The 50433-nt window shown below is 43.5% G+C and carries 43 protein-coding genes and 1 tRNA gene (1 of these 44 only partly in view); 23 read left to right on the forward strand and 21 right to left on the reverse strand.

The window, feature by feature from the left end; translation table 11 throughout:
* The 13 genes from lipB to ACXAGV_RS08645 all read right to left on the reverse strand — a co-directional run.
* Positions 1 to 282, reverse strand: partial view of a lipoyl(octanoyl) transferase LipB gene (gene lipB / locus ACXAGV_RS08585; protein ID WP_474872928.1) — the start only. 372 nt of this gene lie to the left of the window's left edge; 282 of the gene's 654 nt are visible here — the first part of the coding sequence; it begins with the start codon at positions 280 to 282; the stop codon falls past the left edge of the window.
* A gap of 18 nt (positions 283 to 300) precedes the next feature.
* Positions 301 to 564: a DUF493 family protein YbeD gene (gene ybeD / locus ACXAGV_RS08590; protein ID WP_118495092.1), complete on the reverse strand. Its 264-nt coding sequence runs from the start codon at positions 562 to 564 to the stop codon at positions 301 to 303.
* A 101-nt stretch (positions 565 to 665) separates the two neighbouring features.
* Positions 666 to 1850: a serine hydrolase gene (locus ACXAGV_RS08595; RefSeq protein ID WP_474872879.1), complete on the reverse strand. Its 1185-nt coding sequence runs from the start codon at positions 1848 to 1850 to the stop codon at positions 666 to 668.
* 317 nt (positions 1851 to 2167) lie between these two features.
* Complete coding sequence (locus tag ACXAGV_RS08600) at positions 2168 to 3190, reverse strand: septal ring lytic transglycosylase RlpA family protein (protein ID WP_474872880.1); 1023 nt, start codon at positions 3188 to 3190, stop codon at positions 2168 to 2170.
* 5 nt (positions 3191 to 3195) lie between these two features.
* Positions 3196 to 4311 carry a rod shape-determining protein RodA gene (gene rodA, locus ACXAGV_RS08605; protein WP_474872881.1) on the reverse strand — a complete coding sequence of 372 codons (1116 nt, stop codon included), beginning with the start codon at positions 4309 to 4311 and terminating at the stop codon, positions 3196 to 3198.
* Entirely contained in the window at positions 4311 to 6224 is a 1914-nt protein-coding gene (mrdA, locus tag ACXAGV_RS08610) for a penicillin-binding protein 2 (RefSeq protein WP_474872882.1), read from the reverse strand. Before mrdA ends, rodA begins: the two co-directional genes overlap by 1 nt.
* A gap of 30 nt (positions 6225 to 6254) precedes the next feature.
* Positions 6255 to 6725, reverse strand: a complete 471-nt coding sequence (rlmH, locus tag ACXAGV_RS08615) for a 23S rRNA (pseudouridine(1915)-N(3))-methyltransferase RlmH (RefSeq protein ID WP_014949352.1) — start codon at positions 6723 to 6725, stop codon at positions 6255 to 6257.
* 116 nt (positions 6726 to 6841) lie between these two features.
* Positions 6842 to 7159, reverse strand: coding sequence for a ribosome silencing factor (gene rsfS / locus ACXAGV_RS08620; RefSeq protein ID WP_105931167.1), 318 nt, complete (start codon positions 7157 to 7159; stop codon positions 6842 to 6844).
* A gap of 17 nt (positions 7160 to 7176) precedes the next feature.
* A complete protein-coding gene (gene nadD, locus ACXAGV_RS08625; RefSeq protein ID WP_474872883.1) occupies positions 7177 to 7869 on the reverse strand; it encodes a nicotinate (nicotinamide) nucleotide adenylyltransferase in 693 nt (230 codons plus the stop codon).
* Positions 7869 to 8897, reverse strand: a complete 1029-nt coding sequence (gene holA / locus ACXAGV_RS08630) for a DNA polymerase III subunit delta (protein ID WP_474872884.1) — start codon at positions 8895 to 8897, stop codon at positions 7869 to 7871. Before holA ends, nadD begins: the two co-directional genes overlap by 1 nt.
* 15 nt (positions 8898 to 8912) lie before the next feature.
* On the reverse strand, positions 8913 to 9449 hold the full coding sequence (locus tag ACXAGV_RS08635) for an LPS-assembly lipoprotein LptE (protein ID WP_014979213.1): 537 nt from the start codon (positions 9447 to 9449) through the stop codon (positions 8913 to 8915).
* Between the two features lie 11 nt (positions 9450 to 9460).
* Positions 9461 to 12064 carry a leucine--tRNA ligase gene (gene leuS / locus ACXAGV_RS08640; RefSeq protein WP_474872885.1) on the reverse strand — a complete coding sequence of 868 codons (2604 nt, stop codon included), beginning with the start codon at positions 12062 to 12064 and terminating at the stop codon, positions 9461 to 9463.
* A 310-nt stretch (positions 12065 to 12374) separates the two neighbouring features.
* Entirely contained in the window at positions 12375 to 12992 is a 618-nt protein-coding gene (locus tag ACXAGV_RS08645) for a hypothetical protein (protein WP_474872886.1), read from the reverse strand.
* Between the two features lie 297 nt (positions 12993 to 13289).
* On the opposite strand from ACXAGV_RS08645, the gene ACXAGV_RS08650 reads away from it, so the two are divergent.
* Positions 13290 to 15686, forward strand: a complete 2397-nt coding sequence (locus ACXAGV_RS08650; RefSeq protein ID WP_474872887.1) for a Lon protease family protein — start codon at positions 13290 to 13292, stop codon at positions 15684 to 15686.
* Between the two features lie 119 nt (positions 15687 to 15805).
* Positions 15806 to 17743, forward strand: coding sequence for a hypothetical protein (locus ACXAGV_RS08655; RefSeq protein WP_474872888.1), 1938 nt, complete (start codon positions 15806 to 15808; stop codon positions 17741 to 17743).
* A 160-nt stretch (positions 17744 to 17903) separates the two neighbouring features.
* Here the strand turns inward: ACXAGV_RS08655 and ACXAGV_RS08660 are convergent, their stop codons facing one another.
* Positions 17904 to 18680 (reverse strand): 3-hydroxyacyl-CoA dehydrogenase, encoded by a 777-nt coding sequence (locus ACXAGV_RS08660; protein WP_474872889.1) that lies wholly within the window; start codon positions 18678 to 18680, stop codon positions 17904 to 17906.
* A 103-nt stretch (positions 18681 to 18783) separates the two neighbouring features.
* The gene (gene yhbY / locus ACXAGV_RS08665) at positions 18784 to 19077 is read right to left on the reverse strand and encodes a ribosome assembly RNA-binding protein YhbY (RefSeq protein WP_014949363.1); all 294 of its coding nucleotides are present in this window, start codon (positions 19075 to 19077) and stop codon (positions 18784 to 18786) included.
* A gap of 95 nt (positions 19078 to 19172) precedes the next feature.
* On the opposite strand from yhbY, the gene rlmE reads away from it, so the two are divergent.
* From rlmE to ACXAGV_RS08710, 9 genes are all read left to right on the forward strand, one after another.
* Positions 19173 to 19802, forward strand: coding sequence for a 23S rRNA (uridine(2552)-2'-O)-methyltransferase RlmE (gene rlmE / locus ACXAGV_RS08670; RefSeq protein WP_474872890.1), 630 nt, complete (start codon positions 19173 to 19175; stop codon positions 19800 to 19802).
* A 101-nt stretch (positions 19803 to 19903) separates the two neighbouring features.
* Entirely contained in the window at positions 19904 to 21850 is a 1947-nt protein-coding gene (gene ftsH / locus ACXAGV_RS08675; protein WP_179983328.1) for an ATP-dependent zinc metalloprotease FtsH, read from the forward strand.
* Positions 21851 to 22062: 212 nt separating this feature from the next.
* The gene (gene folP, locus ACXAGV_RS08680; RefSeq protein ID WP_474872891.1) at positions 22063 to 22887 is read left to right on the forward strand and encodes a dihydropteroate synthase; all 825 of its coding nucleotides are present in this window, start codon (positions 22063 to 22065) and stop codon (positions 22885 to 22887) included.
* Positions 22888 to 22896: 9 nt separating this feature from the next.
* Positions 22897 to 24240, forward strand: a complete 1344-nt coding sequence (glmM, locus tag ACXAGV_RS08685; protein WP_474872892.1) for a phosphoglucosamine mutase — start codon at positions 22897 to 22899, stop codon at positions 24238 to 24240.
* A 96-nt stretch (positions 24241 to 24336) separates the two neighbouring features.
* On the forward strand, positions 24337 to 25080 hold the full coding sequence (gene tpiA, locus ACXAGV_RS08690; RefSeq protein ID WP_474872893.1) for a triose-phosphate isomerase: 744 nt from the start codon (positions 24337 to 24339) through the stop codon (positions 25078 to 25080).
* A gap of 10 nt (positions 25081 to 25090) precedes the next feature.
* Positions 25091 to 25504: a preprotein translocase subunit SecG gene (gene secG, locus ACXAGV_RS08695; protein WP_474872894.1), complete on the forward strand. Its 414-nt coding sequence runs from the start codon at positions 25091 to 25093 to the stop codon at positions 25502 to 25504.
* Positions 25505 to 25519: 15 nt separating this feature from the next.
* Positions 25520 to 25605 (forward strand) — tRNA-Leu (locus ACXAGV_RS08700).
* A gap of 235 nt (positions 25606 to 25840) precedes the next feature.
* On the forward strand, positions 25841 to 28135 hold the full coding sequence (locus tag ACXAGV_RS08705) for an EAL domain-containing protein (RefSeq protein WP_474872895.1): 2295 nt from the start codon (positions 25841 to 25843) through the stop codon (positions 28133 to 28135).
* 194 nt (positions 28136 to 28329) lie between these two features.
* Entirely contained in the window at positions 28330 to 28488 is a 159-nt protein-coding gene (locus ACXAGV_RS08710) for a YqaE/Pmp3 family membrane protein (protein ID WP_014949371.1), read from the forward strand.
* A 140-nt stretch (positions 28489 to 28628) separates the two neighbouring features.
* Here the strand turns inward: ACXAGV_RS08710 and ACXAGV_RS08715 are convergent, their stop codons facing one another.
* The 3 genes from ACXAGV_RS08715 to ACXAGV_RS08725 all read right to left on the reverse strand — a co-directional run bounded on the left by ACXAGV_RS08715 (position 28629) and on the right by ACXAGV_RS08725 (position 32301).
* Positions 28629 to 29084, reverse strand: coding sequence for a hemerythrin domain-containing protein (locus tag ACXAGV_RS08715; protein WP_474872896.1), 456 nt, complete (start codon positions 29082 to 29084; stop codon positions 28629 to 28631).
* Between the two features lie 229 nt (positions 29085 to 29313).
* Positions 29314 to 30666 carry an NADP-specific glutamate dehydrogenase gene (gene gdhA / locus ACXAGV_RS08720; RefSeq protein ID WP_474872897.1) on the reverse strand — a complete coding sequence of 451 codons (1353 nt, stop codon included), beginning with the start codon at positions 30664 to 30666 and terminating at the stop codon, positions 29314 to 29316.
* Positions 30667 to 30672: 6 nt separating this feature from the next.
* Positions 30673 to 32301, reverse strand: a complete 1629-nt coding sequence (locus ACXAGV_RS08725; protein WP_474872898.1) for a diacylglycerol kinase family protein — start codon at positions 32299 to 32301, stop codon at positions 30673 to 30675.
* Between the two features lie 150 nt (positions 32302 to 32451).
* Here ACXAGV_RS08725 and ACXAGV_RS08730 point away from each other — a divergent pair, with 150 nt between their 5' ends.
* Together ACXAGV_RS08730 and ACXAGV_RS08735 are read left to right on the forward strand one after the other, a co-directional pair.
* Positions 32452 to 32982 carry a DUF2878 domain-containing protein gene (locus ACXAGV_RS08730; protein ID WP_474872899.1) on the forward strand — a complete coding sequence of 177 codons (531 nt, stop codon included), beginning with the start codon at positions 32452 to 32454 and terminating at the stop codon, positions 32980 to 32982.
* Positions 32983 to 33001: 19 nt separating this feature from the next.
* A complete protein-coding gene (locus ACXAGV_RS08735; protein WP_474872900.1) occupies positions 33002 to 33706 on the forward strand; it encodes an SDR family NAD(P)-dependent oxidoreductase in 705 nt (234 codons plus the stop codon).
* A gap of 63 nt (positions 33707 to 33769) precedes the next feature.
* Here ACXAGV_RS08735 and ACXAGV_RS08740 read toward each other — a convergent pair whose 3' ends face one another.
* Both ACXAGV_RS08740 and ACXAGV_RS08745 read right to left on the reverse strand, forming a co-directional pair.
* Positions 33770 to 34600 (reverse strand): HAD family hydrolase, encoded by an 831-nt coding sequence (locus ACXAGV_RS08740; protein WP_474872901.1) that lies wholly within the window; start codon positions 34598 to 34600, stop codon positions 33770 to 33772.
* 174 nt (positions 34601 to 34774) lie between these two features.
* Positions 34775 to 35365, reverse strand: coding sequence for a hypothetical protein (locus ACXAGV_RS08745; protein WP_474872902.1), 591 nt, complete (start codon positions 35363 to 35365; stop codon positions 34775 to 34777).
* 566 nt (positions 35366 to 35931) lie between these two features.
* Here ACXAGV_RS08745 and ACXAGV_RS08750 point away from each other — a divergent pair.
* The 5 genes from ACXAGV_RS08750 to ACXAGV_RS08770 all read left to right on the forward strand — a co-directional run bounded on the left by ACXAGV_RS08750 (position 35932) and on the right by ACXAGV_RS08770 (position 42310).
* Positions 35932 to 36978 carry a DNA topoisomerase IB gene (locus ACXAGV_RS08750; RefSeq protein WP_474872903.1) on the forward strand — a complete coding sequence of 349 codons (1047 nt, stop codon included), beginning with the start codon at positions 35932 to 35934 and terminating at the stop codon, positions 36976 to 36978.
* A 367-nt stretch (positions 36979 to 37345) separates the two neighbouring features.
* Positions 37346 to 38860 carry a sodium/proline symporter PutP gene (putP, locus tag ACXAGV_RS08755; protein ID WP_474872904.1) on the forward strand — a complete coding sequence of 505 codons (1515 nt, stop codon included), beginning with the start codon at positions 37346 to 37348 and terminating at the stop codon, positions 38858 to 38860.
* Between the two features lie 16 nt (positions 38861 to 38876).
* Positions 38877 to 39986: a glutamate 5-kinase gene (gene proB / locus ACXAGV_RS08760; protein WP_474872905.1), complete on the forward strand. Its 1110-nt coding sequence runs from the start codon at positions 38877 to 38879 to the stop codon at positions 39984 to 39986.
* Positions 39983 to 41230: a glutamate-5-semialdehyde dehydrogenase gene (locus ACXAGV_RS08765; protein WP_474872906.1), complete on the forward strand. Its 1248-nt coding sequence runs from the start codon at positions 39983 to 39985 to the stop codon at positions 41228 to 41230. Before proB ends, ACXAGV_RS08765 begins: the two co-directional genes overlap by 4 nt.
* A 129-nt stretch (positions 41231 to 41359) precedes the next feature.
* The gene (locus ACXAGV_RS08770; RefSeq protein ID WP_474872907.1) at positions 41360 to 42310 is read left to right on the forward strand and encodes a mechanosensitive ion channel family protein; all 951 of its coding nucleotides are present in this window, start codon (positions 41360 to 41362) and stop codon (positions 42308 to 42310) included.
* 89 nt (positions 42311 to 42399) lie between these two features.
* Here ACXAGV_RS08770 and ACXAGV_RS08775 read toward each other — a convergent pair whose 3' ends face one another.
* Positions 42400 to 42954, reverse strand: coding sequence for an HNH endonuclease (locus ACXAGV_RS08775; protein WP_269916549.1), 555 nt, complete (start codon positions 42952 to 42954; stop codon positions 42400 to 42402).
* Positions 42955 to 43292: 338 nt separating this feature from the next.
* Here ACXAGV_RS08775 and pnp point away from each other — a divergent pair, with 338 nt between their 5' ends.
* The 5 genes from pnp to ACXAGV_RS08800 all read left to right on the forward strand — a co-directional run bounded on the left by pnp (position 43293) and on the right by ACXAGV_RS08800 (position 48549).
* On the forward strand, positions 43293 to 45404 hold the full coding sequence (pnp, locus tag ACXAGV_RS08780) for a polyribonucleotide nucleotidyltransferase (RefSeq protein ID WP_474872908.1): 2112 nt from the start codon (positions 43293 to 43295) through the stop codon (positions 45402 to 45404).
* A 174-nt stretch (positions 45405 to 45578) separates the two neighbouring features.
* Positions 45579 to 45872, forward strand: coding sequence for a DUF1244 domain-containing protein (locus tag ACXAGV_RS08785; protein WP_012518312.1), 294 nt, complete (start codon positions 45579 to 45581; stop codon positions 45870 to 45872).
* 277 nt (positions 45873 to 46149) lie between these two features.
* A complete protein-coding gene (locus ACXAGV_RS08790) occupies positions 46150 to 46485 on the forward strand; it encodes a hypothetical protein (RefSeq protein ID WP_474872909.1) in 336 nt (111 codons plus the stop codon).
* Positions 46486 to 47232: 747 nt separating this feature from the next.
* Positions 47233 to 47679 (forward strand): GNAT family N-acetyltransferase, encoded by a 447-nt coding sequence (locus ACXAGV_RS08795; RefSeq protein WP_474872910.1) that lies wholly within the window; start codon positions 47233 to 47235, stop codon positions 47677 to 47679.
* Between the two features lie 474 nt (positions 47680 to 48153).
* Positions 48154 to 48549: a hypothetical protein gene (locus ACXAGV_RS08800; RefSeq protein WP_474872911.1), complete on the forward strand. Its 396-nt coding sequence runs from the start codon at positions 48154 to 48156 to the stop codon at positions 48547 to 48549.
* Positions 48550 to 50433: the final 1884 nt, after the last annotated feature.

A 50433-nucleotide genomic window follows, 5' to 3' on the forward strand; every position in this document is an offset into this window, starting at 1 on the left:
GCGCTTTATGTTAAGCATTAGATAAATGACTTGCTGGCCTGGGCCGTGATAGGTGACTTGACCGCCACGGTCAACCTGAACAACAGGAATATCACCAGGCATCAAAATATGCTCAGCTTTACCCGCTTGCCCTTGTGTAAATACCGCATCATGCTCTACAAGCCATATTTCATCTGGCGTATTCTGATCGCGCTCATCAGTAAAGCGTTTCATCGCCTCAAAGATTGGGGCATAAGGCTGACGACCTAGTTGGCGTACAATAACGCCATCTACGGTAGTCACTGTCGACTGCTCATTCACTTAAAGTACAACCCTTACAAGCTCTAATTTAGCTAACTCAGTGTAAATGGTTTCCATATGCTCTTTACTGGTAACTCGTACGCTCACAGACACCGAGTGGTAAGTACCTTTACTGCTTGGTTTTACTGTGGGTGAATAGTCGCCAGGCGCATGCTGCTGAAGACAGCCCACTACCTGTTGTGGTAGGTCTTCGTGGGCAACGCCCATTACTTTAAAGGTTTGGTTCGTTGGAAAATCTAGTAGTTCGTCGAAACGGGTATCCATGCGATATCCTTGGTACTTAAAATATCATATAAAAAAACGGCCAGATTGTAACAAATCTGGCCGCTTCACAACTAGCTTTTTAACGTTTTCAGTATAGTAACTTACTCGTCGTCAAAACCTAGCTGAAGCATAATGTAGTCTTTAGCGCGGTTAAAGAAGCTGCCTTCTTTTACTTCTTGGAGTGTTACCAAAGGGTAACTCGCTACATCTTCACCATCTAACTGAAGGTAGAGTTTCCCAACAACTTGGCCTTTCGCAAGTGGTGCTTCTAGCTTGTCGTCAAGCTCAAAGTTAGCTTCTAAGTTTGCAGCCTGGCCGCGCGGGATAGTAATGGGGGTAGATTGATTAATTCCAAGGTCTACGGTTTCTCTGTCGCCCATGTAGATGCGGTGTGCAACAAAACTGTGGCCTGCTTGGTAAGGCGTCAGTGTTTCATAAAAGCGGAAGCCGTATTTTAGCAATTTTTTGTTTTCAACTTTACGCGCGCGTTCGCTGTCGGTACCCATAACCACTGAGATTAAACGCATTCCGCCTTGCTCTGCTGATGTGATAAGGCTGTAGCCAGCGTCTGATGTATGGCCAGTTTTTATGCCATCTACGTTTAAGCTTTTGTCCCATAGTAGGCTGTTGCGGTTGTATTGCTTGATGCCGTTGAAGGTGAATTCCTTCTCGCTGTAAATCTTGTACATTTCTGGCGTTTCGGCGATAAGTGCGCGAGATAAAATCGCCATATCACGCGGCGTTGTGTAGTGATCTGGGTCGTGTAAACCGTGAGCGTTTACCCAGTGTGAGCTTGTCATGCCAAGTGATGCTGAATGTGCATTCATCATGCTGGCAAACGCAGATTCTGAACCTGCAACGTGTTCAGCCATTGCCACACAGGCGTCGTTACCTGACTGCACAACGATACCGCGAAGCAAATCACTTACAGAAACTTGTGTTCCTACTTCGATGAACATTTTTGATGAATCTGGGAATTTCTTCGCCCATGCATTCTCAGAAATAGTGACTTCATCATCCAGACTAATGTTGCCCGCTTGAAGCTCTTTACCAATGACATAAATCGTCATGATTTTGGTTAGGCTTGCTGGCGCAAGCTGCATATCTGCGTTTTTAGACGCAATAACGTTACCGGTTTCATAGTCGGTAAGTAAAAAACCTTCTGCAGCTACAGTGGGGGCTGGCGGTGTCACTACTGCAGCGTTAGCTGTGTGTAGTAATGTCCCCATCACCAAAAAGGCAAATGAAAGTAATGACGGTTTAGCGCGTTGAATTATTCTGAGCATGGTTCTAATTTCTTTGACCGTTTGTCCGTGTGAGTTAAAGCTTACCTTGTTATTGCGATAACCGCGAAGCGAATACCTTAAAACATGGCTACCCAATTTTAGCTTTTATCCAGTTCGTAACCGAACTCTGATTATTCACCCACTTATTTGTGGGGGCGAGCAGAGATCTTAACGAAAGCCTGCTTATAAGACTAGGTTTTATCAAAAAAGTTTACGTGATTGTAGGTATTAGGCGAAGAAACCGTGATATTGCCTGCTGAATGACACAATGCTGCCACAATGTCGTTGTTTTTATGAGCGTGCGACAACCCAACCAACTACATGGTCTGCGTAATCGCGTAAGCGTTGGGATAGCCATTTTGCTTTAATTGTTCAAGCACCTCCGCGACGACTGCTTCATCGTGGATAGGGCCTAACTGTAGTTTATAAATGTTATCTGCTACTGGCAGGTGAGCGGGAATTTGATATAACGCCGATAGCACGTTAGAGATTGATTTTGCTTTCTCGGCATTTGATAGAGCAGCAACTTGAATATAAATCGCATCACTTACCGCGCTGCTACTTTTCTCACTGCTGCTTGTGTTGGTATCCGCGGTGTTCGAAGAGGGGGCTAATGGCGGGGTGGGTGAAGTTGCTGCCAGAGCCGGTGCGGGTACTACCGCAATACCCAAGTATTCATCGTAAGTAACAGTTGGACTGTTTCCCACCGTCACATTGTTTTGTTCGTCAAAGTGGATAACTTCAAGTTTGACTCGCGCTGTGCCTTTGCTGTGGTAGCCTAGTTTTACTGCGGCTGCATACGACAAATCGATAATTCTATCATCGTGAAAAGGGCCGCGGTCGTTAACGCGGACGATCGCTTGTTTGTTATTTTCCAAATTAGTAACACGCACGTAAGAGGGCAGTGGTAATGTTTTGTGAGCCGCGCTCATGGCAAACATATTGTAAGTTTCGCCATTTGAGGTTAAGTGACCGTGAAACTTCTGGCCATACCAACTGGCGTAGCCCACTTCTTCATAGCCTTTACCACTGTCCATTGGCGTGTAGTGCTTGCCCAGTACCTTGTAGGGCCTGCTGTTAAACATGCGGTAGGCTTCGTATTTTGGTACAGCATCAAGTGTTTCTGGTTTCTTGGCAACGTGCTTAGGCGCTGAGTCTTGCTTTTGGGTATAGCGACCAGGTTGTGTAGGTGCACTTTGGCATCCCACTAATGCCAAAACTACAAAAACAGCTGAGCCATAGCGAAAGGACTGTCCGTTTGCCAGATTCTGGTTAACAAGACGCGCATTAACTAAACCCGCTTTTACAAAATCAAGTACCGAAAAAAGGCGCTGCAACATACAAGTTATCTAGACATTAAACGTTTCTGAGTGGCAATGGCCATAAGAATGCCAAAACCTGCCATTAAAGTCACCATAGATGTTCCTCCAAAGCTCACTAGAGGAAGGGGAACACCCACCACGGGAAGTAATCCGGACACCATGCCCATGTTTACAAACACATAAACAAAAAAGGTAAGGGTAATACTGCCGCCAAGCAATTTTGCATAGGCGTCTTGTGCCCGGCTAGAAATTATAAGGCCGCGCATAATTATAAAAATGTATATTGCCATTAAACACATTACCCCGGTAAGACCAAACTCTTCACTGAATACTGAAAAGATAAAGTCGGTGTGACGTTCGGGTAAAAACTCAAGTTGTGACTGCGTGCCTTGTAGCCAGCCTTTGCCGTCTACACCACCGGAACCAATGGCAATTTTAGATTGGATTATGTGGTAGCCAGAACCTAGCGGGTCGCTTTCCGGGTTCAAAAAAGTAAGAACCCGCTGCTTTTGATAATCCTTCATTAAAAAGAACCACATCACAGGTGCAAATGCGCCAATGAGGCCGCCCACTACTGAAATAAGGCGCCAACTCATACCTGCCAAGAATATGGCAAAGATACCTGAACTGGCGATGAGTAACGAGGTCCCTAAATCGGGCTGCTTTGCAATGAGAATGGTGGGCACGACCACCAAACCAAACCCAACGATAATGTGGGTCGTGCGTGGCGGCATAGTGAATTTACTGATATACCATGCAACCATCATAGGCACGGCAAGCTTCATCAGTTCAGAGGGCTGAAAACGGATAAAGCCGAGATCTAGCCAGCGCTGTGCGCCTTTGCCCATATCACCAAATAATAATACGGCAATTAGCATGAGCAGGCCTGCACCATAGGCATAGGTTGAGAAAAACCTAAACACGCCCAAAGGGGCTTGGGCTAATCCGAACATAACGATAAAGCTAAATCCCAGCCTGATAAACTGGCGCTCCATTTGCTCCATATCCTGACCTGACGCCGAGTACAGAGTAAATAGCCCAACACAACTTAGCACGAGAAGCCCGACTAACAGCCAGCCATCGATATGAATGCGCTGAAGAAAACTTATTTTATTAGGGTTTAAGGTGGTTCTCTTCACTAGTTCGTCCCTAATTCATTATCACTGTTTGCTAAGTCAGCTTCGGCAGTTTCAAAAACACGGTCCCTGAAATAGAAATCCATGATTTGACGGGCGACGGGGGCTGCGTTCTTACTACCACCGCCTACGTTCTCAAGGACCACGGTTACCGATATCTCTGGATCATTAAAGGGTGCAAAGCCAACATACATGGCATTGTCTCGAAGACGCTCATCAATTTTAGTAGCGTCATATTTTTCATTCTGACCAACGGTAAATAACTGTGCTGTTCCTGTCTTACCCGCAGAGTCGTAAGGGGTATCTGCAAATGCATGACGCGCGCCGCCTTCTTCGCCACTCACAACATCGCGCATGGCGTTCAACACCACATCCAAATTGTTACGGTTCTTAATCTCTATAGGCCGCAGCGACTTAAGCGGGATAAGGTCGACAGAACTATCGGTGTTCATATAACCGCGAATGATTTGTGGAATATAGCGTTCCCCAGCATTGATAAGCGTGTTAACCGATGTATTTAACTGTACCGGCGTGGTGGTCCAATAGCTCTGTCCTATACCAACGGGGATGGTGTCACCAATATACCAAGGTTGATTAAAGCGAGCGCGTTTCCAGCCTCGGCTAGGCATGTTGGCATCTGACTCTTCGTAAAGATCGATACCCGTGAAATCTCCGAATCCGAATTCGTACATAGATTCACTGATTTTATCGATCCCTAATTTATAAGCCAATTCGTAATAGTAGGTGTCGCAAGATACTTCTATGGCTTTTGATACATCTACTTTGCCGTGACCCCATCGACGCCAATCACGCCACACGTGAGACACATTTGGCAATTGATAGCGACCTGTATCGTTAATGGTGTAGTCTTTGGTGATAATGCCTTCTTCTAGTCCAACAAAACCAAGGTGCGGTTTAATGGTAGAAGCGGGAGGGTATTGTCCTTGTGTCGCCCTGTTAATTAGCGGGCGGTCTGGTGAATTCAGTAGCGCAGAGTAATTCTTGCTGCTGATACCGTGCACAAATAAATTGGGATCGTAACTAGGGTTAGAGTAAAGTGCCAGTACGCCACCTGTTTTAACATCGGTAACCACTACTGCGCCGCGCATGCCTTCTATTATTCGCTGGGCTTCTAACTGAAGCTCTAAATCCAGGTTTAGTACGATGTCTTTGCCCGGTGTTGGTGGCTCAACACTGAGTACACGAATAATTCGGCCTTGGTTGTTTACTTCGACCTGCTGATAACCCACTTTTCCATGAAGCAGCTCTTCGTGGTATTTCTCTATGCCTAGCTTACCGATATCGTGGGTTGCGGCGTAATTATCTTCTTGACCTGCTTCAACGAGTTTTTGTAAGTCTCGCTTGTTAATGCGTGCAACATAACCCAGTGCATGGGTAAGCGTTTCTTTATAAGGGTAATAACGAGCTAAGCGGGCTTCAATTTGAACACCTGGAAACTTGTGTTTGCTGGCAGAGAATAGCGCTACTTCTTCTTCGCTTAGCTGAGTGCGAAGCGCAACGGGTTTAAATCTTCGCGTTCCTTTAAGCGTAGATTGAAAGCGTTCAATTTCATCGCTGGTGATGCTCATTAGTTCGGTCAGATCTGCAAGGGTTTGTTCAATATCATCCACTTGCTCTGGAATAACTTCCAAACTGAAAACCGGACGGTTCTCTGCTAAAAGCACGCCGTTACGGTCATAGATAAGTCCACGGTTGGGCGGTATCGGAAGAACCTTGATGCGATTACCGTTAGAACGGGTTTGATAATCTTCAAACTGGGTAACCTGCAAAGAATAGAGGTTGTTAAGTACAATGCCCAACATGGCCACAACAATAATAAAAGCAATGGTCGCTCGGCGCGCGAACAAGTTCGCTTCAGCGGAGTGGTCCCGTATTGCTTGACGTTTTCGTTGCATTGACTTCCTTTGCATTAATAAAGCGACCAATTACTCACGGTGATATGGGTGGTTTTGCGTCACCGACCACGCGCGGTATAAGCTTTCTGTAAGAATAATCCTAACGAGTGGATGGGGTAGAGTTAAGGCTGATAAGGACCACTTTTGTTCCGACGCAGCAATACATTCTGGTGCTAGCCCTTCTGGACCACCAATAAGCAGGCTTACGTCGCGCCCGTCCATTTTCCAATTGTCGAGTTGTTTTGCAAGCGTGGGAGTGTCCCAGGGTTTACCCGTTACTTCTAACGTAACAATGCGATTTCCTTTGGGAATAGCGGCTAGCATTTGCTCGCCTTCTTTTTCCAAAATGCGCTTAATATCCGCGTTTTTGCCTCGCTTTCCGGCGGGTATTTCAGTAAACGACACTGGCATGTCGCTAGGGAAACGACGAATAAACTCATCCACGCCTGTACTTACCCAACTTGGCATTTTTGTTCCGACCGCGACGATTTGTATACGCACTTCTTTTACCCTTACCGCAGGAATTAGTCTTTCACTTATACAGTAAAGGCCATACGCATTCGAGTATGGCCTTTATTGACCGTGTTACTGCATGTTCATAGCAAGCCTTTACGCCACTACGACCACAGCTTCTCTAATTGGTAGAAATCACGGGTTTCATCTTGCATAACGTGCAAAATAACATCACCAAAATCAACCAGAACCCATTCGCCGGTTTCCTTACCTTCCACGCTTCCAGGAGCATGACCGGCATTTTTTGCTTCAACCATTACGTTTTCAGCAATAGATGAAACGTGGCGCTTTGAGTTACCTGAACAAATGATCATGGTATCTGTAATACTTGATTTGCCGCGAACGTCTAGTTCAATAACATCACGGCCTTTCATATCGTCAATTTTGTCTTTAACAAACTGTTTGAGCTGTTGACTCTCCAAGAGTTTTCCTCACTTACTTAACTTTTATATAACTGATGTTCGTTTATGTAATCTAAAACGCTTTCTTCTAACCATAAATTAGATAGGTCAGCATTTGAACTGTTTGGCGTACCCGATTTCTCGGACGTGGCAGCACTTGTTAGTACGTCACGAATTTCAGTAGATGAAACACTAAAAAGCGGTGTGTTGGTTAACACTACATGGCCTGCAGGCTTTGCGTGAATAACATTTTTATCGTTATTCACATGACAATCTAACCAAGCTTGTATTGCGGGAGGAGGCGAAAACTTCTCATCGTCTCTGCGCATAACCACTAAGTGACAATAATCGAGCAGGTGTTCCCACTCGTACCATTTATCCAGATTATACAGTGAATCCGCGCCAATGAAAAAACAGATTGTGTCATCGCTTTTCTCTTTGAGTGCACGCAGTGTTTTAACTGTATAAGAGGGTGACGGAAGCGCCAGTTCAATTAACTCTGGAATAAGTCTGTCATTGTTTTGGGCGCAAAGTTCAATCATTTTTACCCGATGGCTTTCTGACACACCTACTGACTTATGCGGAGCTAATTTACAAGGCATGAGATGAACGTGGTTTACGCCAATTTCATCTGCCGCTTTAAGTGCCGCACCAATATGGCCTTTATGCGGCGGATTAAACGTACCGCCAAGAATGGCTTTCACCGTTGGATATGATCGAGAATCGCCCATTATGCTTGCAACAGGGGAATTTCGCGAAGGTCCATCCCCATGAACATCATGCACAAGTGACACATTTCGACGTAAGGGCGGGCAATGACATTTTGTTTGAATGCATGATCTGACTGAGTCAGCGCTTTTTGGATGTCTTCTAGCTGCGCAACGCTAAGACGATTTAAGGCATTTTGATAAAAACCTTGTCTATTACGCCAAATACCGAATTTTTGCCACTGAATAGGGTTACCGCTTTGCTGAGCTAGTTTTAGTTTCCATAACTGCTCCCACTCTCGAATCAGCGCCCAAATAATTATGTTAGGCTCCAGACCTTCACTCTCTAGTCGATATAGCATCTTTATGCAGCGGGTACTGTCGCCGCTAAGCATAACGTCAACCAGTTGAAACACGTTGAAGCGCGACTGATCGACCATCGCCCTTTCAATTTGTTCGTCTGAAATAGACTGGTGTGGATAGAGTAGGGCGAGCTTGTCAATTTCTTGCTTAGCAGCAAGCATGTTGCCTTCGCAGAAATCAGCAATCATCTTAGCACCCGACGCTGATACGGAGAGTTGGTGGGCATTTAACTGCTGGTTTAGCCATGCATTGAGCTGCTTGCCTTCCAACGGGTAACACAATACCGACACGCCCAAATCATCAAGCACTTTAAACCATTTTCCGCGCTGCACGTCTTTGCCAATTTTGGGGCCGTGAACCAGCAACAAAATATCGGGGTTTAATGATGCCGCGACTTCTTGCAGCATTTTACTGCCTTCAGTGCCAGGTTTTCCCGTAGGTAGCTCTAATTCAATAAACTGTTGGCTTGAGAAAAGCGACATGCTTTGCGTGGCTTCAATCAACTGATTCCAGTTAAAGCCCGTTTCAGCAACTAATACTGTACGCTCTTCAAAGCCATTGACTTTTGCTTTAGCGCGTATTTGCTCAATGACATCGAACTTCTGCTGGGGTTCATCTCCAAACACCAGATAGCACGGGCGAAGTGCCTTGGTGATATCTTGGCTAAATTGGTTTGGATAAATTTGCATGAAAAATTCTGATGTTTACTGACTAATTGAAGTCGATGCATTTGGTGCAGCGGCTGCCTGACTGGAAAGGCGTCTGATCATGATATCAGCGGCTTCATCGCGCATTTCACTTAACATCAATTCAAGTTCGCGAGACTTTGCCAACACCTGGTCAGGGTCGTCTTGATAGTCACGTACTACTTCAAATTGCACCATTACCGCTTCCTTACCAGGAAACTGCACGCGGTAACGCACAACATATATCAGTTCATATTCAGCAACTTGACCCGAAGGATAAACCGACAGCAGCTGACGTTCTAATTTTTCTGGAAGCAAATAAATGTTTACGTTTTGGTTAGAGCGTGATGTTTTATCTACGCTAACGCTGGATAAACCGTAAACGTTTAAGCGTTTATCAAGCGCACGCGCCAAGGGCGCGTGTGCTCGGGCACTTTCAATAGCAACGGTGTTAATGTCGTCAGGTAGGCTAGGGCTACTTCGCAAATGAAAGCCACAGCCAGTAACCAATACGGTTCCCAACACAGCGACTGCGAATTGTAAGTGCTTTTTCATCAGTATCTGACCTAGTTAGCTACAATGTTTACAAGCTTGCCAGGCACAACAATCACTTTACGAATGGTTTTACCTTCGATGAATTGCTGAACGTTAGGCTGTTCTTTCGCAGATGCTTCAATGCTCTCTTTGCTTGCATCAGCAGCAATTGTCATCTTAGCGCGCACCTTACCGTTAACCTGAACAATGATAAGCTTCTCGTCTTCAACCAATGCGGCTTTATCAGCCTGTGGCCATGGCGCTAAATCGATATCTTCACTGTGACCCAACACTTTCCATAGCTCGTGAGCAATGTGCGGCGTAATAGGGTTTAGAAGCAACAAGATAGATTCACAGGCTTCGCGCATAATTGCGATGTCTTGCGCGTTGTCTTGTGGCGCTTTTTGAAGGTGGTTTAATAATTCCATCACTGCTGCAACCGCAGTGTTAAAGGTTTGACGACGGCCTAAGTCATCAGATACCTTTTCAATGGTCTTGTGTACTTCACGGCGAAGAGCCTGTTGGTCTTTCGACAGCGCCTTAACATCAATCGCTTCTGGCGTGCCTTTTTCAACGTGTTCGGTCACTAATTTCCAGATACGACGTAAGAAACGGTTTGCACCTTCAACACCAGAGTCTACCCACTCAAGGGTTTGCTCCGGTGGCGCAGCAAACATGGTAAATAAACGCACCGTATCGGCACCGTACTGATCAATAACTTCCTGCGGGTCGATACCGTTATTCTTCGACTTAGACATTTTCGTCATACCGCCGTGAATAACTTCTTCACCGTCAGCGGTTAGCCATGCTTTAACAATACGGCCTTTATCGTCTTTTTCAGTGCTTACTTCGGTAGGCGAGAACCAGGTTTTCTTACCCGACGCGTCTTCACGATAGTAAGAGTCGGCTAATACCATACCTTGACACAGCAAACGCTTAAACGGCTCATCAGAGTTTACCAAGCCTTCATCGCGTAATAATTTGTGGAAGAAACGCGAGTAAAGTAAGTGCAAGATAGCGTGCTCAATACCACCAATGTACTGATCTACTGGTAACCAGTAGTTAGCTGATGTTGGGTCAAGCATAGCGTCGTTGTTAGTAGCACAGGCATAGCGCGCGTAGTACCACGATGACTCCATAAAGGTGTCGAAGGTATCCGTTTCACGTAACGCGGCTTCGCCATTGTATGTGGTTTTTGCCCACTCAGGGTCAGCTTTGATTGGCGAGGTAACGCCATTCATCTCAACGTCTTCAGGCAAAACAACCGGTAGTTGGTCAGCTGGAACCGGGACAGATTCACCGTTTTCCAAGTTAAGCATTGGAATAGGTGCGCCCCAGTAGCGTTGACGGCTTACGCCCCAGTCACGTAAACGGTAATTTATTTTGCGCTTACCACAGCCTTTGCTTTCAAGCTCATCAGCAATGCCGTTAAACGCGGCATCGAACTCAAGACCGTCGAACTTACCTGAATTGATCAAGCTGCCTTTTTCAGTAAATGCAGAGGCGGTAAGGTCGCACTTATCTTCATCACCTGCGTTTGGCGCAATGACTTGTTGAATAGGTAGGTTGTATTTAGTCGCAAATTCCCAATCGCGCTGGTCGTGGCCAGGAACAGCCATTACCGCGCCTGAACCGTAGTCCATCAACACGAAGTTAGCGACCCAAATTGGAAGCTTTTCACCGGTTAGTGGGTGAACAACCTCAAAACCCGTGGCAAAACCTTTCTTCTCCATGGTTGCTAATTCAGCTTCAGCAACTTTGGTGTTTTTACATTCGTCGATAAAGGCCGCTAAATCTGGGTTCGATTTTGCTGCGAATTCGGCAAGAGGGTGCTGCGCAGCTACTGCAACGTAAGTAACGCCGTAGAAGGTATCTGGACGCGTGGTATATACCGTTAAATCGGCAATGTCGTTAACCGCTGACGCTAAGTCGAAAGTAATTTCAACGCCTTCAGAGCGGCCAATCCAGTTTGCCTGCATTGCGCGTACTTGGTCTGGCCATTCTTCAAGCTGCTCTAAGTCTTGCAAAAGTTCTTCGGCGTAGTCAGTAATTTTAATAAACCACTGAGGGATCTCTTTTTGCTCAACCAGCGCACCAGAGCGCCATCCGCGACCGTCGATTACCTGCTCGTTGGCCAAAACAGTCTGGTCTACAGGGTCCCAGTTCACAGTAGAGTTTTTCTTGTAAACAAGACCTTTTTCGTAAAGGCGTGTGAAGAACCACTGTTCCCAGCGATAGTAATCTGATTTACATGTTGTTACTTCGCGATCCCAGTCGTAACCGAAACCCAACGAGCGAAGCTGGTTTTTCATATAATCAATATTTGAGTATGTCCATTTCGCCGGTGCAGTGTTGTTGTTAATTGCTGCATTTTCAGCCGGAAGTCCAAAAGCATCCCAACCCATAGGCTGCAATACATTTTTACCCTGCATGCGCTGGAAACGGCTGATCACGTCACCAATGGTGTAGTTGCGCACGTGGCCCATGTGAAGTCGGCCACTAGGGTATGGGAACATAGACAGGCAGTAGAACTTTTCTTTTTCTACGTCGTCATTTGCTTTAAACGATTGGTTTTCTTCCCAGTATTGCTGAACGCGTTGTTCAATGTCTTTCGGATTGTACTGATTATCGGCCATGAAACTTAGGCTTCCGCATTAAAAGTTAAACGTTTATGGGGCGGCATAAGGCGAGTTTGTAACAACGCCAACTAACCGCGCGTGGAATTCACCCACATAACATACATATAGCCCAATAGAATAACCCAGCGCTAAGCCATGCCTCAATAGCTTAACACCGAACTAGGCAATATTTATTGTTGCTTGCTTGAAAAGTGAGCATTAATGGCACAGTTTACGTCGATTGAACACAAGAACTGGCCCCATTTGCTCATCTTACTTTCTCTTGGCGCCATCTTATCTTGTTGATAAACAGGCCCCAGTGTCGCATCTAATTATTGTCACTGAACGCGGTTAGCGCATTTAGTTGTTGCGCCTGCACTTTGTCGACTACTCGAACTAAATTGGCGGCGTCTTCGTTAGATGCTTTTTGGCCATTAAAGTGAATATTGCCTGAGGCGTGGTAGGTAAGGGTGACTTTAGTTTTCGGTATACGACCTTCTTGTGTGTTTGCTTCCGATGATGTGCTCGATGCTATTGTGCTGAATTCCCATGTCAGTGCACCTGACATACCCATTTCCTGAAGCGGGCCTAAGCCGCCTGTCATCACCACTTTTTTATTCGGTTCAACATAGCTTACTTGCATATGTGCTGCACTCGCCGTGTCTGTCGTTTCACAGAAACAGCCCCCAGCTTGCTCATCAATGCGAAGCGAGCCTTTCCACCACGTGTGGTCTTTTGGCCACCACATGTCTACATGTTGAATAAAGTTAGAGTACACCACTTCGACAGCCGCATAGCTTTCACTCTCGTTAGTAATAGAAAACCCTGAGTTATCTGCATAGTTTACGTTAGCGATACTCATTGAAGAAAATGCCGTACCCAGAAAGGTAGCTAGGAAAGAGGAGGTGAGCAGAAGGGTTGAGCGAGTTTTCAATTTTTTTGTCATTGTTATTACCCTGTTTTTATTTATTGGTTATTGCGCGCGAAGCCTGGTCTCGTCGATAAAAAGCATGTCGGTCTTTTCCTCTCTTTAAGGTAATTGAAAGCAGCGTACGTTTCTACACACTTTAATGTTTGGGAAGGCCGCAATCCTCTTTTAGTACTAACTAATTTCTTCCTAACCTCATGAAGGTGGTTGTTTGTTGTGCAATTAACGATGCAAAGGTGCCTTATTCAGGATAAGCGTTTGACACTACTGTTAATTAGGGTTTCACTTAAGTAAAGAAACAAAGATAGAACAGGCATGTCTGTAGACAGTAAACAATATGCGTTGAATGTAGACGCGCTTTCACCCACCATAAATCGCCGTGCGATAAACAGTGCATTAAAAGATGATGAAGCGCTAAATGCGACCTTCATTGGGCAAGAGCGTGCGCGTGAAGCACTTACGTTTGGGTTAGGTATTAACACCAAAGGCTACAATCTTTACGTGATGGGGGAGCCTGCTACGGGCCGCTTTACTCTAGTAAAAGATTATATTGAACGTCAAGTTGCCCAGCTACCAGCGCCTGATGATTGGTGTTATATCAACAATTTCGATGAAGAGCGCGAACCCGTTGCTTTAAAGTTTCCCCCTGGTGGTGGGAAAGCATTTCACAAGGACATGGCTGCCCTCATCGATGATGTTCTAGACTCGCTGCCCATTGCCTTCGATAATCCTGGGTATCAGCGCCGGCGAGCTGCAATATCCAGAGAGTTCGAGCAGAAGTACGATGCGGCTATCGATGCAGTAGAGCGTTACGCGCAAGCCAACGATGTTGCATTATACGAAGAAGGCGGTTCAATTACGTTTTCGCCTATCGTTGACGGTAAACCACTAAGTGATACCGAATTTACGTCGTTATCTGACGAGCAACGGGAAGGTTTTTATACCCTTATTGACGAACTAGAAAACAGGCTGAGTGAAAGCTTATTAAGCTTGCCTACATGGAAACGAGAAAACTCTGAGCGTCTGCGTGAGCTAGACAAAAAGACCGCAGAGCAGGGGATTAAGCCGCTGCTAAAAGTGCTTGAGCACAAATATGCGTCTGAACTAGGGGTAATGAAGTACCTTAGACAGCTCAAAACCGCATTGGTCAACGCCATCTTAGTCATTCACAGTGACGAGCAGAAAGAAGAAAAGAGTGATGACTTCGACAAGAAGGTATTTTTAGAAGAACAATTTCTTCCCAACGTTTTGGTGTCGAATAAACTCGACGATGCGGCCCCTGTTATTTATGAGCCAAACCCAACGTACCAAAATCTGTTTGGAAAAATCGAATACACCAACATTCATGGCAGCGTATTTACTAACTATCGAATGATACAGCCTGGTGCACTGCACCGTGCTAACGGCGGTTACCTATTGTTGGACGTCGATCAACTCATTGAGCAACCTTTTGTATGGGATACCCTTAAACTTGCCATCAAGTCACAGCGCTTGCGTATGGATTTACCGCAGCAAGACGTGGGTATGGTTAACAACATTACGCTAAATCCACAGCCTATTGATTTAAATGTGAAAATCGTTTTGTTAGGCTCGCGCGATTTATACTACACGCTGCAAGATTATGATGATGAGTTTGATGAACTATTCAGAGTGTTGGTGGATTTTGACCTGGAAATTCCCGTCACCAGGCAGGCGCTTTTTGATTTCGTGGGCAAAGTACGTGCGCATCTTATTCAGTTAGGACTTAAAGGCATTACCGCTAACGCAATGTGCAGGCTAGTTGAGTACTCGTTAAGAATGGCTGAACACAAAGAAAAGCTATCTGCGCACTTTGCTGAAGTTATCGAGTTAGTTAATGAAGCCTATTATTTCTGTCAGAAATCCAATGCCGACACGCTAGAACTTGACCACTTAAAGACGGCACTGAGTGCCAAAAAGCGTCGCACCGGCCGCGTCAGTCAAACACTATTAAACGATATTAAAGAAGGGCATGTGCTTATTGCCACTGAAGGCAAGGCGATAGGCAAAGTAAACGGGTTAACGGTATTGGACATTGGTGATACCGCATTTGGTACGCCCGCACGCATAACGTCTACTGTATTTGCCGGCGCAAGTGGTGTAGTTGATATTGAGCGTGAGGTAGAGCTTGGACAGCCTATTCACTCAAAGGGGGTTATGCTGCTTAACGGCTATTTGGGCAACAAGTATGCTCAGCATTTTCCGTTAACCCTATCGGCAAATATAGCGCTTGAGCAGTCATATGGACACATCGACGGCGATAGTGCATCCCTTGGTGAACTGGTTGCGCTTATCTCTGCGCTTACTGAAATCCCTTGCTTACAAACCTTGGCCATCACGGGTTCCATAAACCAATATGGTGAAGTGCAAGCGGTTGGCGGTGTGAACGAAAAGATAGAAGGTTTTTTCGACTTGTGTCAACACCGTGGCCTCACCGGCACGCAAGGCGTGATTATTCCTAAATCAAATGCGATTAATTTGGTATTAGACGCCACTGTTATCGATGCTGTGAAAAAAGGGCTGTTCCATATTTACACTGTAGAGACTGTTGATGATGCGCTATCTATTTTGATGGAACAGGAAGCGGGTAAAATAAGTAGTAAAGGTCGTTACCCCAAAAATTCAATCAACTACCATGCCGTGAATCGTCTATACAACATAGCTCTAATTGTAAATGGTGGAGATGGCGAATAAGTCACGTCAATGGTCAATGGCTAGTGTTAACAGTGAATGGATAATAGGGACGTAGCACTTTTCCAAGTGAGAGCGGAAACGCCCAAATAATAGGTCTGAAGTAAAGGAATACAATTGTAATGAAAAAAAGGCGTGTTGTTTCGATTGCCATCGCTTTGCTTGGCGTTTGGGTTATTTATTGGAATAACCTTTTTCCAGACAGTGAAGAAAAAGCGCTTACTTCAACGAAGGAAGAGAGCTCTCTCTTCCCTAATTTGTCAGGCGGCAATGTGGACCCAAGTGCCGCCTTCGATACGAGCCACTACGCACGTTGCCAGCTATTACTCAATCAACAAAAGACGCACAATTTTAATTGGGCGCGGGATAACTACTCTCGCTGGAGCGACTTCATCGATGAAGGTATGTATTCGCTTGATGATGTCACCTTGGCCGTTGAGTATTTTCTGAACCAAAATTTTGCCGATGAGTTTCGCATCGAGTACCTAAGAAATACCGCACCTACGAGTAAAAAGAATAAAGAGCTAAATAATCGGTTTTGGGATATGGAGCCCTCGCTAAAAGACTGGGGGGTATCCGTACGTATATCTATCCCAAATCCTGCTCTCGAGGACTTTACGAATTTAACGTTGGTAGAGAAGAAACAAACACTCAGTGAACACGGTGTGAGCGTAGACGATGTTGCGTACATGCTATTGGACGAAGCAGTATCGGATGACAGTATCTTCATGCTGCTAAAAGCGCTCGACGATCCTTTTGCTTACGTGTCGTACGACCGCTATGCCACCACATCACTTCTCGACTACGCCATTATGTCGCACCGTGAAAACGTTGTTGAGGCTCTGCTTAAACAGGGTTACAAACCTACCAAAGACAATTATTTGGGTTCTAGCATGGAGTGGGCACTTAGTGCGTTGACTTACGGATATTACAATGGCAAACGTGAACCGGCGGCTAACATTGTATTACTTCTTATGGATTATGGTGCGCCAGCGCGGTTTCAGTCTCAAACTCATGAATTGATTGAAGGATCTTTTCCTCGTCATTTTTACAAGTTTGATAATAGCGAAATTCAATCACTAATTGTGGATTACAATTTAGACGTAACGTCTATAATTCAAAGAGAAACAAAAAGCATAAAAGCCACTCACCCTCTTATTCAGACGTTAGAAAAACAGCGTTTGGCTAGCACTCAGGAACGTTTAAACTTGTCTGCATTATCGAGTATTAGCGCCGAGTGCGAAGCGCGGGTGGCGGCACTAAATTCACGCTGGCAGCCTCGCGACATACAACAAGTGATTGACGAAATGACTTCTCGTTTCAAGGGTGATGAAAGTGCAATCATTCAAGCGTTTGCAGATAAAGACCCTAGCTTAGTGGACTATTATAAACAGCAACAAATCCCAAACAGTAAGAGCGAGCCGATTAGTCAGGCACTGTTAGATAACATAGACGCGGCCTATACGTTTTTTGACGATGGAAAAGCACAGCAGGGTATCGACGTAATAATGTCTGGTCCTGTGCATGAAAGCCAGTACGAATTCATAATGTATCGGCTATTAAATTTCAAAACGGGTTATTCTACAATCATTCAAAGCCCATTCTGGGTGGGGCTGAGTGATTACAATGAATTATCTACATGGCGAATTTTAAACAGCGACTTCATAGAAGACATGCTTGCCCTAGGCGTGCCCGTTTACGACTTAGATGCCTTTAATAAAAGTTTGGTCTACTATGCGGCGTTAAAGGGCGACAGCGATTTGATTGCGTATCTTTTCGAAAATAATTTCCAATACAGCGGTGATAGTTTAGGCCAAGACCCTCTTCACGTCGCATTAAATATTGGCAAAAATCAAGCATCGTTATCGTACGTTGAAAGCACGGTAGACGCCATCATGCAATTCAAACCTGCAATTGACAGATTTCATAAAAGTAGAATGCGTTTAATGCAGCTCTATTACCCGGATAGTTATGAGAGGATAGCAACTCGTCATCCGTCGCTTCGTGTAGACGAAAGCGAACCTATCGAGTTGCCACCCACTTATCTTTACGGTCCTTAGCGACAGTGTATTTTCATTTATTAAAAAAACTTAGCTTAATCAATTTTTCTAATAATAAAAAAGGGAGCTTTTGCTCCCTTTCTTTTGTCAAACTCGCTGCGCTGGAAGAACCTTCGACCTTGGTGGTCAGTTGAAGGCAACCTGCGCTGTGCAATCAGCCTCACTTTGGAGGCATGCGAAGACCGCCATCCAAACGGATTGTTTCACCATTTAAGTAGCTGTTGTTCGCCATATGGATAACCAATTTTGCGAACTCTTCAGGTAGCCCAAGGCGCTTAGGAAACTGAACGTTAGCAGAAAGTGCGTCTTGCACCTTTTCTGGCATAGCAAGTAGCATTGGCGTGCCCATTACACCCGGTGCAATTGTGTTAACACGAATACCCAACGGGGCTAAGTCTCGAGCCATTGGAAGGGTTAGGCCGATAATACCACCTTTACTGGCGGCATAAGCGGTTTGCCCTATTTGACCTTCGTAGCCAGCAACTGAAGCAGTGTTTACGATAAGACCGCGTTCGCCTTCCTCGTTAATTGGCGATTGCTTTGCCATCGTCGCTGCAACTAAGCGAGATACATTAAAGCTTCCTACAAGGTTAATATCGATAGTTTTTTGGAAATCGCCAAGTGGGGCAGGGTTGCCTTCTCTATCAAGTAAACGCTTTGCGGGAGCAATACCTGCACAATTAACCACTAAAGAAATGGCGCCAAACCTTTCGGTTGTCGCGTCTATCGCCGCTTGAACAGAATTCTCATCGCGCACATCGGTTTTGGTGAAAAGTGTATTGTCGTTACCTAATTCTTTAACGCGTTGTGCGCCAAGTTCGTCATTTAGGTCGAAAAGGCTGACGTTGGCACCCGCTTCGCGAAGCGCTATAGCTGTAGCATGACCAAGTCCAGAACAACCACCAGTAACAACGGCGGTAAGATTGTTTAGCGTCATAGTTTTCCCTTAAACCCTATTTGTTCACTGTTATTAACGTGATGTTAACGGGAAGTAAGAAGAAAAACTATGGTGCCGAAAGGGAACGGCACCTTTAATTCAGTTATTTTGGCAACTGAATTTTACAGTCTTCGCTTTGGCGATAAATAATAAGCGTGTGGCCAATTACCTGAAGCTTAACTGAGTTGGTTTCACGTACAATGGCGTCCATGATAAGCGCTTTTTCTTCGCGATCATCGGTTGGCACCTTAACTTTAATTAATTCATGGTGACTAAGTGCGTTGTCAATTTCCGCAACCACACCTTCCGTTAGGCCATTCCCACCTAGCTGCACAACAGGTTTTAACGGGTGTGCAAGACCTTTAAGGAATTGTTTCTGTTTATTTGAAAGTTTCATTTAGTAATATTTCTTACAATTAATCTGTTAGTTTATGCTTGAAATAACGTATTCTAACGCCATCTTCTCTACAATCCTAATGACATTGTACTGGAATGACAAAAAAGAAACACTCCGCCAGCAGTAAACGCTGGCTACAAGAACACGTTAACGACCATTATGTGCAAAAAGCAAATAAGGAAGGTTGGCGTTCGCGAGCTATTTATAAACTGGAAGAAATCCAGAAAAAAGATAAGCTTATAAAGCCAGGAATGACACTTGTAGACCTTGGTGCTGCGCCAGGAGGCTGGTCTCAGCTAGCTGCACAGCTTGTTGGCGACAATGGTCAAGTTATCGCGTGCGATATTTTGCCCATGGACCCAATAGTTGGCGTAGATTTTTTACAAGGTGATTTCAGAGAGGACGCGGTTCTCGACGCACTATTGAACAGAATCGGTGGGAACACCGTAGATATTGTGTTGTCTGATATGGCACCGAACCTTGCAGGTAATGCTGCGGTTGACCAATCTCGCTCTATGTACCTTTGTGAACTAGCGCTAGATATGTGTCACCAAGTATTGAAGCCTGGAGGTTCTTTTGTCATTAAGGTGTTCCAAGGTGAAGGTTTTGTGGAGTTCATGAACGCACTTAAACAATCTTTCACAACCATAAAGACACGTAAGCCTGACTCGTCCAGATCACGTTCTCGTGAGGTGTATTTGGTGGCTTGTGGGTATAAAGTGTAGTACGCTTTGGGTTAAGCGGTTTTCGTTGCGAGTTGTGTCGTTTATTCAATAAACAACTTGTTGAATATACAAGCAATTCGGGTTTATAGAGGTTAGTAGCATTGAGCGATATGGCAAAAAATTTAATCTTATGGTTAGTCATCGCCGTTGTTTTAATGTCGGTTTTTCAGAGCTTTTCACCGAGTGAATCGTCTCGTTCGCAAACTGACTACACAACGTTTTTGAGAGAAGCAGAACAGGGAAATATTCGTGAAGTTCGCATCAACAATAGTGGCGAAATTCGCGGTACAAAGCGTTCAGGCGAAACTTTCCAAACATTCGTACCTTACTTCGACGACAAGTTGGTATCTGACTTAGTTAAAAACGACGTAAGAGTGTACGGTGAGCCACCAGAAGAGCAGTCTCTTCTCACGTCTATTTTCATCTCATGGTTCCCCATGTTACTGCTTATCGGTGTATGGATTTTCTTCATGCGTCAAATGCAGGGTGGTGGCGGCCGTGGCGCTATGTCATTCGGTAAAAGCAAAGCTCGCTTGCTTGGTGAAGACCAAATCAAGACAACATTTGCTGACGTAGCAGGCTGTGACGAAGCAAAAGAAGACGTATCTGAATTGGTAGACTTCTTACGCGACCCGTCTAAGTTCCAAAAGCTGGGTGGTAAAATTCCGAAGGGCGTACTTATGGTAGGTCCTCCTGGTACGGGTAAAACGTTGCTTGCGAAAGCTATCGCGGGTGAAGCAAAAGTACCGTTCTTTACTATCTCAGGTTCTGATTTCGTTGAAATGTTCGTGGGTGTAGGTGCATCTCGTGTGCGTGACATGTTCGAACAAGCGAAGAAAGCAGCGCCGTGTATCATCTTCATTGATGAAATCGATGCGGTAGGCCGTCAACGTGGCGCAGGTTTAGGTGGTGGTCACGACGAACGTGAGCAAACCCTTAACCAGATGCTTGTTGAAATGGACGGCTTTGAGGGTCATGAAGGTATTATCGTTATTGCGGCAACTAACCGTCCTGACGTACTAGACCCTGCGCTACTTCGTCCTGGTCGTTTTGACCGTCAAGTAGTGGTTGGTCTTCCAGATATTCGCGGTCGTGAGCAAATTCTTAAAGTTCATATTCGCAAGGTGCCAGTGGCTGATAACGTAGAACCTTCTGTTATTGCTCGTGGTACTCCAGGTTTCTCAGGTGCTGACCTTGCTAACTTAGTAAATGAAGCTGCATTGTTCGCTGCTCGCGGCAACAAACGCCTTGTCTCTATGGAAGAGTTTGAAAAAGCGAAAGATAAAATCATGATGGGCTCTGAGCGTAAGTCTATGGTGATGTCTGAGCCTGAAAAAGAAATGACAGCTTATCACGAAGCAGGTCATGCCATCGTTGGTCGCTTGGTGCCAGAGCACGATCCGGTGTACAAAGTGTCAATCATTCCACGTGGTCGCGCGCTGGGTGTGACAATGTATTTACCAGAGCAAGACCGAGTGAGCCACTCTAAACAGCACTTAGAAAGCATGATTTCTAGCTTGTTTGGTGGGCGTATTGCTGAAGCCATCATTTATGGTGACGACAAAGTAACCACGGGTGCATCTAACGACATCGAACGCGCAACTGAAATTGCACGTAAGATGGTGACCCAGTGGGGCTTGTCGAGCAAAATGGGCCCAATGCTTTATGCTGAAGACGAAGGTGAAGTGTTCCTAGGCAAGTCTATGTCTAAGGCAACGAATATGTCTGATGACACAGCACGTGCTATTGATGCCGAAATCAAGTCATTGATTGACAGCAACTACGAACGCGCTCAAAAAATTCTTGAAGACAACATCGATATATTACATTCAATGAAAGACGCACTGATGAAGTACGAAACCATTGATGCTAAGCAAATTGATGATCTGATGAACCGCACTGACGTTCGTCCTCCTGCTGACTGGGATGACAGCAAGCCGTCTGGTGGCGATAAGCCAAGCGGTGGTGCACCGGTTCGCGAAGGTGAAATTAAAAATGACGGTGTTGATAAACCGTCGGTAGGTAAGCCAGGCGATATTCCAAGCTAAGCCTCTACACTCATTTTAAAAAACGCCAGTTTCACTGGCGTTTTTTATTAGAGCAGTTTGATTTTAATCTAGGTGTTAGTTTGGGGTACTTGAGTACGTTTTGTTACTAATCTAGCAGGTTAAAATCAGTCTGTTTTATAGCTTCATTTCTCAATAATAAATTTATTTCAAAGAAATACTGTTATTTCAAAAAACGATAACGCAGGTAATTCATGCAGTTTGGAAAGTACTTCATAGATTTGTCACAGCCACAAGTGATGGGCATATTAAACGTTACTCCTGATTCATTTTCTGACGGCGGCAAGCACGCAAATGAATCTCAAGCCCTTGACCATGCGCTTCGCATGATTGATGAGGGGGCAACTTTTATTGATATCGGCGGTGAATCAACTCGACCTGGCGCCCCGGATGTATCGCTGCAGGAAGAACTTGATCGCACAATACCCGTTATTGAAGCTGTAGCTAAAAATACTGAGTGTGTTATTTCTATTGATACCAGCAAAGCTGACGTTATGCGTGAAGCTGTGAAAGCGGGAGCTGGGCTAATTAACGATGTACGCGCGTTACAAGAGCCTGGTGCACTGAAAGCAGCAGCCGAAGCACAAGTACCTGTTTGTCTAATGCATATGCAGGGGCAACCCAGAACCATGCAGCAAAGGCCTGAGTATGATGATGTAGTAAATGATGTGAGCCAGTTTCTACTCGCGCGTAGCAAAGTGTGTGAAGAAGCGGGCATTGCTAAAGACAAGATTTTATTCGACCCTGGCTACGGTTTCGGAAAGTCGTTGGAACACAATTATACGTTGGTTAAACACTTGCCTTCGCTTATGAAGCTGGGTTACCCAGTGTTAGTTGGCATGTCTCGCAAGTCGATGATTGGTAATTTGCTAAATAGAAAAGTGGATGAGCGCTTGGCGGGAAGCATAAGCCTCGCTACAATTGTCGCCCAAATGGGCGCACAGATAATTCGCGTTCACGACGTGAAAGAAACAGCTGATGCTGTCAATATCGTGAAAATGCTGAATACGATTAAATAAGGAATAATAATGACCCAGCGCAAATATTTTGGTACCGATGGCATACGTGGAAAAGTTGGTGAGAGCAATATCAACCCAGAGTTTGTTACCAAATTAGGGTGGGCCGCAGGTAAAGTACTGGCAGGTCGCGGCACAAATAAGGTGCTTATTGGTAAAGACACACGTATATCAGGCTACATGCTAGAGTCTTCTCTAGAAGCCGGTCTATCGGCAGCAGGTATTAATATTGGCTTGCTAGGTCCTATGCCTACGCCTGCTATTGCGTATCTAACAAAAACATTTCGCTCTGAAGCGGGCATCGTTATCAGCGCCTCTCATAATCCTTTTTACGATAACGGCATCAAATTTTTCTCTGCTCAAGGATTTAAGCTAGATGACGACATCGAGTTAGCTATTGAAGACATGTTAGAACGCCCAATGACCTGCGTTGCGTCTGACAAGTTAGGTAAAGCTACGCGAATTAATGACGCAGCCGGTCGTTACATTGAATTTTGTAAGGGTACATTCCCGTCTGAGCTATCGTTAACAGGTCTAAAAATAGTGGTAGATTGCGCGCACGGCGCAACGTACCACATAGCACCAAATGTACTTCGCGAATTAGGCGCAACGGTCATTGAACTGGGAACAGCGCCAGATGGCCTAAACATCAACGACGGCGTTGGCGCAACTTCTATGAACTCGATTGTAGAAAAGGTTAAAGAAACCGGCGCTGATCTTGGCTTTGCACTAGATGGCGATGGCGATCGCATTATGATGGTAGACCATCTTGGTAACGTTTTAGACGGCGACCAGATTGTTTACATCATTGCACGCGACGCACTTAAAAATGGCAAAATGCAAGGTGGCGTCGTTGGCACATTGATGAGTAACCTTGGTCTTGAAAATGCGCTTTCAAAGCTGGGCGTTCCATTTGTAAGAAGTAACGTAGGCGACAGATACGTGATGGAATTGTTGCAGCAAAAAGGCTGGGCTATTGGCGGTGAGAATTCAGGTCATGTACTTAACCTTAATATGAGCTCGACTGGAGATGGTATTGTTGCAGGGCTTCAGGTACTTGCTGCCATGTTACGCTCTCATATGGATCTTCACGATTTAGCAAGCGGTTTTGACATGTACCCGCAAACATTAGTAAACGTGCGTTACGCCAACCAAGAAGTGGATTATCTTTCACACCAAGATGTACAAGACGCTAAGAAAGAAGCGGAGTCTGCACTGGGTAAAACGGGTAGGGTATTACTGCGTAAAAGTGGTACTGAACCACTAATTCGTGTAATGGTAGAGTCGAACGACGATGCGCAATCTCATAAATGGGCTGAGCATATTGCAGAAACTGTTCGTAATCTCGCCAATTAGTTGGCGTAGCAGGAAATTTTGCTTTTTGTGCTTGTATCTTTTCAATTAAATAGTTAATATCACGCCCGCTTTAAAGACAGGGCTAAGGTCTACGTTGTGAGTGAAAATGTAAGAAAGTCATTCGTGGCTGGCAATTGGAAAATGAATGGAAATTTGGCATTAGTTGCTGAATTTAACCAGAAACTTGCTGATGTAAAAGCTGAATCGGAAATCGTGATTTGTGCTCCTTCTCTACTTTTACACGCATTTGAAACCCGTTCATTTGCTATCGGCACTCAAAACGTAAGTCATTTAGAAAGTGGCGCACATACTGGTGAGCTATCAGTCCAAATGCTAAAAGAAGCAGGTTGTGAATACGCAATCGTTGGACACTCTGAAAGACGTGAAGACCATGGTGAGTCAAGCGAACTTGTAGCGTTAAAAGCTAAACAGTGTGTTGCTTCTGGCATAGTTCCTATCATTTGTGTGGGTGAACCCCTTGAAGTGAGAGAATCTGACAACGTAGAGTCGTTTGTCGGTGAACAGCTAGACGCCCTTGTTAATGCAATGTCTGTGGGTGAACTAAGCAAAACAGTTATAGCTTACGAGCCAATTTGGGCAATAGGTACAGGTAAAACTGCAAGCCCAGAACAAGCACAAGACGTTCACGAATTTATTCGTGGCTACTTTAGTAAAGTAGACACAGAGCTGGCGCAAGGCCTACGTATTTTATACGGCGGTAGTGTTAAGCCAGATAATGCCAGCACCTTATTTGCGCAAAAAGACGTAGATGGCGGTTTGATTGGCGGGGCCAGTTTAAAGGCTGAAGATTTTATTTCAATTTGCCAAGCGGCAAACTGACGAGGTATTTATGATTTACGAAGTGCTATTAGTAGCATACCTAATTGTGGCGCTTTTACTTATTGGATTTGTTTTAATTCAACAAGGTAAAGGTGCAGATATGGGCGCTTCATTCGGCTCAGGTGGTTCAAACACAGTATTTGGCTCGTCTGGTTCTGGTAACTTTATGACGCGTACTACAGGCATTTTGGCAGGTTTGTTTTTCTTCATCAGCCTTACTTTAGGTGCGTTAACCGCTAACCGCGAAAGTGCTGAAGATGAGTGGAATAACTTAGAAGTTCCAGCGGCTGTTGAAGAACCAGTGCAGCTTCCAGCTGATCAGGATGTGCCTGTTATTGAAGACGCGGCGCAAAGCGACGTACCAGCGGTTGAAGCAGATGCTTCTGATGTTCCAGCAGCTGTTGGCTCTGAAGATTCAAACTAATAATATAAAAATTTCGCGGAAGTGGTGGAATTGGTAGACACGCCATCTTGAGGGGGTGGTGAGCATAGCTCGTGCGGGTTCAAGTCCCGCTTTCCGCACCAATTAACAAAGAGAAGGCCAGCAAAATTGCTGGCCTTTTTTCTATTTGGCTTTTAGAAAGCAAGAGGACGCAGCCAACAAAGCAATTGTTGGCCTTGATATAATTGTAACAAAGCGTTAAAAACTAAAAATTACAGGGTGTTATACCTGTTCGTATCTTTATAATTCAGCTATTCTTTTAGTTGTTCATCGTTTCACGCATCTTAAAATTTAGTCTATTCTTCACGGGGCACTAGAGTGCAAAAAACACTAAGTCAGAGTTTATTTCAAACCTTACTGATAGGTATTGTAATAGCATCACTTCTGATTATTGGCGCTGTCTGGCGTTCAGCCAATACCTTAGTAGTTCAAAATATTGATCATGACATTCTCTTGGCTGAAAAAGTTTTTGATAAAGTCGTTGCCGACAGGCAAGCCGTTATTAGAAGCGTTTCAAAAATCCTGTCTCGGTCTTTCGACTTTAGACGCGCAGTGGGCACTGAAAATATACCCTCTATAGAAGCCGCTTTTACAAGCTATGCAGAACGCTTAAATACAAACATAATTGCATTAGTCAGTTTAGATCACACAGTAGTTGCAACCCATAGCGATTTATTTGAGCCTGGCCAAAACGTAGAAAGTAGCTTATCACTTGTAGCAAAAGGTCAAGACAGTGGCTTTTTTGTTGTTAACAACAACTTAGTGCAACTAAATTTAATTCGGGTAGAAATTCCAACGCTTAGATATTACATGCTTATTGGTGTTGATTTTGATAGCGATTTATTAAACGAGTTAAAACGACTTGTAGATGCCGAAATTATCATTTCAGAAGCAGGTTCGAATAAGGTCATAAAGGCAACGTTAGATGAGGGAGACGCTCAGCGCATACTTTCATCTGAACGCGACCCTTCTTGGGTAGATGTCACTTTCAAAGACGAGTTGACCTATTTTGCGCGACAGGTAAGTATCGGCTCTGAGCAGGACTTGCCAATGGCGATTACGCTAGCTGTAGATGTAACTTCTTCGTTTAATGCGTTTACGCGTATTCAATTGACCATATTAGCTTTTTGTTTGTTAGCAATACTCGTTGCTATGGGGCTTTCTCTGTTACTTGCACGAAATGTGAGTGAGCCTGTTTCTAAGCTAGTTAAAGCAGTTAATAAAGTGGCTTCGGGCTCCTATGGCGCAACACTTGAAGCACCATCGAAACTCAAAGAAATTACTGAGCTTGCTAATGCTGTTGATAGTATGCAGGCGAGTATTAAGAGTCGTGAGAAGCATATACGTTATCAAGCGGAACACGATGTGTTAACGGGGCTTTTTAACCGCAACTATGTTGAAGGCTTTTTCGAGTCCGAGCTCAAAGAAGGACGGGCTGTTCAAGTTGTGGCTATTACCGTCATTGGGTTTCGAACTATTAATGACCTGTATGGCTATTCAAATGGTGACAATACGTTAAAAGCGTTAGCTGAGCGTTTACAGCGCTGGCCTGGCACGTCTGCACGCCTTGCTGGCGGTGAGATTTTATATATATCGCAGGAATCTCTTAATGATGATCAGCTAGAAACGCTTAGGCACATATTAGAGCAGCCTGTTGAGAGTAATTTAATTGCTATTCCCGTGAAAGTTGCTATGGCAATCATCGAATGCCCACAGGACGCAACGTCTTCTGAAGAACTTTTCAGAAAAATGAATATAGTTACCGATGAAGCTATTCATAGTGACAGCTGGTGTGTTCGTTATCGAACTGATTTGGAAGATAAATATAACCGCCGACTTGCTATAACAACAGAGTTAAAACGTGCTCTTGCCAGTCAGCAAAATGAACTGTCTATGGTCTACCAACCTAAAGTTGATTTAAGGACCATGAAAGTTTGTAGTATGGAAGCGTTAATTCGTTGGAACAACAGTACACTTGGTTTTGTTCCTCCTGATGAGTTTATCACTATTGCTGAGCAAGCAGGGTTAATTGAGCAGGTCACGACTTGGGTTATGCAGCAGACTATCGCTGATTTAGCTTATTTCAGAGCTAAAGGATATGGATTTACTGTGGCAATGAACCTTTCGACTCAAGACATACAAAACAAAGTACTGCTGCGTAAGCTAGTTGCTTTGCTTACGCAAGAGGGGCTTTCCCCTGAAGCGCTGGAACTTGAAATTACTGAAAGTGACTTGGTTGCCGACGCATCGCTAGCCATAGAAAACCTAAATGAGCTTACGGCCCGTGGATTTCACTTTGCGATCGATGATTTCGGCACGGGCTATTCTTCATTGGCGTACTTAAAGAATCTACCTGTCAAAACGATCAAGATAGATAAAAGCTTTATTCTTGCTCTAGCAAGCGACGAGAACGATCAACAAATAGTTCACACCGTGCTTAGTTTAGCAAGTGTCTTCAATTTAAAAGTGGTTGCAGAAGGTGTAGAAGATGTTGCGTCGCTAGAAATCTTGAAAGAGTGGGGGTGTGATATCGCGCAAGGTTACTTCATCAGTCGACCGCTTAATCGTCCAGACCTAGAAGATTGGCTGCAAAATACGCCTTTCGGTGAATAGCTTCCTTATTACAAAAAACTTATATTTTTGGAGTCAATGGGATGCTCAATCGTTTATCAACGCTGACATGGCATCTAAAATGCAAACAACCATTATGAAGCGTGAAAATCGCTCCGCAGGCTAAACACTTTCACTAAAGTGTGAGTTTTTTGCCTACTGAGTTGTGAAATTACTTCAAAAACAAGGAATTTACTATGGACATCATTCGTATACTTTTATCAATTTTACTTCCACCGCTAGGCGTATTTTTACAGGTCGGTATCGGCGCGCATTTTTGGATCAATATTCTATTGACCATTCTTGGCTATTTTCCAGGTGTAATTCACGCGGTTTACATCATCGCTAAAAAGTAGGCACTTAAACGCTTCAGTAATCTGTTATAGGTGAAAGAGCAATCAAACACTAAATATGCAAAAGCCAGCTTCAATAGCTGGCTTTTTACTTTATGACGCCTCTCGGATTGGATACTACCGCCATGGATACCAAGGCTATGTTACGCCGTTAGTTTTTCGTCGTCTAACTCCTGTTTCATCTCTTTTTGATATTCATCAGCAAGTTTTGTTTTCTGGCGGTCGTTAAGCACATTCCCCGCTACCTGGAAGAACTCCTGTTCTTCGTCAGCAAGGTGATGTTCCACTTTTTCCTGAAGTGTCTTCAAATAACGTAACCATGCAGGTGAGCTCATATCGGTGTCATCAAGCTTAGCTAGTAATTCATCAATCTCGTGATGCTCTGCAATTCCATGACGGGTCAAATCTACGGTGGCATCTTTTTCTAAAAGATGAGAATAAAAGTGGCGCTCCTCAGCAATAGCATGACTTTCAAGCTGAGTTTTGAGCTCTTGGTAATATTCACGGCGTGCAGCTGTATCTCCACTTGTTTCAGCTAAAATCTTTAACAATAAACGTTGCTTCTCATGGTCCTGGCGTAAAGCTTCAAAAATTTTCATAGGTGGTTCCTTATAAATACCTAAAAAGTTAATCACACCAAGGGTAATGCTATTTTTGTTCCATGAATAAAAAGTCTGTTAGTTCCTGAATTTTATAATAAAATCTATTGAACGATTCAGGGGGGTTGGTACAAGAGAACAGAAAAAACGCAAATTTTACAGGTTACTTACCGATAAATTCACGGCAGTATTGTCGTGAATTTATCGAATGAAATATGTCGTAAACGTGCTACACGCCTTGTGCGACCATGGCGTCTGCAAGACGTCTAAACGCTGCGATGTTAGCGCCTTTCATGTAGTCAATATAATCGTGTTCATCACCTACACCTTGTCCTTCTGCAACACAGCGCTGATGAATGCTTTCCATAATAGCGTTTAACTGATCATCAAGTACGTTCGCATTGCGCTGATTGAACATGGCGTTTTGGCTCATTTCTAATCCCGACAAGGCGACACCACCTGCATTAGATGCCTTTCCGGGCACATAAACAATTTTAGCATCTAAGAAAAGCGCTTGTGCCTTATTTGTACATGGCATGTTCGCACCTTCTAAAACCATCTTACAGCCGTTATCTAGTAATACCTTGGCGTCCGTTTCAAGCAGTTCATTTTGCGTTGCACAAGGTAGAGCAATATCGCATTTTATATGCCACGGCTTTTTATCGGCTATCCATTTACCCATTTTTTTATCAGCCATGTCTACAAGGATATTATCTCGGTTAGCGTGGTTATCAATTGCCCATTTTAATGCCGTATCCGATAACCCTTCTTCAACATGTAGAAGCCCCCGGCTGTTTGAGAGCGAAATTACCTTTCCACCTTTCTCTACCGCCTTAAGCGCCGCGTGCAGTGCTACGTTTCCTGCACCAGATACTGCAATTGTATTGCCTTCAATGTGCGAGTTTCGCTGTTTACAAACCGCTTCTAAAAAGTAAATTAAGCCAAAACCTGTGGCCTCAGTACGCACATAGCTTCCACCAAACTCTAAACCTTTACCTGTTAAAACCCCTTCGAACCTATTGTTTAACCTTCGATATTCGCCGTATAGATAACCTATTTCTCTCGCGCCTACGTTAATATCACCAGCAGGTACATCGGTGTTTGCGCCTATGTGTCGTTGCAATTCACGCATGAATGCTTGGCAAAACAACATAATGTCTCGGTCTGACCGGCCTTTGGGGTTAAAGTCAGAGCCACCTTTTCCGCCACCCATGGGCAGACCAGTAAGGGCATTTTTAAAACACTGCTCAAAAGCAAGAAACTTGAGCACTGATAGGTTAACAGTTGGGTGAAAGCGCAACCCACCTTTGTACGGGCCCATTGCTGAATTATGCTGCACCCGCCACCCTTGGTTCACTTCAATATTGCCTTCACTGTTCATCCAAGAGACTGTGAAATAGATAATGCGCTCCGGCATGCAAATGCGCCTTACAATATCAAATGCCTTGTAATCTTCGTTCGCGTTATAAATAGGAACAATATCTTCAAGTACTTCATGTACTGCTTGTAGATACTCGGTCTCATTAGAAAACTTATCGTTCAAAAAGTCATAGATTTCTTCAAAGTTACTTTTTTGAGGCATGTACCATTAATCCTTATCTTCAAAGTTGGCGAGTACGGTGAGACTTCTTGGGAAGGTTTTTATGATAAGTTGGTCGCCTTCATAGATTTCACCGTCTACTGCATAGGCAGTGGGCTTATCGAATGTTAGTGTTATGTTTGATGCACGTTCGTGACGAATGGTGTCTGAATTCTTTTTCGCTTCTGAAGGGCTTAAAACCAGTTCCGCGAGTGATGCAAACTGTCTGTCAGAGCTTGGCTGGGGCAATAACCAAGTAAGATCTAGCTTTCCATCGGTAATATCTGGCTGCTCAGCACCCTGTGCCAATGCGGTTGTCATGGGTGCAGCATTGGCTATAACAAAGCTAGGTGTTTCTAGTGTCTCAGCTGGGTTGTCATCCTTTGCTACTTCAAATGTCATGTTTTCATTATTAGAAATGGCATTCCACAGCCCTTTCAAGTAGGCAAACTGGCCGCCCACATTTTTCTCTTCTCTGTCAGCGGCAGAAATCATTTTCTCTTCAAATCCGACGGCTGCTACCAACAACATGACTTTGTCGTTACAAGTTGCGGTATCAATTTTTAGCGTGTTGCCATTAATGATGATGTCGCACGCGGTGCTAATAGGCATAACTTTGCTAATATAACCGTGGAGTACTTGACTCAGCGCATTTGCCGTACCAAATGGGATAATTCCCATTGTGATGTCAGTATCAACTAGCGCTGATGCCACCTCAGTTAACGTACCGTCTCCACCGCAGGCAATGACGATTTGTGCCTTTTCATCTTTAGCCTGTTCAGCAAGTGCTTTGCCGTCTATTTCTGGTGTGGTTTCTTTTACCGTTACCTTGAATTTTTCGTTTAGCCTTGCAAGTACCTCACCACGGTGCTGTTCCCACTTACCGCCGCCGGCTACCGGATTGACAATTAACGTTAAGTTCTTATGTAAAGAGAGTAGGCCGCCATCTCTGACTTTTTGCAGTGATGCTAACTGGCGTTTATTAAGCCTTGCTGTTTGACGTATTTGATTAATCTGTCGCATGGCATCATCTACACTTAAATCTGGGTTTTTTGCCAGAAGATAAGCTGCCACTACTAGCACCGAACGTCCTCGACCAAGTGCGCAATGCACAACAACATTTTTGTTTTCAGATATCTGTTGATTGAGCCAATTGATAGCAAGAACAAGTTGCTCTGGAGTAGGGCTGGTATGATCTAAGACAGGCACGTTTAGGTATCTAAAATCTTCTTGATACGCTGTCCAATCCAAGCCGTCAAATTCTGCAGTTACGTCGAGGATCGCATCAATATTATTCTCGTTAAGTAAGTCAACATGCTGTCCAGACATGCGGCAAGCGAGAAAAAGGTTTGATTCAATTTTTTGAAGTGGAGGTACTTTGTCTGTTCTACGTGCATACTCGTTATAAAGCCACGAGCCCAGCAGAAATGGAACAAAAATCCAGCGAATGTAGAATGGAATCGATCCATCTTCCCGTTTGCGAAATAAACTTGGGTAGTTGAGCAAATAGGCACTGCTTACCGCAATAAGCGAAAAAGCAATCCATCCAAATACAATTTTGAGCAATAGCACAGGCACTGTTACCGTTAACACCAGCGCTAACAATGCTGCAAGTATGTAATACTTTACCATTTTCACGACGAACACATCCTTTGTAATTAGAAAAAGCAAATAGCTTAGGCATTTATACTTACACCCATTTGTTTTCGTTTACTTTTAAGGCCTGTAATTTGAACTATCGCTAGGCAGTAAGCGTATATTTTTGTATGGAAAATATGAGTGTATGTAATGAATAAAACGGTAGTACTCAAAGTTGCTAATTTCGTTTGGTTTCAAGCGATATGGTGGTTGGTGATTCTGTTTCAAAACAGTGCAGTGCTTCCGGTATTAGGCCTGCTTTTGGTTTGGATTGCATTTTCTCCAAAACGCGTCGAAGACATAAAGCTTATGAGTGCAGTTTTTCTACTAGGCACTGTAGTCGATGCCTTACTTACATTAAGCGGTCTATTCATTTTCAATCAAACAGATGTGTTGGTGGGCTTTTGGCCAATTCCCATTTGGCTTAGTCTTCTTTGGGCTGCGTTCGCAGGTACTGTGTATCACAGTTTAACCGCCTTTAATGGCCGAATGGTTATTGCTGCAATTGCTGGTGCAATTTTTGCCCCACTTAGCTATATCGCCGGTGCCAATTTTGGTGCTGTAGAGTTAGGGGCCAGCATGATGCTTTCTTATATTTTCATCGCGTTAGTGTGGAGCGTAATTTTCCCGCTGTGTTTTTATTTATCCAATCGTTTTGAGGCAAAACAAGCCCAAGCGTAAATGCAAGGAGTGTATTGGCATGACGAAAAACGTATTAGTAACTGGTGGTAATCGAGGTATCGGCCTTGAAATAGTAAAAGGAATGCTGTCTAAAGGTTATAAGGTATTGATGGGATGTCGAGATGAAGAGTCAGGTCTTGAAGCTAAAAAGGATATAGTAGGAGGGGATTTACATATTATTGAAATGCCCCTTGATAATGAAACGGCGATCGTAGATGCGTTTGTTCGATCGGAAGCTGTTTATGGCCCTATCGATATTCTAATAAACAATGCAGGCATATTAGATGACACCAATTGGAAAGAGGTAAATAGTGAGAGCTTAGCAAAATCCGTACAGGTAAACGTGAACGCGCCATTAACGCTTATTCAACAAACCTTACCGCAAATGATTGAGCGAGGTTTTGGGCGCATTATCAACGTAAGTTCTAGTTACGGTAGCTTTGCCGAAGGTTTAAAAGGTCCTTTATGCTACGCAGTAACCAAAGCCGCCATTAACGCCCTAACCGTGAAAATGGCTGCCGAAGTCGATAAAGCTGCAGAGGGCAAAAAGATTGATGTAACGATAAACAGTATGACGCCAGGCTGGGTACATACCAGAATGGGGGGCAGCGACGCACCAAAAACACCTGAAGAGGGGGCAGATACGGCAATTTGGCTTGCAACAATGGAAGAGGGCGGCCCCAACGGCAAATTTTTGAAAGACAGAGAGCCCATTGATTGGTAGCCCGTTAGCCGGTCAACATATATCGGGCCACCAGTAAATTGTACAACGCGGATAGCGGTATGATTAAAGTGAGAATCGCTCTCTCAAAAAACGAGCGATTCCATCGTCATCGTGGTGCCCGATAACTGAAGTTGCAGCATCTTTAACATAAGGTTTGGCGTTTGAAGGTGCGTAAGCTTCATCAGCAAGCTTAAACATACTTAAGTCGTTATCGCTATCACCAAACACAATAACATTGCTTGCATTCAATTGACTGCGCAGCAGTTCAACAGCACTCCCTTTGTTGGCAAGATTATGGTGAACATCCATCCAACGATACTCATCTCCTTCAATAGCAGGCCCTGAATACGCTATTAATTGCTCATGCATATTTAGTTGCTGGTACATATCATAGACAAGTGCCGCATCGCCGATCATACTGATATTAGTTATGTGCGCATTGGCAGGTAATGCTTCAATGGAAGCTAAGCGCGCTTTTGTGCGCGAAAAGTATTTTTCGATTAAATCAAATTCCACCTGATGCTTTGGCGCAGAGTGATAGATCACGTGCTCGTGATCAGGACTGTCCATGTTTACCGTGTTAATAAATGGCGTGATATTGTTCTTAACCGCGTGCTCAATAATAAGATTGGCTTCACTAGGCGCGAGTAGGTTTTCCAGTGTTAGCGCATTTCCGCTTGGATCCCATATAGCTACACCATTGTTGTAAATGTGCGGAAGTACGAAAGATTGACCTTGCAAAACAAATTGCGCAGAGTGCATGGTGCGACCTGTTGCAACAGTAAAGGCAATATCCTTTTCGCTAAGTAAGCCCAACGTTTCTTTTGTAAAAGCAGAAATTTCTGAAGACTTATTTAATAATGTCCCATCTAAATCAAAAAATATCAAATCCATACAGTTGGTGCCTAGTTTCTAAATAACGCCGACCAAACGCTAAAGGGCAATGCACACCACATTTGGTATGTTGCCCTTTAGCGCTTTTAAATACGGCTGACTTTATCAATACGTTGTAGTCACTTTATCATATTCTCTGTCTAAGCAGTGTTTCATATCATGTAATTAATCTTGCTAGCGAATTGATTCAACCACTTTGTCGGTGTGCTGCTTTAATAACTGCGACACCTTAGACGATGACTGTGACTTTCTAAGGTTGATCACAAGCGCTACTTTCCCAAACCTAACCGCATGTCTAACGGTCTGAATAACTTCATTTCTGTCTGGGCGTAAACCAATTAAACCCGCAATAAATAGCCCAATGAATATACCTGGGCTAATCAGTGCTATATAGGTAAATAATGGGTTTTGCTGAGTAAGCGCAGGCCCAAATAGTGTTAATAAAAAAGCCGCAACAAGGCCAATAACAAGACCAACTGACCCTAGCATTAAGTGCGACGACCACATACTTTTGCCAATAGATGCACTATTGCGTTCAAGCTTTTCGCTCATATTTGGGTCGCCCGATTCGATAATCTCTATTTGAGACGCTTCAACTGACGTTTCTTCTTTTACTAATTCTAGTACTTCTTGCACTTTTCTTTTTGAAGGGAATACAGCCGCCACTTGCAACTCACCGTTCGATACAACGTTGGCTCTTAAATTTACATGTTCGTTGCCACTATCGTTATCAGAGTTTGTACCATTCGGATTTTCAATGTTCATTTCTACATCCTCAGCTTCTTACTTGGACTCTATAAATTGATTCGTTTTACTTGTAAGTCATAACGAATGGCTGGTTATGCCAACACTGAACATACAGGTAACTCGATCATTAATGTCTTAATATTCAAGTTGCGTTCCGGCGAACAAGCACGAGTGCTTATTCATTAGCTAGGGTATGCTTATGTAAGGTTTATATTGTTGTTTTTATTTGTTTTTTATTGATATTTAAATATGGTTTAGTCAGCGGGACGGTAACTTAAGAGGGTACTTGAAACACATAAGTTAAGGTTCATGGACTCTCACTATTACTTATACTGTGATTATTTTACACAGGGCGTGAAAAGTTGTTATAGCGGTAGAATCAGTGCGTTACATAGACATAAGGCTCAGAGGAAAGGCTACCTGTGAGTTGTGATCATTTCTCGACGTTTCTCTGTAAATCTTAGTTATACATTTTGCTCTAACTGTCGTTTGGTTTTTTTATGAAAAGCGCAGTGAATCTGAGCGGCCTTGGCATTACCTTAACAGAGAGCCTTATTTGAAGTTAAGGAAAGGAGCAAGTACAAATGAAACGGACGAAAGGCTATTGCAACGTTTACAGTGACGACAGCCATCTATCAATAAGGCGAATAGCTTGTGGGAACAAGCGGTTTTACTATCGTTATAGCAGTGGCAAAAAAGTAACGGGCGAACGTGTGATCAAACGTATTAAGAAGCTTGTTATTCCCCCAAATTGGCAAAACACTTTCATAAGCCGAGATACTAAGGCTAGTATTCAAGCCGTTGGCTACGACGAAAAAGGTCGTAAGCAATACATCTACCACGACAAATGGCATGAGCAGAGGCAAAGAGAGAAGTTCGAGCGTTTGATTACGTTTGGCAATGCGCTTCCTGAGTTCAGAGAATACTGTCTTTCCTTAATTTCGCAGCCCACTTGGACACAAGAAAGAGCATGTGCGCTGGTGTGCCTATTGTTAGATTATACAGGTGCCAGAGTAGGCAATGCTCAATACAGCAAGGAAAATAACACGTACGGGTTAACCACACTGCGGCGCAAGCATATTCAAGCTCAATGCGACGATAGTGTTGAACTTGCTTACATTGGAAAACACGGTAAACCAAGGACGCTAAAGGTAAACGACCCTGAGCTTGCTGCATTAGTCTGTGACTGCGCGCAACAACAAGGTTATTGCTTATTTCGTTATCAAGATGAGCATAAACAATGGCAAGATGTAACGAGTGAGGACGTCAATGCGTTTATACACTTTGAGTTAAGTGAGCGGTTCAGCTGTAAAGACTTTAGAACGTGGGCTTCTAGCCGATTTGCATTAACCAGCCTTCCGCATGTTTATGAGCAAGTTAATAATTCTAGAACCAAAAAATGGGAGAGTACGTTAAGTAAAGTTGTAGCAGCAGAATTGGGTAATACTCCTACTGTATGCCGAAAATATTATATTCACCCTAAACTATTTACTGTTCAAAATGATAAAAAGTTGTGTGAAAAGCTGATCAACAAGGTACGTTCACTGAATGACGAAGATTGTACGCAGCTAACTCACTTATTGCCTGTAGAAAAGCTTCTTTTGGATGTTATTTCGGCTGAGTGTGCGTAGTAAAGCATTTTTAATGAAAATGTTTTAGCTGATAGTAAAGTTATTGTTTTTTGGGGTCTGTGGTACCAAGTTAAATTGTTTCATGGTTGATTTTGTATTTGTAAGGTGCTGATAAATATGATTTATGTGGTAGATAAAATATTTAATCTCTCGTGAAACATGGTTGGTGTAAATTTGGTCATTAATGCTGATTAAATGAAGTTGTTCAAAATTTAAACTTGAAATTTTCTGTAATATCTTTATATTGTTAGAGCTCTAATGATTATTGTTCGATTTAATTATTTGCTCCAGAAATGAATTTAGCAAAGGTTAAATGGCGAAATCATTTATGAGTATTTGATGAGCAATAGAGGAAATAACTAACGTTATGCCAATGGAAAGTTACCTGTCACTAGCCGTTTACTTTATAGCGATGTTAGGGATAGGGTTGTTTGCTTACCGACAATCTACCAGTGATATCTCTGGTTACATTTTGGGAGGGCGACAAGTAAGCCCTCAAGTTACCGCACTTTCTGCAGGTGCATCTGACATGTCAGGCTGGATGTTAATGGGTCTTCCCGGCGCAATGTATTTAACCGGTTTTGACGCGTTATATATCGCGATAGGCTTGGTTGCTGGTGCTTTAGCTAACTATTTATTAGTAGCGCCTAAACTTCGCGTTTATACCGAAGTGGCTAATGACTCACTTACTGTGCCTGAATTCTTTGCCAAGCGCTTCAATAAGCCAAATTCAAGCTTACGAATCGTTTCGGCGGTAATCATTGTACTGTTCTTTACGCTATATACGTCTGCAGGCTTAGTAGCAGGCGGTAAGCTGTTCGAAAGTGCATTTTCGGTCGATTATCAACTGGGCTTGTTTATCACTCTAGGTGTTGTGGTGTCTTACACACTCTTGGGTGGGTTCTTAGCAGTGAGCCTTACAGACTTTGTGCAAGGGTGCATTATGTTTGTGGCATTGGTTTTAGTGCCAATAGTCGCATTTACCGAGTTTGATAGCGTATCGCAAATGACAAACGCGGCTTATCAATCTGTACCGAATTTTTCAGAATCGTTAGAAACGCTAACGATAGTCGGTTTACTTTCGAGTTTAGGATGGGGCTTAGGCTATTTCGGACAGCCTCATATCATTGTGCGATTTATGGCAATTCGCTCTGTTAAAGCTATTGGAACAGCAAGAAACATTGGCATGTCGTGGATGACGGTAACAATTATTGGTGCATTAGCTACAGGCTTTGTAGGCATTGCTTATGCTAACCAGTTTGGCCTTGCAGTCGACGACCCAGAGACGATATTTATTATTTTCTCGCAGTTGCTTTTCCATCCATTAATTAGTGGATTTTTGATGGCAGCAATTTTGGCGGCCATCATGAGTACAATTTCGTCGCAGTTATTAGTTAGCGCAAGTTCGTTAACAGAAGACATTTACCGCGTAATGGTAAATAAAAAGTCGCCTGAAAAATCGTTAAATGAAAAGCAAACGGTAACAATTGGGCGATATGGTGTAGCTGGTGTGGCTGTGGTTGCATTGCTATTAGCCATGGATGCGTCGAATACAATTTTATCTTTAGTAAGTAACGCTTGGGCAGGATTTGGTGCCGCATTTGGTCCATTAGTACTGTTTTGTCTGTATAAAAAGGACCTGACGGCGAAAGCGGCAATGGCCGGTATGATAAGTGGTGCGGTAACCGTACTGTTTTGGATTTATGCGCCAGTTTTAGCTGACGGTAAAACGTTAAGCAGCGTTATTTATGAAATTATTCCAGGGTTTGCGGTAAGTACGTTAACGCTATATATGGTGAGTCGCTTTAGCGAAAACCCATCGTCGAACGTACAAAAGACGTTTGTGCAAGCCAGTGAAGAATTAGCGAATCAACAATCTTAAGGTTAAAAAGTTTATTATGAGTCATCCTAATTGGAAACGCGTAGTCATCAAAGTAGGTAGTGCACTAATATCGCCCAACCAGCAAGGTTGTAGCAGCCACTATTTACTGAGCATTGCGCAATTTATCGTACGTTGTAGGGCTAACGGTACACAAGTAGTGCTTGTGTCTTCGGGCTCTGTGGCGGCGGGTGCGCACCTGTTTCCAGAGCAAGAAAAGTCAGATATTGCGGTTAAGAAAGCCATGGCAGCAGCGGGTCAAACCGAGATGATTGCCACATGGGATAGACTGTTTGATTTCCCGTCTGCCCAGATGCTACTTACCCATGCTGACTTAAGAGACAGAGAGCGTTACGTAAGTATTCGTGAAACCATATTCAGTTTGTTAGATAACAACATTCTGCCTATTGTGAACGAAAACGACACTGTAACTACCGACAAATTGAAGGTTGGTGACAACGATAATTTATCGGCCATGGTGGCGTCGGCAGCTGAAGCTGATGCACTGATCATCTGTTCAGACATTGATGGGTTGTATGACAAGAACCCACATGAACATGACGACGCAAAACTGCTTAAATCGGTAGATACCATCGATCAAAGCGTTTATGACATGGCTGGTGGTGCTGTTAAAGGCGGTGTTGGAACCGGCGGTATGCGCACGAAAATTGAAGCGGCCGAGAAAGCTGTTTCGCATGGTATAGATACATATATTATTAACGGCTTTACTGAACTGTCGTTTAACATGCTGCTAGCAGGTGAAAACCCAGGCACGCATTTCAAACCTCACGCCAAGCCAATGCAAGAGAATGTGCATTGGATGCGCCATACGTCAAATGCGCAGGGCGAGGTGATAGTAGAAGGAGACTTCGACGACTCTTTACATGCTGACGCAGAGCAGCTTACAAGTAGCGAAATTATAGACGTGAAAGGTGAGTTCTCAGTAGGTGACACCATATTGGTACGTAAAGAAGACGGCACTAAGTTGGTAAAAGCCAAGTCGAATTACAGTAGCTGTTTACTGAATTTTATTGCGAATCAGGAAAGTGAAGAATTTGCCCACGAGTTTGAGGAAAAAACGGGGCCAATTATTTCTGATCAGCACATAGCAAATCTGGAGAAAGAATGAGTATTATTACAGAGTTAGCACAACAGGCGAAAAAAGCTGCACGTACACTGGCAATTTTAAGTGAGAGCCAGAAAAACGCGGTGTTAACTGATATGGCCGCGGCAATTCGTGCAAATAAAAGCAAAATTATTGAAGTAAACGAAAAGGAAGTTGCGCGCGCCAAAGAGAATAATTTAGATGCAGCCATGATTGACCGTCTTATCCTTAACGATGAGCGCATTGAATCAATGGCTGAAGGTATTGAGGTTATTGTTGAGCTAGACGATCCGGTAGGTAAAGAGCGTGTGATTGGTACACGTCCTAACGGCATTGAAATAAAGAAAATGCGTATCCCATTAGGCGTTGTATGTATGATTTATGAAGCACGACCTAATGTTACTGCCGACGCGGGCGCGCTGTGCTTTAAATCGGGCAATGCCGTCATTTTACGTGGCGGTAAAGAAGCCCTTGATACAAGTTTAGCCATTGCTAAACTTATGCAAGACGTGCTTGAAAAGCATAACTTGCCTAAAGCACTAGTTACTGTTGTACCAAATCCAGACCGCGCACTAATGCAAGAACTGATGGAACAGCGCGACTACATCGACGTGATAATTCCACGTGGTGGTGAAGGCCTTATTAACTATGTAACCGATAACGCTAAGGTACCAGTTATCCAGCACTTTAAAGGTGTGTGTCACCTTTATGTAGATAAAGATGCTGATTTAGACAAAGCCATGGCTATTCTTCTAAACGGTAAAACCCAGCGTACTGGTGTATGTAATGCGCTTGAAGGCTTGGTTGTACATCAAGCCGTTGCGGGTGACTTCTTACCAAAAGTGGCCGATGCCTTTAAAGAAAAAGGCGTGAAGGTTCACGTAAATGAAAAAGGCAGCCAGTATTTCGATGGCGCTGACGTAATTGCAGAAGACGCATACGGCGAAGAATACCTAGGTTTAGAAATTGCAATTCGCGTAGTTGATGACTTCGAGGGTGCGGTAGACCATATCGCGCAGTTCGGTAGTAATCACACCGAAGTTATCGTTACCGAAGATGCCGAGAAAGGTAAGCTTTTCCAACGCGCAGTAGATGCAAGCGTGGTAATGGTTAACGCCTCATCGCGCTTCTCTGACGGTAGCCAGCTAGGTCTAGGTGCTGAAATTGGTATCGCTACAACCAAGCTGCATGCGTACGGCCCAATGGGCTTAGAGTCTTTGACTTCAGAGAAATATCTGGTGAACGGTGAAGGCCAAATTCGCGACTAATTGCAGTCGTTACAACTGGTCGGCATTGTGCCATAGGTTTACATGCTTCATAATGAAAAGCGCTGACATTCGTCGGCGCTTTTTTATTTTTATTCAAAGATTTACCCTCGCAGCACAGACGGAGCATACATGGAGATTGTGATAGACCCCACGCAGTTATGGAATCAGCTTATTGCGTTTGCCAATGAGTATAAACTGCTGACATCACTACTACTTTTAATTGTATTGCACTTTATTAAAAAAGGTGTGTTGTTGCTGATAAGGCGCATCAGCTCGCAGCGCGGGGAAGATAGAAGAAACCAGATTAATATTTTAGAGCAGTTAGGCAACGCCTTTATTATCATTGTATTGATGATGGTGTGGAGCTCTGAGATACAAACACTCGCTATATCCATCGCTGCATTCATGGTTGCCATAGTGCTAGCTACTCGAGAATTTATTCAATGCTTTATGGGCTTCATTTACTACTTGGGCGCAAGGCCATTTAGGGTAGGGGACTGGATCCAAATGAACACTATCATTGGTGAAGTGGTAGAAATGGACTGGGCAAAAACTGCGCTTCTAGAAGTTGACCCAGAAAGCTTCAACTATACGGGTAAACACGTTTACGTACCTAACAGCCAGCTAGTTACCCAAACCGTACGCAACCTTAACTTTATGCGCCGCTACCGTTTGCACTCGTTTGAAATTGTTAACGAGCCTACGGTAAATGCCTATAGCTTATTACCCGCTTTTCACGCTCGCGCTCAAGCCCATTGTGAATACTTTCGCGATGTAGCAGAACGTTATAAAGGCTTGATTGAGCGTCATTTAGAACAAGAGTTTATCCGTATAGACCCAGAAGTTGAGATCAAAACCAATGAACTTGCAAAGGTGGTGGTGAAGGTTAGCCTTTTCTGCCCAACTGCGGAGGCTCATGAGCTAGAACATAAAATGTGCTCCGATTGGTTAAGCCTGTGGTTTAGAGCGCAAAAAGAAGAGCAGACGATGCTAATGCAACAGCAAAGCGAGAGTGGTAACAGCAATCTTCAAGCGCAAGCTACTACAGAACAACAATCGACACCAAGTACTGGTATGTAAGCGACATCAAAGAGCGACCTGTTATTTAGTTTACCGGTCGCTCACTGCTTTTTGTTATCATTCAATAGTCACACTTCATCAGTCAGACTTCATTCGTTACACGTCCATTCCCGCTGGTGGGAAAAATGCCCTTCTAAAAATGCCATCTGGTCTGCGAGTATGCGTCTGTTCATCAAATAAAAGCGCTCGTAAACATTGGGCCTAAATGGCACAGCGAGTAAAGGCATATTTGCTTCTTCAGGCGTTTTCGCTGCTTTAGCATGATTGCATCGCTGACAGGCCGTGGCTACGTTCGTCCAGATATCTTTTCCGCCGCGAGAGCGGGGTATAATATGGTCTCGGGTAAGTTGTTTAGGCGTAAACTTATTGCCGCAATACATGCACAAATAGCTGTCGCGTCTAAACAAATAGCGGTTGGTAAGGGCAACTTTGCCAGATAAATCTGTTACCTTGCCGTCGCAAGCGATAATGCTTGATAGAGTAAGTTCGCTTTGCAGCCCTTCGTGATTCCAGCCCCCTTTAAGCGTAATGGCATCGCTGCCAAGCTCGAATAGCACCTTATCCTGACTGTAAAGCTTTGCGGCTTGTTCAACATCTATCCACTCTTGTGGCATGCCTGCTTTATTAAGTCGAAGTACCAACATGGTTATCTCCTTAGCACACTAATATTAGACGTTCTTGTTATGAATAAACTCTATTGCCCCTAACTCATTTAAGACAATAAGTTTGTATCTTTCTTTGTTCGCTTTTTGTTCTAGCATACGCTGTTTTGTGTCAGTATGATGAAAATATAGTCAATAATTGAAATTTCACAGATATTTCATATAGTCATGGTGCTATGGTTGATAGCGATTTTTCGCAAATTCACTATATAAATTCCACGCGGGGCTGTATTTGGCAATGGCATTACAGCTACTTCAAAGCTATACTATGCGCCGCGTTTAAAAGCGATAAAATAAAGATTGAAATTAAAGGACAAATAGTGACTCCTATTACTAAATCATTTCAGTATGGACAGCATACTGTAACTCTAGAGACGGGTGTAATTGCTCGTCAGGCGACAGCTGCGGTTCTTGCGAGCATGGACGACACGTCTGTACTGGTAACAGTAGTTGGTAAAAAAGAAGCCAAGCCAGATCAAGACTTCTTCCCTCTAACAGTAAACTACCAAGAAAAAGCATATGCTGCGGGTAAAATCCCAGGTGGTTTCTTCAAGCGTGAAGGTCGTCCATCTGAAGGCGAAACATTGACTGCGCGTCTTATCGACCGCCCAATTCGCCCATTATTCCCAGAAGGCTTCAAAAACGAAGTACAAGTTGTTGTTACTGTAATGTCTGCTAACCCAGATATCCCTACAGACATCATCTCTATGATTGGTACTTCTGCAGCGCTTGCTATTTCAGGTATTCCTTTCAACGGCCCAATTGGTGCGGCTCGTGTTGGTTATAGCAAAGGCGAATACATTCTAAATACACGCGCAGAAGAGCAAGCTGAAAGCCAGCTTGACCTTGTTGTTGCGGGTACTGAAGGTGCAGTACTTATGGTTGAATCAGAAGCTGACGTGCTTTCTGAAGATACTATGCTAGGTGCGGTAATGTTCGGTCACGAGCAACTTCAAACTGTTGTTAACGCAGTGAACGAGTTTGCTGCTGAAGTTGGCACTGAGAAGTGGGACTGGGCACCAGAAGCAGAAAACACTGCACTTAAAGATAAAGTTAAAGCACTAGCTGAAGCTGAAATGACAGCGGCTTACCAGATTTCTGACAAGTTAGAGCGTAAAGACGCCGTAACTGCAGCAACTGACAAAGCACTAGAAGCTATCCTTGCTGAAGACGAAGAGCAAGACAAGAAAGAAGTACTAGATCTTCTTCACGACCTTGAGTCTGACGTAGTACGTTCACGCATCCTTTCTGGCGCGCCACGTATCGACGGTCGTGAGCCTGCAATGATTCGTGCTCTAGACGTAGCAACTGGTATTCTTCCTCGTACTCACGGTTCTGCACTATTCACCCGTGGTGAAACGCAGGCAATTGTTGCTGCTACTTTAGGTACAGAGCGTGACGCACAGATGATTGACGAGCTTCAAGGTAAGCGCGACAGCCGTTTCATGCTTCACTACAACTTCCCTCCATACTGTGTTGGTGAAACCGGTATGATTGGTTCGCCTAAGCGTCGTGAAATTGGTCACGGTCGTCTAGCGAAGCGTGGTATTCAAGCAGTAATGCCAAGTGAAGAAGAATTCCCGTACGTTGTACGTGTGGTTTCTGAAATCACAGAATCAAACGGTTCATCTTCAATGGCGTCGGTATGTGGTACTTCACTAGCGCTTATGGATGCAGGTGTTCCAATTAAAGCGTCTGTTGCGGGTATCGCAATGGGCCTAGTTAAGAGCGACGACAACTTTGTTGTACTTTCAGATATCCTTGGTGACGAAGATCACCTTGGCGACATGGACTTTAAAGTAGCGGGTACTACTGACGGTATTACTGCACTTCAAATGGACATTAAGATTGAAGGTATTACTAAAGAAATCATGCAAATTGCGCTTAAACAAGCAAAAGAAGCACGTTTGCACATTCTTAACGTAATGGACGAAGCAATTGGCGGTCACCGTGAAGAGCTAAGTGAATTTGCTCCACGCATTTACACAATGAAGATTGACCAAGACAAGATTCGTGACGTTATCGGTAAAGGCGGCGCAATGATCCGTCAAATTACTGAAGAGTCTGACACTAACATCGAGATTGAAGACGACGGTACTATCAAAATCTTCGCTACAGAGCGTGCGAAAGCAGACATCGCTATTGGTAAGATTGAGCAAGTAACGGCTGAAATTGAAGTTGGTAAGACTTACAACGGTAAGATTACACGTATTGTAGACTTCGGTGCGTTTGTAGAAGTACTTCCAGGTAAAGAAGGTCTTGTTCATATTTCACAAATCGCTCACGAGCGTGTGAACAAGGTTACTGACTACCTTAAAGAAGGTGAAATGGTTGACGTTAAGGTTATGGAAATCGACCGCCAGAACCGCGTACGTTTAAGCATTAAAGAGCTTCTAGAAAAACCTGCTCCTAAGTCTGACGACGCAGAGTAATATCAATTAGGTTTTAAACCTAGTTAGTTATGTTTAAGTAAAAAGGGAGCTTGGCTCCCTTTTTTCGTTATAGGTTTTAAAAGAGATAGCGGGTTGGATTATTCCCGTTAATCCATACATTTAAACCACACTTTTAAGGGATAATGAAAAGCGCTTTTTTAGAGGTATTAGATAATGGATAAGCAAACACAAACCGAAGTAGAAGCAGCGGTATTCCGCCGCTTAGTAGAACACCTAGATGCAAATAAAGACGTTCAGAACATTGACCTGATGATTTTGGCGGATTTCTGCCGTAACTGCTTGGCAAAATGGTATTCGGCCGCTGCAAGCGAGCAGGGCGCTGATATCGACTACGAAGCCGCACGCGAAGTGGTATACAAAATGCCGTATTCAGAGTGGAAAGAGAAACACCAGCTTCCAGCAACTGACGAGCAGTTGGAGAAGTTGGCTGCTAGGCAGGGGAAGTAGTTTTTAGATAGGACTAAATTTGTTTTTGTGTATTGAAGCCAGCTTATGCTGGCTTTTTTGGTTTTGGGTGGGGTGGAATACATTAAAAGCATTTGCATGCTGAATTGGTGTATTTGATATGTGAGCTAGAAATGAAAGGTTTTTCTTTATTTTTCTGTTGGTTGTGGGGTATTGTTATTTTAAATACAAGGACAGGTTCCCGAAAAAGTTTTGGATTAGCATGACGGTTTGGGGACGAGTAAGCTGTTAGCTACCCAATTAACTTCAAGGATGTAAAGTGTTAAAACAAAAACGCCAGAATAGAATTCCTGTTTCGACAAAAGATACCTTCTGTATCCCCTTTAATATCCACCAAAAAGCTAGAAACGGCTATAAGGTTAGTGAAAACCCTGTTAAACCTGCAATTGAATTCACTGCCACATACGAAGAAGCACTAGAAAAATTGAGATCTTATAATGTTGCCGGTTGGCGGGACTACGGTAAGGGAAACACACAAAGTGCCCGTAAAGCAATAGGTTGGGTCAGTTTAAACGATGCAAAACGTCTATTGGATGAGAGTGATGACACCAAAAGAATTGCCTTGTACGAATCATTGACTGACATAGTTGGTTAAAGAGGACTAAACAAGACAGGCATATTTCTTTTCTCCGTTGAGCAAGCTTTTGACGCACGCTGTTACCGCGTTCCGACGAGTTTTATGCATTTTATAGCTGACAAGTGATACGACAGACTAAACATGACAGGCATGTTTGCGTATATTAATTTTATGCCTGTCTTACCGTTTAACTCTCTGGGACATAACACGAGGGCTCATTCGCTTAGCTCCAAATTTTAGGACACGCGTTATTGTCACTAAACAAGACAGGCATCTTTGTGGAAACTAAATAAGACAGGCATGTTTCTGTATAAAGTTATTAACTTTTTGCTTCTTATGCGTTAAAGAACTTATAAATAAAATGAAAAATGATTTTCAGGCAGTTGTGATTGACCGAGTATAGCTACAACTAAAATGAAGCCGTCTTCTTTTGTAATACGTAACAAGACAGGCATCTTTGCGAAAATAAATACGTATCGGCATACGCTTAACGCTTAATATGGATGTCCAAATTTTGACTAAACAAGGCAGGCATATCTGTTTAACGGATGTAGAAAACTAAATAAGGCTGGCTCTTTTGTGCACGTTTTCGGAAACATTACGTGAATTAGTGTGATTACCAAGGGAACTTGACGGTAAAAGTACCAAGCGATTTTGACGTAAACACTATAGTACGCAGTAATCGAATCTCCTCAAGTAACGTATTGTTTTTTTTCATTTCACCCAGATATAAGTACTCCTAATCTGGAGATAAAAGGGAATTTTATGAATGTAAGTTTGCGTGAAGTTACGAAAGACAATTGGCTTGATGTGATTCATTTGGAGATTACTAAAGAGCAAGAAGATTACGTAGCTTTAAATTCAGAGTCTATTGCTGAGTCCAGCTTTTACCCCCATTACGTTAATCGAGCAATATATCTTGACGATAAAGTAGTCGGTTTTATGCAATATTATCAGGAGCTTGAAGAGGGACTACCAGATGAGTTTTATATTGCACAGTTCATGGTTGATGTTAAATATCAAGGTCAAGGTATTGGCAAAATCGCTACAGAACTGGTAATTGATGAAATGAAAGCAATTCCAGAGTGTAAAAAAATCACCATACTCTATATGCCCGGTCATCATGCAATGCGCAAATTCTATTCACAGTTTGGTTTTATTGTGACTGAAGAAGATGAGAAAGACGGTGTTGTAATGGAGCTTGATGTTTAAGAGACTGTAACTAATTTTGTGTAACTGCCTGACTAATCAAGACAGGCATGTTTGTTTGAATTACGTAACAAGACAGGCATCTTTGTGTAGCGTTAAATACACCGAAATCATCTGCATGTCGATTCGGTGTTTTTAATAAATGAGCGAAAAACGACATTACGGTTTTTTCTTTATTTTTCTGTTGGTTATGGTTTAGAGTTGTAAGAAGAAAAAAGGAGAAGTGCCCCAAAATGGTGTGGATTAGCGAACTAAACAAGACAGGCATGTTTGTGTAGCGTTAAATACACCGAAATCTTCTGCATGTCGATTTACTGTTTTTAATAAATGAGCGAAAAACGACAGGACGGTTTTTTCTCTATTTCTCTGTTGGTTATGGTTTAGAGTTGTAAGAAGAAAAAAGGAGAAGTGCCCCAAAATGGTGTGGATTAGCATTACGGTTTGGGGACGAGTAAACTGTTAGCTGGCAGGAAGCTTATGAGACAAACTCCAACAATTGCTGAGAACTACCCTTACGGAATCTCTAACTCTGAAATTGAAAAGGACATTCAGGCTTTTTCCCGAGAAATCAATGTCAATGCAGGCAAGCCAACAGTGTCAGCTTGCTATGCTCCACTAATTCAGTTGGGGCAGTCAGAGTTGCAATTTAGATTAGCTAAAAAGACGTTTTGGATAAGTCTTCTAATTGGTTTACTTTCACTTACAATATCCTGTGTCGCTTTGGGGTTGGCATACAACGCAAATCATTCCAGCGACGAATGGGAGAAAAACCAAATCGACTTGCTTATAACTATTAGTAAGCAACTGGAGAAACCAGTAACTAATAGTGAAAAAGACAATACGGCAGAAAAGCCAGCTAACAAACCGCTGTAGTCGGTCGCAAGCTCCCTGGGACAATAACACGTGGGCTCAGTCGCTTCGCTCCAAATTTTAGCCCACGTGTTATTGCCCCTAAGCGGGGCGTTATGCAACACAAGGATGTTTTAATGCTTTATACAATTGACAGATTAGAGTCTTTAAAACCAAATAGTCAGTGCAGAAGAGAAATATATAACGATATTGTAGACTAAATAAGACAGGCATGTTTGTGTAGCGTTAAATACACCGAAATCATTTGCATGTCGATTGGTGTTTTTAATAAATGATCGAAAAACGACATTAGTTTTTTTTATTTCTCTGTTGGTTATGGTTTAGAGTAGTAAGAAGAAAAAAAGGAGAAGTGCCCCAAAATGGTGTGGATTAGCATGACGGTTTGGGGACGAGTAAACTGTTAGGCGTCATTTACTTACAGCATTAAAATGTGGCTTCAGACGTGACATCCCAGCATCAAGGTTGTTTCGCTAGGTTGTCTTTACAGCTTACTTTTTCGGTAGTTTCAACGGCTTTGGCAACATGCTTTTCATCAACACCGCAACGCCAATATTCAACACTACAAGTTGTCTAAACTCGCTCTTTTATCCAGCAATGTCGTTAACATCTGGCATTTCGTACAGGGTTGTTTTATCTTAAATTCAATAATTTAAACAAGCGGCCTAATTGGCTAGTGGTGGCAGCAAAGCTGCGTACTTTCCTTTGTACGCCTAACAAAACGCTGTTGGCACTCCCTTCGGTCGCTGGGACGCTAACACGTGGGCTGACTCACTTCGTTCGGATTTTAGCCCACGTGCTAGCGCCCCAAAGCTTAGCGTTAGGTGACAAGTGGAGAGTCTAAGAACAATTCTTTTTTTATGTGGCGCTTTCTCTTATTTGTATTTTTTGTATAAATACGTTAATGCACTCGACCTAGTTTGCACAGAGTTAAAGTCGCAAGACAATTTGAAGCTTTTTGGTATAACGGTAGAGCCGACAAAGTTAATTTTACTTGCAACTCCCAAGCTGACTTTTACGTTGATAAGTCGCTCGTATATGAAAGGTCGTCAAAGTGATTCGAGTTTTGTGTGTGCTCATAATTTGGCAAGGAAATACTTTTTAGCTATGGCTTCCTCTGCGCTTTCTTCGTTTTTATTGGTAGTTTTGCTCAAGGATGTTTGAGGTGTCACCTAACAACTCAATAAACTCACTCACTGCGTTCGTTGGGACGCATACACGCGGGGCGGCTGCGCCATTATGCCCCACATGTCTGCGCCCGTTATTGAAAAGTTATGTTTTCTCAAGGACGAAGAATGAAGTTTTTAGTAATAACTTTTGGAATTCTGTGTCAACTCTTGGTTAACTCGGAATTGCTTACTTTTTCTTACCGAGGCTGGATACATTTATTGGTAGAGGTGCTGCAAACTTCAGGATTACAGCAAACAATCTCCGAACATCAACAGAATTTTATCATGCTCATCTGGATGCAATTTCCACTTGTGATTCCTTTCGCTTGTCTATGCGCAGTTGGTTTATCGAAAACGGGTAACATGAGGCTATTTGTTTACGCGTTTCTGGGCTCGTTTGTCTTCGTTTTCTTTGTTTTAAACAAATTGCCTATCTTAAATCTTATGCTGCCTTCTCTAGGAGGTTTAAAGTATTATCTTGTATTTACAAACATGTTTACTTTTTTCTTTTCTTTCTTTGTATGCAGTTTAGTAGTAAAAAACATAACAAAACGCTCAACGGGACAATCACGCGGGGCCGCTTCGCGATTATAGCCCCACGTTATTGCCCCTTAGCTTAGCGTTAGAGGGAGGACTTACCCAAACTTAGTGGACATCTCCTATAGTTAGATAAGAGGTGACTTATGGCTAATAAAAAGAAGGTTCATGCTTATACTGAAGA

The organism is Alteromonas sp. ABH4_453, assembly GCF_056160665.1.

Excerpts from the sequence above, each read along its gene's own strand:
- ybeD (WP_118495092.1), bottom strand. The coding sequence starts at position 564 with ATGGATACCCGTTTCGACGAACTACTAGATTTTCCAACGAACCAAACC.
- ACXAGV_RS08595 (WP_474872879.1), bottom strand. The coding sequence starts at position 1,850 with ATGCTCAGAATAATTCAACGCGCTAAACCGTCATTACTTTCATTTGCC.
- ACXAGV_RS08600 (WP_474872880.1), bottom strand. The coding sequence starts at position 3,190 with ATGTTGCAGCGCCTTTTTTCGGTACTTGATTTTGTAAAAGCGGGTTTA.
- mrdA (WP_474872882.1), bottom strand. The coding sequence starts at position 6,224 with ATGCAACGAAAACGTCAAGCAATACGGGACCACTCCGCTGAAGCGAAC.
- nadD (WP_474872883.1), bottom strand. The coding sequence starts at position 7,869 with ATGGGCGATTCTCGATCATATCCAACGGTGAAAGCCATTCTTGGCGGT.
- holA (WP_474872884.1), bottom strand. The coding sequence starts at position 8,897 with ATGCAAATTTATCCAAACCAATTTAGCCAAGATATCACCAAGGCACTT.
- ACXAGV_RS08635 (WP_014979213.1), bottom strand. The coding sequence starts at position 9,449 with ATGAAAAAGCACTTACAATTCGCAGTCGCTGTGTTGGGAACCGTATTG.
- leuS (WP_474872885.1), bottom strand. The coding sequence starts at position 12,064 with ATGGCCGATAATCAGTACAATCCGAAAGACATTGAACAACGCGTTCAG.
- ACXAGV_RS08645 (WP_474872886.1), bottom strand. The coding sequence starts at position 12,992 with ATGACAAAAAAATTGAAAACTCGCTCAACCCTTCTGCTCACCTCCTCT.
- ACXAGV_RS08650 (WP_474872887.1), top strand. The coding sequence starts at position 13,290 with ATGTCTGTAGACAGTAAACAATATGCGTTGAATGTAGACGCGCTTTCA.
- ACXAGV_RS08655 (WP_474872888.1), top strand. The coding sequence starts at position 15,806 with ATGAAAAAAAGGCGTGTTGTTTCGATTGCCATCGCTTTGCTTGGCGTT.
- ACXAGV_RS08660 (WP_474872889.1), bottom strand. The coding sequence starts at position 18,680 with ATGACGCTAAACAATCTTACCGCCGTTGTTACTGGTGGTTGTTCTGGA.
- yhbY (WP_014949363.1), bottom strand. The coding sequence starts at position 19,077 with ATGAAACTTTCAAATAAACAGAAACAATTCCTTAAAGGTCTTGCACAC.
- rlmE (WP_474872890.1), top strand. The coding sequence starts at position 19,173 with ATGACAAAAAAGAAACACTCCGCCAGCAGTAAACGCTGGCTACAAGAA.
- folP (WP_474872891.1), top strand. The coding sequence starts at position 22,063 with ATGCAGTTTGGAAAGTACTTCATAGATTTGTCACAGCCACAAGTGATG.
- glmM (WP_474872892.1), top strand. The coding sequence starts at position 22,897 with ATGACCCAGCGCAAATATTTTGGTACCGATGGCATACGTGGAAAAGTT.
- secG (WP_474872894.1), top strand. The coding sequence starts at position 25,091 with ATGATTTACGAAGTGCTATTAGTAGCATACCTAATTGTGGCGCTTTTA.
- ACXAGV_RS08710 (WP_014949371.1), top strand. The coding sequence starts at position 28,330 with ATGGACATCATTCGTATACTTTTATCAATTTTACTTCCACCGCTAGGC.
- ACXAGV_RS08715 (WP_474872896.1), bottom strand. The coding sequence starts at position 29,084 with ATGAAAATTTTTGAAGCTTTACGCCAGGACCATGAGAAGCAACGTTTA.
- gdhA (WP_474872897.1), bottom strand. The coding sequence starts at position 30,666 with ATGCCTCAAAAAAGTAACTTTGAAGAAATCTATGACTTTTTGAACGAT.
- ACXAGV_RS08730 (WP_474872899.1), top strand. The coding sequence starts at position 32,452 with ATGAATAAAACGGTAGTACTCAAAGTTGCTAATTTCGTTTGGTTTCAA.
- ACXAGV_RS08735 (WP_474872900.1), top strand. The coding sequence starts at position 33,002 with ATGACGAAAAACGTATTAGTAACTGGTGGTAATCGAGGTATCGGCCTT.
- ACXAGV_RS08740 (WP_474872901.1), bottom strand. The coding sequence starts at position 34,600 with ATGGATTTGATATTTTTTGATTTAGATGGGACATTATTAAATAAGTCT.
- ACXAGV_RS08745 (WP_474872902.1), bottom strand. The coding sequence starts at position 35,365 with ATGAACATTGAAAATCCGAATGGTACAAACTCTGATAACGATAGTGGC.
- ACXAGV_RS08750 (WP_474872903.1), top strand. The coding sequence starts at position 35,932 with ATGAAACGGACGAAAGGCTATTGCAACGTTTACAGTGACGACAGCCAT.
- putP (WP_474872904.1), top strand. The coding sequence starts at position 37,346 with ATGCCAATGGAAAGTTACCTGTCACTAGCCGTTTACTTTATAGCGATG.
- proB (WP_474872905.1), top strand. The coding sequence starts at position 38,877 with ATGAGTCATCCTAATTGGAAACGCGTAGTCATCAAAGTAGGTAGTGCA.
- ACXAGV_RS08765 (WP_474872906.1), top strand. The coding sequence starts at position 39,983 with ATGAGTATTATTACAGAGTTAGCACAACAGGCGAAAAAAGCTGCACGT.
- ACXAGV_RS08770 (WP_474872907.1), top strand. The coding sequence starts at position 41,360 with ATGGAGATTGTGATAGACCCCACGCAGTTATGGAATCAGCTTATTGCG.
- ACXAGV_RS08775 (WP_269916549.1), bottom strand. The coding sequence starts at position 42,954 with ATGTTGGTACTTCGACTTAATAAAGCAGGCATGCCACAAGAGTGGATA.
- ACXAGV_RS08785 (WP_012518312.1), top strand. The coding sequence starts at position 45,579 with ATGGATAAGCAAACACAAACCGAAGTAGAAGCAGCGGTATTCCGCCGC.
- ACXAGV_RS08795 (WP_474872910.1), top strand. The coding sequence starts at position 47,233 with ATGAATGTAAGTTTGCGTGAAGTTACGAAAGACAATTGGCTTGATGTG.
- ACXAGV_RS08800 (WP_474872911.1), top strand. The coding sequence starts at position 48,154 with ATGAGACAAACTCCAACAATTGCTGAGAACTACCCTTACGGAATCTCT.